Annotated in this window: 58 protein-coding genes (2 of these 58 cut by a window edge); 33 read left to right on the top strand and 25 right to left on the bottom strand. The window is 63.1% G+C overall.

The features are described from left to right. On the top strand, positions 1–1,129 hold the final stretch of the coding sequence (locus HGI47_RS09285) for a pitrilysin family protein (RefSeq protein WP_168852463.1). Its footprint begins 1,769 nt before the window's first position; the window shows 1,129 of its 2,898 coding nt (coding positions 1,770–2,898); the start codon falls outside the window, past its left edge; it ends in the stop codon at positions 1,127–1,129. Positions 1,130–1,136: 7 nt separating this feature from the next. Here HGI47_RS09285 and HGI47_RS09280 read toward each other — a convergent pair whose 3' ends face one another. From HGI47_RS09280 to HGI47_RS09270, 3 genes are read right to left on the bottom strand one after another with little or no spacing between them, the layout of a single operon-like run. After that, positions 1,137–1,787: a TadE/TadG family type IV pilus assembly protein gene (locus HGI47_RS09280; RefSeq protein ID WP_168852462.1), complete on the bottom strand. Its 651-nt coding sequence runs from the start codon at positions 1,785–1,787 to the stop codon at positions 1,137–1,139. Next, positions 1,784–2,368, bottom strand: coding sequence for a TadE/TadG family type IV pilus assembly protein (locus HGI47_RS09275; RefSeq protein ID WP_168852461.1), 585 nt, complete (start codon positions 2,366–2,368; stop codon positions 1,784–1,786). Before HGI47_RS09275 ends, HGI47_RS09280 begins: the two co-directional genes overlap by 4 nt. Next, positions 2,365–3,951: a TadE/TadG family type IV pilus assembly protein gene (locus HGI47_RS09270; RefSeq protein WP_168852460.1), complete on the bottom strand. Its 1,587-nt coding sequence runs from the start codon at positions 3,949–3,951 to the stop codon at positions 2,365–2,367. The genes HGI47_RS09275 and HGI47_RS09270 overlap by 4 nt, the downstream gene beginning before the upstream one ends. A gap of 188 nt (positions 3,952–4,139) precedes the next feature. Here HGI47_RS09270 and HGI47_RS09265 point away from each other — a divergent pair, with 188 nt between their 5' ends. Next, positions 4,140–5,513, top strand: coding sequence for a class II 3-deoxy-7-phosphoheptulonate synthase (locus HGI47_RS09265; RefSeq protein ID WP_168852459.1), 1,374 nt, complete (start codon positions 4,140–4,142; stop codon positions 5,511–5,513). A 42-nt stretch (positions 5,514–5,555) separates the two neighbouring features. On the opposite strand, the gene HGI47_RS09260 is transcribed toward HGI47_RS09265, so the two are convergent. From HGI47_RS09260 to HGI47_RS09235, 6 genes are all read right to left on the bottom strand, one after another. Next, positions 5,556–5,945: a ribonuclease HI gene (locus HGI47_RS09260; protein WP_168852458.1), complete on the bottom strand. Its 390-nt coding sequence runs from the start codon at positions 5,943–5,945 to the stop codon at positions 5,556–5,558. 9 nt (positions 5,946–5,954) lie between these two features. Beyond that, positions 5,955–7,019 (bottom strand): phosphotransferase family protein, encoded by a 1,065-nt coding sequence (locus tag HGI47_RS09255; RefSeq protein ID WP_240950104.1) that lies wholly within the window; start codon positions 7,017–7,019, stop codon positions 5,955–5,957. An 11-nt stretch (positions 7,020–7,030) separates the two neighbouring features. Next, entirely contained in the window at positions 7,031–8,119 is a 1,089-nt protein-coding gene (locus HGI47_RS09250; RefSeq protein WP_168852456.1) for a Zn-dependent alcohol dehydrogenase, read from the bottom strand. 123 nt (positions 8,120–8,242) lie between these two features. After that, complete coding sequence (locus tag HGI47_RS09245; protein WP_168852455.1) at positions 8,243–9,535, bottom strand: acyl-CoA dehydrogenase family protein; 1,293 nt, start codon at positions 9,533–9,535, stop codon at positions 8,243–8,245. A 107-nt stretch (positions 9,536–9,642) separates the two neighbouring features. Continuing rightward, positions 9,643–11,070 carry an MFS transporter gene (locus HGI47_RS09240; protein WP_168852454.1) on the bottom strand — a complete coding sequence of 476 codons (1,428 nt, stop codon included), beginning with the start codon at positions 11,068–11,070 and terminating at the stop codon, positions 9,643–9,645. Further along, entirely contained in the window at positions 11,067–11,915 is an 849-nt protein-coding gene (locus tag HGI47_RS09235) for an SDR family NAD(P)-dependent oxidoreductase (RefSeq protein ID WP_168852453.1), read from the bottom strand. The genes HGI47_RS09240 and HGI47_RS09235 overlap by 4 nt, the downstream gene beginning before the upstream one ends. A gap of 192 nt (positions 11,916–12,107) precedes the next feature. Here HGI47_RS09235 and HGI47_RS09230 point away from each other — a divergent pair, with 192 nt between their 5' ends. The 3 genes from HGI47_RS09230 to HGI47_RS09220 all read left to right on the top strand — a co-directional run bounded on the left by HGI47_RS09230 (position 12,108) and on the right by HGI47_RS09220 (position 15,355). Next, positions 12,108–13,268 (top strand): acyl-CoA dehydrogenase family protein, encoded by a 1,161-nt coding sequence (locus HGI47_RS09230; RefSeq protein ID WP_168852452.1) that lies wholly within the window; start codon positions 12,108–12,110, stop codon positions 13,266–13,268. 3 nt (positions 13,269–13,271) lie between these two features. Continuing rightward, complete coding sequence (locus HGI47_RS09225; protein WP_168852451.1) at positions 13,272–14,411, top strand: acyl-CoA dehydrogenase family protein; 1,140 nt, start codon at positions 13,272–13,274, stop codon at positions 14,409–14,411. Between the two features lie 140 nt (positions 14,412–14,551). Continuing rightward, positions 14,552–15,355 carry an SDR family oxidoreductase gene (locus tag HGI47_RS09220; RefSeq protein ID WP_168852450.1) on the top strand — a complete coding sequence of 268 codons (804 nt, stop codon included), beginning with the start codon at positions 14,552–14,554 and terminating at the stop codon, positions 15,353–15,355. A 56-nt stretch (positions 15,356–15,411) separates the two neighbouring features. Here HGI47_RS09220 and HGI47_RS09215 read toward each other — a convergent pair whose 3' ends face one another. From HGI47_RS09215 to HGI47_RS09200, 4 genes are all read right to left on the bottom strand, one after another. Continuing rightward, positions 15,412–17,061 (bottom strand): FAD-dependent oxidoreductase, encoded by a 1,650-nt coding sequence (locus HGI47_RS09215; RefSeq protein WP_168852449.1) that lies wholly within the window; start codon positions 17,059–17,061, stop codon positions 15,412–15,414. Between the two features lie 142 nt (positions 17,062–17,203). Next, the gene (gmk, locus tag HGI47_RS09210; protein WP_168852448.1) at positions 17,204–17,869 is read right to left on the bottom strand and encodes a guanylate kinase; all 666 of its coding nucleotides are present in this window, start codon (positions 17,867–17,869) and stop codon (positions 17,204–17,206) included. 61 nt (positions 17,870–17,930) lie between these two features. Beyond that, positions 17,931–18,341 (bottom strand): hypothetical protein, encoded by a 411-nt coding sequence (locus HGI47_RS09205; protein WP_240950103.1) that lies wholly within the window; start codon positions 18,339–18,341, stop codon positions 17,931–17,933. A gap of 16 nt (positions 18,342–18,357) precedes the next feature. Continuing rightward, a complete protein-coding gene (locus tag HGI47_RS09200; RefSeq protein ID WP_168852447.1) occupies positions 18,358–18,855 on the bottom strand; it encodes an SspB family protein in 498 nt (165 codons plus the stop codon). An 85-nt stretch (positions 18,856–18,940) separates the two neighbouring features. Here HGI47_RS09200 and hisB point away from each other — a divergent pair, with 85 nt between their 5' ends. The 15 genes from hisB (at position 18,941) to HGI47_RS09125 (ending at position 29,596) form a co-directional block, all read left to right on the top strand. Beyond that, a complete protein-coding gene (hisB, locus tag HGI47_RS09195; protein WP_168852446.1) occupies positions 18,941–19,534 on the top strand; it encodes an imidazoleglycerol-phosphate dehydratase HisB in 594 nt (197 codons plus the stop codon). Then, positions 19,527–20,156, top strand: coding sequence for an imidazole glycerol phosphate synthase subunit HisH (hisH, locus tag HGI47_RS09190; protein WP_370521673.1), 630 nt, complete (start codon positions 19,527–19,529; stop codon positions 20,154–20,156). Before hisB ends, hisH begins: the two co-directional genes overlap by 8 nt. 67 nt (positions 20,157–20,223) lie before the next feature. Next, the gene (locus tag HGI47_RS09185) at positions 20,224–21,378 is read left to right on the top strand and encodes a glycosidase (RefSeq protein ID WP_168852444.1); all 1,155 of its coding nucleotides are present in this window, start codon (positions 20,224–20,226) and stop codon (positions 21,376–21,378) included. A 22-nt stretch (positions 21,379–21,400) separates the two neighbouring features. Continuing rightward, positions 21,401–22,126 carry a 1-(5-phosphoribosyl)-5-[(5-phosphoribosylamino)methylideneamino]imidazole-4-carboxamide isomerase gene (hisA, locus tag HGI47_RS09180; RefSeq protein WP_168852443.1) on the top strand — a complete coding sequence of 242 codons (726 nt, stop codon included), beginning with the start codon at positions 21,401–21,403 and terminating at the stop codon, positions 22,124–22,126. 1 nt (position 22,127) lies between these two features. Then, positions 22,128–22,889, top strand: coding sequence for an imidazole glycerol phosphate synthase subunit HisF (gene hisF / locus HGI47_RS09175; protein ID WP_168852442.1), 762 nt, complete (start codon positions 22,128–22,130; stop codon positions 22,887–22,889). Between the two features lie 98 nt (positions 22,890–22,987). Next, positions 22,988–23,152, top strand: a complete 165-nt coding sequence (locus HGI47_RS09170) for a hypothetical protein (protein ID WP_168852441.1) — start codon at positions 22,988–22,990, stop codon at positions 23,150–23,152. Between the two features lie 181 nt (positions 23,153–23,333). Further along, positions 23,334–23,657, top strand: a complete 324-nt coding sequence (locus HGI47_RS09165) for a phosphoribosyl-ATP diphosphatase (RefSeq protein ID WP_168852440.1) — start codon at positions 23,334–23,336, stop codon at positions 23,655–23,657. A gap of 1 nt (position 23,658) precedes the next feature. Further along, positions 23,659–24,036: a histidine triad nucleotide-binding protein gene (locus HGI47_RS09160; protein WP_168852439.1), complete on the top strand. Its 378-nt coding sequence runs from the start codon at positions 23,659–23,661 to the stop codon at positions 24,034–24,036. A gap of 342 nt (positions 24,037–24,378) precedes the next feature. Beyond that, on the top strand, positions 24,379–24,843 hold the full coding sequence (locus HGI47_RS09155; RefSeq protein ID WP_168852438.1) for a YbgC/FadM family acyl-CoA thioesterase: 465 nt from the start codon (positions 24,379–24,381) through the stop codon (positions 24,841–24,843). Then, complete coding sequence (tolQ, locus tag HGI47_RS09150) at positions 24,840–25,541, top strand: protein TolQ (protein ID WP_168852437.1); 702 nt, start codon at positions 24,840–24,842, stop codon at positions 25,539–25,541. The genes HGI47_RS09155 and tolQ overlap by 4 nt, the downstream gene beginning before the upstream one ends. Before the next feature lie 3 nt (positions 25,542–25,544). Next, positions 25,545–25,994, top strand: coding sequence for an ExbD/TolR family protein (locus HGI47_RS09145; RefSeq protein WP_168852436.1), 450 nt, complete (start codon positions 25,545–25,547; stop codon positions 25,992–25,994). A 10-nt stretch (positions 25,995–26,004) separates the two neighbouring features. Then, positions 26,005–26,985 carry a hypothetical protein gene (locus HGI47_RS09140; protein ID WP_168852435.1) on the top strand — a complete coding sequence of 327 codons (981 nt, stop codon included), beginning with the start codon at positions 26,005–26,007 and terminating at the stop codon, positions 26,983–26,985. Further along, positions 26,982–28,355, top strand: a complete 1,374-nt coding sequence (gene tolB, locus HGI47_RS09135) for a Tol-Pal system beta propeller repeat protein TolB (protein ID WP_168852434.1) — start codon at positions 26,982–26,984, stop codon at positions 28,353–28,355. The genes HGI47_RS09140 and tolB overlap by 4 nt, the downstream gene beginning before the upstream one ends. Positions 28,356–28,444: 89 nt before the next feature. After that, positions 28,445–28,954: a peptidoglycan-associated lipoprotein Pal gene (pal, locus tag HGI47_RS09130; protein WP_168852433.1), complete on the top strand. Its 510-nt coding sequence runs from the start codon at positions 28,445–28,447 to the stop codon at positions 28,952–28,954. 108 nt (positions 28,955–29,062) lie between these two features. Continuing rightward, a complete protein-coding gene (locus HGI47_RS09125; RefSeq protein ID WP_168852432.1) occupies positions 29,063–29,596 on the top strand; it encodes a J domain-containing protein in 534 nt (177 codons plus the stop codon). A gap of 3 nt (positions 29,597–29,599) precedes the next feature. Here the strand turns inward: HGI47_RS09125 and HGI47_RS09120 are convergent, their stop codons facing one another. From HGI47_RS09120 to HGI47_RS09100, 5 genes are all read right to left on the bottom strand, one after another. Continuing rightward, on the bottom strand, positions 29,600–30,778 hold the full coding sequence (locus HGI47_RS09120) for a CCA tRNA nucleotidyltransferase (RefSeq protein WP_168852431.1): 1,179 nt from the start codon (positions 30,776–30,778) through the stop codon (positions 29,600–29,602). Continuing rightward, positions 30,771–31,373: a CoA pyrophosphatase gene (locus HGI47_RS09115; protein ID WP_168852430.1), complete on the bottom strand. Its 603-nt coding sequence runs from the start codon at positions 31,371–31,373 to the stop codon at positions 30,771–30,773. The genes HGI47_RS09120 and HGI47_RS09115 overlap by 8 nt, the downstream gene beginning before the upstream one ends. After that, complete coding sequence (locus HGI47_RS09110) at positions 31,370–31,939, bottom strand: DUF1285 domain-containing protein (RefSeq protein WP_168852429.1); 570 nt, start codon at positions 31,937–31,939, stop codon at positions 31,370–31,372. The genes HGI47_RS09115 and HGI47_RS09110 overlap by 4 nt, the downstream gene beginning before the upstream one ends. 22 nt (positions 31,940–31,961) lie before the next feature. Beyond that, positions 31,962–32,471: a GNAT family N-acetyltransferase gene (locus HGI47_RS09105; protein ID WP_168852603.1), complete on the bottom strand. Its 510-nt coding sequence runs from the start codon at positions 32,469–32,471 to the stop codon at positions 31,962–31,964. A gap of 79 nt (positions 32,472–32,550) precedes the next feature. After that, positions 32,551–33,945: a short-chain fatty acyl-CoA regulator family protein gene (locus HGI47_RS09100; protein WP_206066091.1), complete on the bottom strand. Its 1,395-nt coding sequence runs from the start codon at positions 33,943–33,945 to the stop codon at positions 32,551–32,553. Between the two features lie 148 nt (positions 33,946–34,093). Between HGI47_RS09100 and HGI47_RS09095 the strand changes: the two genes are divergently transcribed. The 3 genes from HGI47_RS09095 (at position 34,094) to HGI47_RS09085 (ending at position 38,492) form a co-directional block, all read left to right on the top strand. Beyond that, positions 34,094–35,689: an isocitrate lyase gene (locus HGI47_RS09095; protein WP_168852427.1), complete on the top strand. Its 1,596-nt coding sequence runs from the start codon at positions 34,094–34,096 to the stop codon at positions 35,687–35,689. A gap of 127 nt (positions 35,690–35,816) precedes the next feature. After that, positions 35,817–35,975: a hypothetical protein gene (locus tag HGI47_RS09090; protein WP_011444689.1), complete on the top strand. Its 159-nt coding sequence runs from the start codon at positions 35,817–35,819 to the stop codon at positions 35,973–35,975. Between the two features lie 195 nt (positions 35,976–36,170). Then, entirely contained in the window at positions 36,171–38,492 is a 2,322-nt protein-coding gene (locus HGI47_RS09085) for a putative bifunctional diguanylate cyclase/phosphodiesterase (protein WP_370521672.1), read from the top strand. A 3-nt stretch (positions 38,493–38,495) separates the two neighbouring features. Here the strand turns inward: HGI47_RS09085 and purQ are convergent, their stop codons facing one another. Next, positions 38,496–39,173: a phosphoribosylformylglycinamidine synthase subunit PurQ gene (gene purQ / locus HGI47_RS09080; protein WP_168852426.1), complete on the bottom strand. Its 678-nt coding sequence runs from the start codon at positions 39,171–39,173 to the stop codon at positions 38,496–38,498. Between the two features lie 17 nt (positions 39,174–39,190). Further along, positions 39,191–39,424 carry a phosphoribosylformylglycinamidine synthase subunit PurS gene (purS, locus tag HGI47_RS09075; protein ID WP_168852425.1) on the bottom strand — a complete coding sequence of 78 codons (234 nt, stop codon included), beginning with the start codon at positions 39,422–39,424 and terminating at the stop codon, positions 39,191–39,193. Positions 39,425–39,879: 455 nt separating this feature from the next. Between purS and HGI47_RS09070 the strand changes: the two genes are divergently transcribed. Genes HGI47_RS09070 through HGI47_RS09055 form a run of 4 tightly spaced genes read left to right on the top strand, consistent with a single transcriptional unit; the run spans position 39,880 to position 43,524 of the window. Beyond that, the gene (locus tag HGI47_RS09070) at positions 39,880–40,494 is read left to right on the top strand and encodes a TetR/AcrR family transcriptional regulator (protein ID WP_168852424.1); all 615 of its coding nucleotides are present in this window, start codon (positions 39,880–39,882) and stop codon (positions 40,492–40,494) included. Further along, positions 40,491–41,465 (top strand): HlyD family secretion protein, encoded by a 975-nt coding sequence (locus HGI47_RS09065; RefSeq protein ID WP_168852423.1) that lies wholly within the window; start codon positions 40,491–40,493, stop codon positions 41,463–41,465. Before HGI47_RS09070 ends, HGI47_RS09065 begins: the two co-directional genes overlap by 4 nt. Then, positions 41,462–42,391 carry an ABC transporter ATP-binding protein gene (locus HGI47_RS09060; RefSeq protein WP_168852422.1) on the top strand — a complete coding sequence of 310 codons (930 nt, stop codon included), beginning with the start codon at positions 41,462–41,464 and terminating at the stop codon, positions 42,389–42,391. The genes HGI47_RS09065 and HGI47_RS09060 overlap by 4 nt, the downstream gene beginning before the upstream one ends. Beyond that, a complete protein-coding gene (locus HGI47_RS09055; protein ID WP_370521671.1) occupies positions 42,388–43,524 on the top strand; it encodes an ABC transporter permease in 1,137 nt (378 codons plus the stop codon). The genes HGI47_RS09060 and HGI47_RS09055 overlap by 4 nt, the downstream gene beginning before the upstream one ends. Here HGI47_RS09055 and HGI47_RS09050 read toward each other — a convergent pair. Further along, the gene (locus HGI47_RS09050) at positions 43,521–46,361 is read right to left on the bottom strand and encodes a pitrilysin family protein (protein ID WP_168852421.1); all 2,841 of its coding nucleotides are present in this window, start codon (positions 46,359–46,361) and stop codon (positions 43,521–43,523) included. The two genes, HGI47_RS09055 and HGI47_RS09050, sit on opposite strands and share 4 nt — an antisense overlap. Positions 46,362–46,451: 90 nt before the next feature. After that, complete coding sequence (gene purC, locus HGI47_RS09045; RefSeq protein ID WP_039332937.1) at positions 46,452–47,237, bottom strand: phosphoribosylaminoimidazolesuccinocarboxamide synthase; 786 nt, start codon at positions 47,235–47,237, stop codon at positions 46,452–46,454. A 225-nt stretch (positions 47,238–47,462) separates the two neighbouring features. On the opposite strand from purC, the gene HGI47_RS09040 reads away from it, so the two are divergent. Genes HGI47_RS09040 through HGI47_RS09015 form a run of 6 tightly spaced genes read left to right on the top strand, consistent with a single transcriptional unit; the run spans position 47,463 to position 53,122 of the window. After that, the gene (locus HGI47_RS09040; RefSeq protein WP_168852420.1) at positions 47,463–47,885 is read left to right on the top strand and encodes a ketosteroid isomerase-related protein; all 423 of its coding nucleotides are present in this window, start codon (positions 47,463–47,465) and stop codon (positions 47,883–47,885) included. Next, the gene (locus HGI47_RS09035) at positions 47,885–48,472 is read left to right on the top strand and encodes a GNAT family N-acetyltransferase (RefSeq protein ID WP_206066090.1); all 588 of its coding nucleotides are present in this window, start codon (positions 47,885–47,887) and stop codon (positions 48,470–48,472) included. Before HGI47_RS09040 ends, HGI47_RS09035 begins: the two co-directional genes overlap by 1 nt. Beyond that, on the top strand, positions 48,469–49,362 hold the full coding sequence (locus HGI47_RS09030; protein ID WP_168852419.1) for a carbon-nitrogen hydrolase family protein: 894 nt from the start codon (positions 48,469–48,471) through the stop codon (positions 49,360–49,362). The genes HGI47_RS09035 and HGI47_RS09030 overlap by 4 nt, the downstream gene beginning before the upstream one ends. 45 nt (positions 49,363–49,407) lie before the next feature. Further along, positions 49,408–51,654, top strand: a complete 2,247-nt coding sequence (locus HGI47_RS09025; RefSeq protein ID WP_168852418.1) for an alpha-ketoacid dehydrogenase subunit alpha/beta — start codon at positions 49,408–49,410, stop codon at positions 51,652–51,654. Beyond that, a complete protein-coding gene (locus HGI47_RS09020; protein WP_168852417.1) occupies positions 51,651–52,661 on the top strand; it encodes an ACP S-malonyltransferase in 1,011 nt (336 codons plus the stop codon). The genes HGI47_RS09025 and HGI47_RS09020 overlap by 4 nt, the downstream gene beginning before the upstream one ends. Then, complete coding sequence (locus HGI47_RS09015) at positions 52,658–53,122, top strand: low molecular weight protein-tyrosine-phosphatase (protein WP_168852416.1); 465 nt, start codon at positions 52,658–52,660, stop codon at positions 53,120–53,122. The genes HGI47_RS09020 and HGI47_RS09015 overlap by 4 nt, the downstream gene beginning before the upstream one ends. A 4-nt stretch (positions 53,123–53,126) precedes the next feature. Here HGI47_RS09015 and HGI47_RS09010 read toward each other — a convergent pair whose 3' ends face one another. The 3 genes in view from HGI47_RS09010 to HGI47_RS09005 are tightly spaced (each overlapping or abutting the next) and all read right to left on the bottom strand, a layout consistent with a single transcriptional unit that may run on beyond the window. Continuing rightward, positions 53,127–55,010 (bottom strand): AMP-binding protein, encoded by a 1,884-nt coding sequence (locus HGI47_RS09010; protein ID WP_168852415.1) that lies wholly within the window; start codon positions 55,008–55,010, stop codon positions 53,127–53,129. After that, entirely contained in the window at positions 55,007–55,138 is a 132-nt protein-coding gene (locus HGI47_RS22915) for a hypothetical protein (protein WP_255460731.1), read from the bottom strand. Before HGI47_RS22915 ends, HGI47_RS09010 begins: the two co-directional genes overlap by 4 nt. After that, a protein-coding gene (locus HGI47_RS09005) for an MFS transporter (protein WP_168852414.1) crosses the window boundary here: on the bottom strand, positions 55,139–55,925 show its 3' end. 890 nt of this gene lie beyond the right edge of the window; 787 of the gene's 1,677 nt are visible here — the last part of the coding sequence; its start codon lies beyond the right edge, outside the window — the gene reads right to left on this strand; its stop codon occupies positions 55,139–55,141.

The following is a 55,925-nucleotide window of genomic DNA, read 5'->3' as shown; positions in this document are numbered from 1 at the left end:
GAACGCGGTCTATGGTCCCATCGGACAGATGGCGCTGATGGACAGTGGTATCGGTGCCTTGGGCCGTGACGATCTTGACCGCTTGGCCACGGGCCGCAAACTGAGCCTCGATTTCAATATCGACGACACCGCGTTCGTCCTTTCAGCCGACACGCGCCCCGCCGATCTTGCCGATCAGCTCTATCTGATGGCCGCAAAGCTCGCCACGCCGCGCTGGGATGCAAACCCCGTGCTGCGCGCGAAGGCGGCGGCGAAGCTGCAGTATGAAAGCTTCAATTCTGCGCCGATGGCCGTGCTCAACCGCGATCTTAACTGGTTGATGCGCGATGGTGATCCGCGCTATGCCACGCCCAATCCGGCAGAGCTTGAGAAGGTGACGCCCGAAGGCTTCCGCGCGGCGTGGGAGCCTTTGTTGGCGCAAGGACCGATTGAAATCGACATGTTCGGCGATTTCAATCGGGACCAAGCGATTTTTGCGCTGGAAAAGACCTTCGGCGCTCTGCCTGCCCGTCCTGCTGTCGAACAGCCCGCTCTGGCACCCAACATCCCTGCGCACAATGAAGAGCCGCTGGTTCTGACGCATCGTGGCGACCCGTCTCAGGCCGCCGCCGTCGTCGCATGGCCCACCGGTGGCGGGCAGCAGGGCGTGCGTGAAAGCCGCCAGCTCGAAATCCTTGCGCAGATATTCAACAACCGCCTGTTCGATGCAATGCGCGAGAAGGTGGGCGCAAGCTATGCGCCGCAGGTCGGGTCCAGCTGGCCGCTGGATCTGCCATCGGGCGGTTACATCTCCGCAATGGTGCAGTTGCGTCCCGGGGATTTCGACACGTTCTTTGCCGCGGCAGACAAGATCGCTGCCGATCTGGCGACCACTCCGCCCACGGCGGACGAGATTGGCCGCGTAACTGAACCGCTCAAGCAATTGATCACGCGGGCCAGCACCGGCAACGGTTTCTACATGTTCCAGCTGGAAGGTGCCGCAAACGATCCACGCAAGATCGCCGCGATTCGCACGATCCTCAATGATTACAGCCAGACAACGCCCGAACGGATGCAGTTGCTCGCCCAGCGCTATCTGGTGAAGGACCAGAGCTGGCGATTGGAAGTGGTGCCAGAGAAGAAGCCCTGAAGCTTGCTTAGCACTGGTTCTTCTTGTCGTTACCGGTCATGCCATTGCCGAGGCTGCGGTCGTCGCGCGCGATGACCGCAGCCTCTTCATGCAGGACGATCTTGTCGACGAACAGGGTGCCGAACAGGCCTTTGTATTCATACCACACTTCGGCGACCATGACCGCGCCGCCCGATGGTGCCTTGATGGTCTTGCCGCCGAGCGACAGGCCGTTGGCAATGGACGTCAGCAATCCGCCGGTGGTGTCAGGCTTACCGTGTTTTGACTGCTGTTTGCCCTTGCCCTTGCACTGTTGCCAGTGAACGTATTGCTTGCCGGTCACCGGATGGCCTTCAAGACTTGACAGGATGACCCGGCCATTTTCATCAAGGTTAATGGTTCCGCCTTCCTCAAGCGCGCCGTTGAGCACGGATTCCACGTCGGAACTGCTGACGGTGGGGGTCACGCCGCTGTTGTCCGTCTGGCCGATGCGCGATGCGTTGTCGGCCATCGACACTGCCACCTGACTGACTTCCAGCGCGGCGGCGTTCAGCCAGGCGATTTCCGCGCCATACATGCCCAGCGTCATGAACAGTGGCAGCACCAGCGCGAATTCGATCACCGAGACAGCATCGGTGTCGCGCAGAAGCGTGCGGGCGAAGTGCAATTTACTTCTCATGGGCAGCTTCCTGCGGTCGATCCGTAGTCCGTCTGGTTGCCGAAGGGCTGGTTCTTCACCACGGCAGTTGCCGAAAGCGTCCGGTCGGCCCATCGCGCCGGAAGGAACGGCACCTTGAACAGCGGTTCGAAGCTGGCCGTTACCTTATAGACCACGACATCGTTGGCATCGCCTGCGCTGCCCTGCTTGCCGACGTCTTCGTCCCACTCACCGCTGCGGTTTTCGTCGGTGTAGACTTCGTTGTTGTCGCAAATGGAATTGCCGTTTGCGTCGTTCCACTTTTCGGGCCGGCCGATATCGGAAAAATCGTAGTAGCTGGTGCGGCTGCTCTCGATGGTCACGCCGGGCAGGATGGGGCGGATCGCGTTGAGAACGCTGGCATCGGCCTGGGTCACGTTGCGGGTTTCGTTGGCCGAGGCGCGTGCGGCGCGATGGACTGCGCCCGTCAGCACGGACTTGCCATAGACCATCTGGCCGATGTCCAGAATGCCGACGAGGAAAACCATGAACAGCGGCAGGACGATCGCAAACTCGACGATCGTTGCGCCTTCCACGTTCTGTCGCAACTGGCGGACCATCATTGCACCACGCGCAATTCGCCAACCTGCTGGGCGATGGATTGGAAGGATTCCTCCAGCTCGCTGGCATTTTCGGCGGTGAACGAGCTGTCGGTGGAGGCGCAGGTTTCCAGTTCGGTGGTCATGCTTGCGGCAAAAGCGATGACCCAGACCCTGATGCCTTTGGCTTTCACCGCCTCACACAGCGCGAGAAAGCGCGAGTTGTGGCGACTGCCGTCGTTCGTGTAGCCATCATCGGTCACGCGGCGGTCGTGGTATTCTATGCCCCATGCCGATTGGGAGGAGAATGACGGTGACATTTCGCCATCGGTCATGAAGATCATGTGCCGCGCGACTTCGCCGCCGTTGGTGGGCCGTTCCAGAACGTTGTCGGACCAGATGCCATCGGGCGAGAGCAGCCGTGCCCCCCACACCATGCCGATATCGTGGTACGTCGCCCCGACCGGGATCAGCGCGTCGGCATAGGCGAAATAGGCTGTGCGATCCATCTCGCCGAGCAATCGCGCCGCGCTTGGGCAGGCGGAGAATGCCTGCTGTCCCGTGGACGATGGTATGGCACTGTTCATGTAGACATTGCCCCACCAATCGGTTGTCGTACGGATATAGGCGACTTCAGGCCACATCGGCGCCCATTTCATGGCGTTCGTGCCATCGGGCGCCGCGTCGATGTCGAGATCGTGCGCGCCATCGGGATCGAAGCCATTGAGGGCTGACCAGGTGAAGGCATCTTCCGACACGGTGGACCGCTCTTCGATGCAGCCTGCCCAGGTCGATGATACGGCTGCCCCGTTCGTACCGGTATTGGTGCTGACGGCTGCGAATGTCTTGTACCGGCTGACATCGAACGTCAGGGGGCGATATTCCCAGCGGCGGAAACTGCCATTTGCCCAGCGGATCGCCAGACGGGACTGCACGGTCCAGCTGTCGACCAGATAGTTCGGGCTTTTGTTATAGATCAGGCGGCCGACATTAACGGTCGAGCTGTAAGGGACGAAACCATAACGGATGCGGGCGTTGGTGCCCGATGCGGCGGCGGCAACGGTATCGTAGAAGTTCTTCATGGATGTTCGCAGCGCCTGTATTCGGGTCTGCGTCGTGCCCGCCAAGGTAAAGTCCATCGACCCGGTGGTGTCGAGCACCATCATTATGTCGCTGTTGCCGACTTCCATCGAAGCGGTGCACGTGGATCGCAGTTCAAAGCCGGTAAAGCCGAACAACTGCATCATGATGGGGGGCAGGGCCGTAGTGGCGACCGCGTTGATCGTGCTGCCCCGGTCTGCCGATGTGGCGGTGAAGGTGGTGTCGCTCGAACCTTGCCGCGCCTCGTCGAAGTTGGCGTAGAAATAGTTTTCGGCCTGTGCTCGCGCTGTGTCGTCGAGGCCGTTCGACGTTACGGCGCGGCGACCGGCCAGAACGCCCGCATCGCAGGCGGATTGTAGTCGCGTCTGCACCCGCCAGCCCCGGCTGATGTCCACCGCTCCACCGATCAGCGCAGCGACTGCAAAGATCGCTAGTGCCGACAGAGGCAGGATGTTGCCCGCGCGGCACTTTGCCAGACTGGCAATCAGGCGGGAGAAGGCGGGCATGATGGGTCGGTCGGCAGCCTGTTGGTTAGCCTGCACGGTTAACCGCCGATCCACCAAGAGATGGCGACCGGCCGGCTAAGGGAAAGCCCCTACGCCTGTTCGCTTCTGTCGATTGCTGTGAACGCAAGGCTTCCTTTGCATTTCTTGCCTGTCGCGCGTAAAGGCCACCGCCTTGAAAGGAATAGCAAGTGGCACAGAACTGGACTGCGGATTCGTGGCGTGGATATGAGGGACGGCATCTGCCGATCTATCCGAACGCTGAAAAGCTGAACGAGGTCGAGCAGACCCTGACGAGCTTTCCGCCGCTGGTCTTTGCGGGCGAGGCGCGCGCACTGAAGGCCGATCTGGCTCAGGTCGCTGCGGGCAAGGGCTTCCTGTTGCAGGGCGGCGATTGTGCTGAAAGCTTTGCCGAATTTCACCCCAACAACATCCGCGACACGTTCCGCGTGCTGCTGCAGATGGCGGTCGTTCTGACCTTCGCCAGCAAGCAGCCGGTGGTTAAGGTCGGGCGCATGGCCGGGCAGTTCGCCAAGCCGCGTTCGTCGCCGGTGGAAACCATCGGTGGCGTTGAACTCCCCAGCTACCTTGGCGACAACATCAACGGCATCGATTTCACCCCGGAATCGCGCATCCCCGATCCCGAACGGATGCTTCGCGCCTACAGCCAAGCTGCGGCGACGCTGAACCTGCTGCGCGCGTTCTCGACCGGTGGCTATGCCAACCTGCGTCAGGTCCATCAGTGGACGCTGGACCATATCGGCAAAAGCCCGTGGGCAGCCAAGTTTGCCGAAATGGCCGACAAGATCGGCGAATCGCTCGACTTCATGGAAGCGTGCGGCGTCGATCCCAGTTCGGTTCCGCAGCTTCAGGGCACCAGCTTCTACACCAGCCACGAAGCGCTGCTTCTGCAATACGAAGAAGCGATGACCCGGCAGGATTCGTTGACCGGTGATTGGTACGATACCAGCGCTCACATGCTCTGGATCGGTGATCGCACCCGCTTCGAAGGGTCGGCGCATGTCGAATACTTGCGTGGCGTGCAGAACCCCATCGGCATGAAGTGCGGCCCGTCGCTGACGGCGGATGCGCTGCTCAGGATGCTCGATACGCTGAACCCGGCGCGCGAACCGGGCCGCATGACCCTGATCAGCCGCTTTGGCCATGACAAGGTGGAAGCGGGCCTTGCGCCGCTGGTCCGCGCGGTAAAGCGCGAAGGGCACCCGGTCGTCTGGTCCTGCGATCCGATGCATGGCAACGTGATCAAGGCGGACAACGGCTACAAGACGCGCCCGTTCGACCGCATCCTGACCGAGGTGAAGGGTTTCTTCGCCGTCCACCGCGCCGAAGGCACGCACGCGGGCGGCATCCATATCGAGATGACAGGTCGCGACGTGACCGAATGCACCGGCGGTGCCGTAGCGATCACGCAGGAAGGCCTTGCCGATCGTTACCACACGCACTGCGATCCGCGTTTGAACGCGGCGCAGTCTATCGAACTGGCGTTCCTGATGGCCGAAGCGCTCAATCAGGAACGGGCAGAGCGCAAAGCCGAAGCAGCCTAAGCATGGCGCATTGCCTGCCCATCGCGGGCGGGCAATGCGCCACTATCTGGGATGCCGCACGTTCAGCGCGATCCCGGCAAGGTTCTGCTCCCGCTTGATCCAGCGCACCCGCACCGTTGTGCTGCCTTCTGAAAGCGACTGAAACCGCGCTAAGTGCGTCTTATCCGCCGCTGAACGGGCCTTGATGCGCCCATTGGCCTGCTCGATCACGGATTGGCTATCCCCGATCAGATCGAAAGCCGCGGCACCGCTCGCCATCGCGCATTCCAGCGCATGGATCAGCGCCAGCCATTCGGCATCGCCATTGGTGCCGTGGCCCAGATCGTCCCGCAGGTGCGCCACGCCGCGCAGTACGGCAGCCACTTCGATCCGCCCCGGATTGGGGCGGCATCCGCCATCGAAATAGACTTTCAGCCTGCGCGTTGCACTCATCCCGCCGAACTACCAGGCCCCGGCCTTCACCGCAAAGTGCATCGCCAGTTCCGCCAGCGGGCGCACGCGCTCCGACATGGCCTTGGCGTGTGCGCTGGAAGCAGTGCCATCGATCACCCGCTTCTTGATGCCCTGAATGATCCCGGCCAGACGGAAGAAGTTATAGGCGATGTACCAGTCGAGATCAGGCAGGCCATCACGCCCGGTCTTGTCGCAATAGCGCGCCACGACCGCGTCCAGTTCGGGAATTCCCAGCGCCTTGCGATCCAGATCCTGCACGCCCGAACGCCCGCCGTTGTCCTGAACCCACGCCGTGCAGAAATAGGTGAAGTCTGCCAGCGGATCGCCCAGCGTCGAAAGCTCCCAGTCCAGCACCGCCACAACACGCGCCTCTGTGGGGTGGAAGATCATATTGTCGATGCGGTAATCGCCGTGAACCACGCTGGTCCGGGTCTGTTCGGGCAGGGTGGCAGGCAGCCATTCGATCAGCCGCTCCATTTCAGGCATCGTTTCGGTTTCCGAAAGCCGGTATTGCTTGGTCCAGCGGTCTACCTGCCGTCCGAAATAGTTTCCCGGCTTGCCGAAATCGGACAGCCCCGCCGCTTCGATATCGACCGAATGCAGCGCCGCCAGTGTATCGACCATCGCGTCATACGTCGCATGGCGGAACGCCGGTGTTGCTCCCGGCATCGAGCCGTCCCAGATCGTCCGCCCGTCGACGCAGCCCATGACATAGAACCACGATCCAACCACGCTATCATCGGTACACAGGCCATACTGCCGCGCGACGGGAAAGCCGGTGCCCGAAAGCCCTGCCTGCACCCGATACTCGCGATCCACCGCGTGCGCCGATGGTAGCAGCTTGCCGAACGGTTTGCGCCGCAAGACATAGGGGCCTGATGGACTGTCGATCTTGTAGGTCGGGTTCGATTGCCCGCCCTTGAACTTGGAAACCGCCAAAGGCCCTTGAAAGCCTTCGACGTTTTCCACGAACCATCTGGTCAGCGCTGCCTCGTCCAGCTTGTCGGCCCCTTCGGGCGTCACCGTGCCGGAAAAGGCTGTCTGTGCGTCCATCGTCGCGCCGGTCATTGGTCGAACACGATCACCGAGCGGGCGGAATGGCCCTGCTTCATCTTTTCGAACCCGTCGTTGATGCCCGAAAGCGGGATGCGTTCCGCAATGATGGTGTCGAGATCGAGTTGCCCCCGCAAATAGAAATCGACGAGGCGCGGCAGGTCCACCGGAAAGTGGTTGCGGCCCATGATCGCGCCTTGCAGCTTCTTGTCCGAAAGCAAGTCCATCGCCGAAAGGCCGACTTTGTGGGTGAGGGGCATCATGCCGAGGATCGTGGCCGTGCCACCCCGGCGCAGTGCGGCAACGGCAAGGTCACCCGAAGCGGGACGACCCACGGCCTCGATGGCGTGATGGACGCCGCCCTTGGTCATTTCCAGAATTTGCGCCGCCGCATCAGGCCCGGCGTCGATGGCGTCAGTCGCGCCGAGCTTCATGGCGAGCGCCCGCTTTTCAGGCACGGGATCGACCGCGATGATCCGGCCCGCGCCCGCGATCTTGGCAGCATTGACCGTCGCCAGACCCACGCCGCCGCAGCCCACCACGGCCACCGTTTCGCCGGGCGTGACCTTGCAGGCGTTGAACACTGTGCCCGCACCCGTCGTAACTGCACAGCCGATCACTGCCGCGCGATCCAGCGGCATTTCGGGATCGATTGCCACGCAGGCATGTTCGTGGACCAGCATCTGTTCAGCAAACGCCGAAAGGTTCAGCATCTGGTTGACCACCGCGCCATCATCCTTGCGCGTCAGGCGTGGAGCCTCGCCCGGCCCGCGTCGCGTATCGCCGCCTAGGCATAGCGACATGCGCCCCGTCACGCAGAATTCGCAATGTCCACAAAACGCCGAAAGGCAGGTGACCACGGCATCGCCCACTTTCACCGTGCGCACTTCGGAACCCACCGCTTCGACGATTCCCGCCGCTTCGTGCCCCGGTACAGCGGGCAGGGGGTGCGGGTATGCACCATCGATGAAGTGCAGGTCCGAATGGCACAGCCCGCAAGCTGCGGTGCGGATCAGCACTTCATGCGGGCCGGGCTTGGCCACGGAAAGGTTCTGGATTTCCAGCGGCTTGCCGGGTTCAATGAGGACTGCGGCTTTCATGGGACAGCGTTCCTACAGTTTGCTGCACCCCCGCGCAGGCGGGGGCCTCAGTCGGTTTATGCAGATGTTCCGTAACAACACCGAGGCCCCCGCTTTCGCGGGGGCGCAAGGTGGTCTTAGCAGTTAACGCGCCACACCCAGATCACCGGAGCTGAATCCGCGCTCACCGCCCGGCAGATCGGAATGGCGCGCAAATTCGATGCGGGCGATGGCGCGGGCGTGCACTTCGTCCGGGCCGTCTGCCAGGCGCAGCGTGCGCTGGTGGGCATAGGCTTCGGCAAGGCCGTAATCCTCGGAAACGCCACCACCGCCGTGGGCCTGAATGGCATCGTCGATGATCCGCAGTGCCATGCGCGGGGCCTGCACCTTGATCATCGCGATTTCCAGCGCGGCAGCCTTGTTGCCCACCTTGTCCATCATGTCCGCCGCTTTCAGGCAGAGCAAACGTGTCATGTCGATATCGATGCGGGCCTGCGCGATGCGCCATTCCCACACCGACTGTTCGGACACGCGCTTGCCAAAGGCCACGCGCGATTGCAGCCGCTTCGCCATCTTGGCGATGGCTTCTTCGGCCACGCCGATGGTGCGCATACAATGGTGGATGCGGCCCGGCCCAAGGCGGCCCTGCGCGATTTCAAACCCGCGCCCTTCGCCCAGCAGGATGCTGGAGGCGGGCACGCGCACGTTGTTCATCACCACTTCCATGTGGCCGTGCGGCGCATCGTCATAACCGAAGACCGGCAGATGGCGGATGATTTCCACGCCCGGCGAATCAAGCGGCATCAGCACCATCGACTGCTGCTGGTGGCGTTTCGCTTCGAAATCGCTCTTGCCCATCACGATGGCGATCTTGCAGCGCGGATCGCCAAGGCCAGATGACCACCACTTACGCCCGTTGATCACATATTCATCGCCTTCACGACGGATCGACGTTTCGATGTTCGTCGCGTCCGACGAGGCTACCTGCGGTTCGGTCATCAAGAAGGCAGAGCGGATTTCGCCGTTCATCAGCGGGCGCAGCCACTGTTCCTTCTGTTCCAGCGAGCCGTAGCGGTGGAACACTTCCATGTTGCCGGTATCGGGTGCGGAACAGTTGAACACTTCGCTGGACCAGCCGATGCGGCCCATTTCTTCGGCGCAGAGGGCGTATTCCAGATTGGTCAGGCCCGGCCCTTCGAACTCGAAGCTTTCTTCCACATGGTGGTGGCCATCGTTGCGCGGCGGCATGAACAGGTTCCAGATGCCAGCCGCCTTGGCGCGGGCTTTTTCCTGTTCGACGACCTGCAGAACCTTCCAGCGATCACCGGTGGCCTGCTCCGCCTTGTAGTCCTTGTAACGCGGACGAACGTTATCCTCGATGAACTGGCGCACGCGGTCCCGCCAGTATTTCTGGCGGTCGGTCGGTTCGAAATCCATGAGCCTCTCCTTGGTTGCCCGGCAGTGTTCAACGGGCAGGGGATGAATTCAAGAGGGAATTAATTGACTGATTAAGGTGGGTCCTTGATCTGGATCACGCCAAAGGGTCATGGATGCAGGCCCGCAGCATCGGGATCGGCCTTCGCCACCTGATCCAGCCGCGCCAGCCGCGCTTCGTGCGCCGCCCGATCTATCGGGAAGCGACGGACGATAAACGCGGTCAGGAATGCCAGAATGGCGATGCTCGCCACATAGGCGAGGCTCAGCCGGTAGGTGACTTCGGGCAAGACCTGATCGGGTGGCGTGTTGGCTTCCAGTCCGGCGAAGCTCAGCAGCAAGCCGGTGATGAACACACCCAGCCCGCCTGCGCACTTACTGGCCAGAAACGCCCCTGCCGAAAGCGTGCCTTCTGACCTGCGCCCCGTCTGTTCCTCTGACGCCTCCACCACATCGGCAACCATCGACCATAGCGTCATCGTTCCGCTGACAGTGAAAGTGTTGGACAGAAATGTGCAGGCAAACATGCCCGCGATGGACGCGGTGGAGCCATCGGCTGGCCACACCCCTTGCCAGCGCAACAGCAGAGGCCCAGCCCAGAACACCATGCCCAAAGGCGCCATGCGTACCACGGTGCCCACTTTGCCCCAGCGCTTCTGTGCACGGCCCACCAATAGGGATGCGCCCACTACGCTGCCGAACAGGAGGAGCGGGAAGACCTGCAAAGCGGTCGCGGTGAATTTCCAGACGTAGAGATAGAGGTAGTTCGACAGCGCAAAAGTGATGCCCTGCGCGGTCAGCGCCGCCGCAATTCCGCCCATCACGATCAGGCAGGCGGGATGCGAAAAGCTTTCCCGAATCTCGCCGAGCGATGCGAACGTGCTTTTGCCATCCGCCACCCGCTCTGGTGGCCAGCCTCTGACCCAGCGGTGCTGGCCGATGGCAGATACCAGCACGCACAGCGCCATCAGCGCTGCGCCAAACAAACCGAAGTTGCGATAGCCTTCGCGCGCCAACATCGCATCGGGCAGGAACACGCCATAGGCGAGCAGAAGCATGAGCAAGCCACCGCCCCACGAAAACAGGAAGCGGAAGCGTGTCAGTCGGGTGCGCTCGTCATAATCGCGGGTGATTTCGGGGATGAGCGCAGCCGATGGCACTTCGCACATCGCCACCAGCGCGCGCACTAGGATGGCCGATACCAGCAGCATGGCAAAGCTTGGCTCACCAATGGGCGACCACAGGAACGCCCATGCCAGCGCAAGCGGAATGGGAGCGAAATAGAGAAACGGTAGCCTGCGCCCCCAGCCAGTGCGGGTGCGGTCGCTGAAATGGCCGACCACGGGATCGATCAGCCCATCGAACACCAGTGCGATCAGCAAGGCAAAGCTGACCAATCGGGCGTCCATGCCCAGCACCTGATTGTAGAACAGCAGCAGGAACGTGGCGAAGCCATTGTCTTTCACACCATAGGCAACGCTGCCGAGGCCGTTGAACAGGGCAAGGCGGGTGGGGACTTTTCCCGATACGGGAATCATGCCTGTTTCGCAGCCTCTGCCATCTGTTGCAGGGCGTCGAACAGGCCGGGCATTGCAGGATCCCAGCTATGCCGTGGGCCGATGGTGATGCCGCCATCCACCAGCAGCGACGTGCCGTTGACGAAGCCTGCCGCCTCGCTGGCCAGAAACAGCACCGCCTGCGCAATATCGTCGGCCTGCCCCCCGCGCGCCACAGGCTGTGCGCTGGCAGACATGGCGGCAATCGCGCCCTTCGCCTGCACTTCCAGATCGGCGGGCATGTCTAGCGAGCGGGTGAAAATGTTGGTGTTGATGAAGCCCGGCTGCACCGCATTGACCCTGATCTGGTGCTTTGCCAAATCAGCCGCCGCCACTTTCGTCAGGTGCAAAACGCCCGCCTTGGCCACCGCATAGGCGGTGGGCGAATAGCCCGGCCCCACCGCCGCTACGCTGGATGTGTTGACGAACGATGCTCCCTTGCGCCCGATCATGTGCGACACGGCATACCGTATGCCGAACGCGACCGAGCGCAGCAGCAGGTCCATCGTGAGGTCCCAGCCTTCCGGCTCGATTTCGTCGATGGGGGCGCGATCACCCCCCGCGCCGGCATTGTTGAACACGCAGTCGATGCCGCCGGTTTCGGCAGCAGCGCGATCCATCAGCGCTTTGATATCCTCGCATCGGGTCACATCGCACAACGCGGTCAGAACCTTGCCGTTGGATGCGCCGACAGTTTCGGTCAGCCCCGATTCGTCGATGTCGGCGGCATAGACGGTGGCTCCTTCGCCCGCAAAAGCGACGGCTGTTGCCCGCCCGATTCCCGAAGCTGCGCCGGTCACGACGACCGTCTTCCCGTTGAATCGCATCCGTCTCTCCAGCATTTTTTGTCGTTTTACGTTTACGTCAGCTTAGGCGGGAAAGACCTGCCGTCAATGCTCGTGCGGTTGACGCTACGGCAAGCAGCGTTTGCCCCGGAACCCGTTCGAAGCGGCGAAAATCCGCGCTTGCCAGAGGCGTGCGACTCGCCTTAACCTTTCGATTAAGAGAGGAGCACAGCCATGTCAGACCTTGATGCCTTCCGTGCGGAAATCCGCGCGTGGCTCGAAGCAAACTGCCCCGCCGAAATGCGCGAACCCGTTCGGGATGAGGGCGATGTCTGCTGGGGTGGGCGGGATTTCCAGTTCAAGAGCGAAGCGCAGAAGACGTGGATGGAGCGCTGCGCGGCCAAGGGCTACACTGTGCCCGATTGGCCCAAGCCCTATGGCGGGGCCGGCATGTCTCCGGCAGAGGCGAAAGTCTGGCGCGAGGAATGCGCCCGCATCGGCGCGCGCCCGCCGCTCTCCAGCTTCGGCATCTGGATGCTTGGCCCGGCGCTGCTCAAGTTCGGCACCGAAGAGCAGAAGGTGCATTATCTGAACCAGATCGCACGCGGCGAAATCCGCTGGTGTCAGGGCTATTCCGAACCTGGTTCGGGGTCGGACCTCGTTTCGCTCCAGACCTTTGGCGAGGACAAGGGCGATCACTGGGTGATAAATGGCCAGAAGATCTGGACATCCTATGCCGACAAGGCCGACTGGATCTTCTGCCTCGTCCGCACCGACAAGACGAACAAGTATCAGGGCATCAGCTTCCTGCTGTTCGACATGACGACGCCGGGTGTTTCGACCAAGCCGATCAAGCTGATCAGCGGCAATTCGCCCTTCTGCGAAACCTTCTTCGACAATGTGAAGGTACCCAAGAACCAGATCGTGGGCGATCTGAACCGGGGCTGGGATGTGGCCAAGTATCTCCTAGGGCACGAACGCGAGATGATTTCCGGCGCAGGCGGTGGCGATCGGCTCAACGCCATCGGCGCAGTAGTTGCCCGAAATGGCCTCGAAGACCCGATCCTGCGCGCAGAACTGGCTCAGTTCGACGTCGATGCGCTGGCCTATGCCTGCATGGGCGAAAAGTTCCTTGATGAGGTGAAGGTCGGCAAGGCGCACCCCGCGCAGCCGAACATGATGAAATATGCCGGGACCGAACTCAACAAGCGCCGCCACGAACTGCTGATGGCCGCAGGCGGGGCCACCGCGCTGGAATGGGACAGCGAGCGCACCAGCGGCGGCACGCCTTCGCGATCGTGGCTGCGCACAAAGGCCAACTCGATCGAGGGCGGCTCCAGCGAGGTCATGCTCAACGTCATTTCCAAACGCATTCTCGACCTGCCGGGAGCCTGATCGATGCCGCTTTACCATACCGAAGATCAGGCCATGCTGGCCGATACCGTCACCGGCTTCATGGCTGATGAAGGCGCGATCAAGCAGCAGTTGCGCCACTTCCGCGACATGAATTGTCAGGATGGCTTCGGCCATGCCCTGTGGAAGCAGTTTGCGGAGATGGGCCTCACCGGAATGCTGGCCAGCGAGGCGGATGGCGGCCTTGCGATGGGCCATGTCGAAGCTGGGATCGTGCTGCGCGAGATTGGGCGCAACCTCACCCCGTCGCCGTTCCTGACCACTTCGGTTATGGGCGTGACCGCGCTGGCGGGCGCGTCAGACGATCTGCGCGGGCGCTGGCTCCCCGGCGTGATCGCGGGTGACAGCGTGCTGGCTGTCGCGGTTGACGAAGGCCCAAAGCATCGCCCCGAACGCATCGCCTGCAAGGCTGAACGCGCGGGCAACGGCTTCCGTCTGCAAGGTCGCAAGGCCTTCGTCGTCCAAGGTGCCTCGGCGGACGCGATCATCGTCGCTGCGCGCACGTCGGGCAGTGACGATGATGCAGACGGCATCACGCTGTTCGCCGTGCCAAAGGATGCGGCGGGCGTGGTGTACGAAAATCTGCGCTTGGTCGACAGCGCGATGGCCAGCAACGTCACGTTCGATGGCGTGGAACTCGATGGCGATTGCGTGATCGGAGATGTCGACGGCGGGCGCACACTGCTGAACAAGGTCATCAACGCCGGGCGTATCGGTGCCGCAGCAGAACTAACCGGCGTCGGGCAGGGGGCATTCGATATCACCACCGCCTATCTCAAGACGCGCAAGCAGTTCGGCCAACTCATTGGAGAGTTTCAGGCTCTCCAGCACCGCGCCGCACACCTCTATTCCGAACTCGAAATCGCCGAAGCTGCCGTTATCAAGGCGCAGCAACTGCTGGATGGCGGTTCGGAACGTGCGGACCTGATGGTCTCGGTCGCCAAGGCCAAGGCCGCCAAGGCCTGCAACCTTGCGGTGCGCGAAGGTGTGCAGATGCACGGCGGCGTGGGCATGACCGACGAGTTCGACATCGGCCTCTACATGAAGCGCGACCGTTCGCTGTCCGAATTCATGGGCGACCAATATTACCATGCCGAGCGCGTGGCCCAGCTCAGCGGCTATTGAATAACCTCCCCCTCCTCTTCAGAGGAGGGGGCCGGGGGGTGGTGGCGTGCAAAAGCACCACCCCGTTGCGACTAAGGGCCGCTGTGCGGCCCAAGTCTCACGCCCCTCCTCTGAAGAGGAGGGGGTAGGGGAGAACACCGATGGACTTCAGCAAACTCTTCAGTCTCGAAGGCCGCGTTGCGGTCGTTACCGGCGGCTCACGCGGGATTGGCGAGATGATCGCCGAAGGCTTTATCGCCGCCGGTTGCGCGCGTGTTTACATCACTGCGCGCAAGGCCGCCGTGGTTGAAGAAACCGCCGCTCGCCTTGGCGAGAAGTGCATCGCTATTGCCGGTGACATTTCGAACGTTGCAGGCATCGAACAGCTTGCTGCCGATCTTGCTGCGCGTGAGCAGAAGATCGACATCCTCGTCAACAATGCAGGGGCCGCATGGGGCGCTGATTTTGAGGATTTCCCCGAAGTTGGCTGGGACAAGGTCATGGACCTCAACGTAAAGACCCCGTTCTTCCTCACGCAAAAGCTGCACGGCTTGCTCAAGGCTGCCGCCAGCAAGGAACAGCCCGCTAAGGTGATCAACATCGCCTCGGTCGATGGCCTGCGTCTCAACCCTTGGGAAACCTACAGCTATCAGGCGTCGAAATCGGCGCTTATCCACCTGACAAAGCGGATGGCCGCGCGGCTGATCAAGGACCAGATCGTCGCCAGTTGCATCTGCCCCGGCGCATTCCCGTCTGAAATGAACAAGGCGGCGGCAAAGAACCCTGAAGCCTCGGCCAAGGGCATTCCTTCGAAGCGCGTCGGCACGATCGAGGATATGGCTGGCGGCGCGATCTTCCTTGCCAGTCGTGCGGGCGATTACGTGGTGGGCACGCCGCTGCCGATCGACGGTGGCATCGTCAATGGCTGGATTCCCGATACAGCGATAGATCCTTCGGGGCATTGATCGCACTTGAACCCAAGTGCCCCTGCCTTCGCGGGGGCACAGGTTGCTGGTGACACTCAAACGTTAGGCAGATGCTCCGCCAGATGACGCCCGGCGATATAGCCGAAGGTCATACCCGGCCCCAATGTGCCGCCCGCACCGCCATAAAGGTCGCCCAGAACCGCCGCCATTGCGTTGCCTGCTGCGTAAAGGCCGGGGATGGGATTGCCGTTCCAGTCCACCACTTGCGCATCGGCGTTGGTCTTCGGCCCACCTGCTGTGCCCAGCGCGCCCGCTTCCATCTTGACCGCAAAGAACGGCCCTTGGTCGATCACGCCCAGCGTGCGGTGCGGCGGATCGAAGTCCATGTCGCCCCACATGTAGAAATTGTCGTAAGTGTTGTCGCCACGGTTGAAATCGTCGTCATGGCCGTTCCGCACCATCTGGTTGAAGCGTTCAACGGTTGCGGTCAGGCCTGCCGGATCGATCCCGGCCTTTGCCGCCAGTTCCTCAAGCGTATCGGCCTGCATCATGAATGAAGGCACCGGCCCGCCAGCAGGCGTTTTGAATGTGTGATACTTGTTGCGATAGCGCTGATCAATGATCAGCCAGTAGGGTAGGTTGGCGTAAGAATGCGTGCCTGCATCGAAGGCGTGGAGCGACTTGCCCAGCGCGTTGTAATTCGCCGCTTCATTGACAAAACGCTTGCCCGAACGGTTGACGAGGATCGCACCGGGCCGCGCGCGTTCGTCCGATCCCAGCAGGTAGTTCGGCTTGGCCGAACGGTGCTGCGGTTCGAACTCCAGCACGCTCTGCATCCAGAAGGCGTTCTGCATGTTGCCAAGCTGCGCCCCGGCCTCAATCGCCATCAGCAGGCCATCGCCTTCGTTTTCAGGCACGCTGACAGGGCCGGTGAGGGGGCCGCGCACGAAAGTCTTCACCAGCGTTTCGTTCCATTCGAACCCGCCGGTGGCGATCACCACGCCGCGCCGTGCGCGCACCGTATAAGGCTTGCCATTGGCGTCTTCGGCAATCACGCCAACGATGCGGTCACCGTCCTTCACCAGCTTGCGCGCGCGCTTTTCGAACTCCACGGGGATGCCGCGTTCGATCACCGCAAGGAACAGCGATCCGGCCAGCGCCTGACCCAGCCCGCGATAATCGCCACGCTCGCGCTCGGCCAGCGTCTCTTCGTCCATCGATCCCCGGATGGCTTCCATCAGACTGCCGCGCAAAGGGTAGGCCATCTTGCTGGGATTGACGCGCGTAGCCCACTTGCCCAACCGTTCGAACGAAAACGCTTCGTTGTCGAGCGAGCGTCCGCCATCCGGCTTCGCGCCGGGCGAATAGGGCTGATAATCAGGGAAATCAGCAAAGGCACAGAGCCGCACCGGCGTTTTCTCGGCCAGATAGCGAAGCATTTCTGGGCCATTTTGCATGAACGCCCACAGCGTTTCGGGATCAAGCATCCCCGGTGCCAGCGAATCGAGGTAAGTGACGATATCTTCGTCGCTGTCCTCGATCCCGGCTTCGCGCTGGTGGTGGTTGTTCGGAATCCACAGCATCCCGCCCGACATTGCGGTGGTGCCGCCAACCATGCCGTTGCGTTCAAGGATCACGACATCTTTCGCGCCAAAATCATGCGCGGTAATCGCCGCCGTCATTGCCGCGCCGCCAGAACCGAGCACGACCACATCGGCTTCCCGGTTCCATTCCATCTCGATCATAAACCCTCTCCACAAGGCAATTTGCGGGCCGCTCGGGCGTGCTCCGGCAAGATCAGGGGAGAACTAGGGTGGTGTGTCTAAATGCGGCCACTCTGAAATGTCGCAGGTGGAAGAGTGATTTGCGAGGTGGTGGTTGCCTTGATTACCCTCGCATCAGTCCGCGCACGAAATCGATCAGCCCGGTCTGCCGGGTGCGCTTCATACGCTCTGCCGCCAGAATTTCGCGGACCTTTTCATAGCAGCCCTCAACCTCGTCGTTGATGACCACGTAATCGTAGCCGTCCCAATGGCTGATTTCGGCCTGCGCGCGCGACATGCGTGCGGCGATCACTTCGGGGCTGTCGGTGCCGCGCCCGGTCAGGCGGCGGTGCAGTTCTTCAAGACTGGGCGGCAGGATGAACACGCGAACCACATCGGCCTGTGCCTTTTGATAAAGCTGTTGCGTGCCCTGCCAGTCGATGTCGAACAGCACGTCGCCGCCCGCTTTCAACCGGTCGCGAATGCGGCCCTTGGGCGTGCCATAGCAATTGCCGAAGACTACGGCCCATTCGTAGAAATCGTTGGCTTCGACCATGCGGTCAAACTCGGCCTGATCGACGAACCAGTAGTCCTTCCCGTCAACCTCGCCTTCGCGCATCGGGCGGGTGGTGACCGAAACCGAAGCCTTGATTTCGGCATCCAGCGCCAGCAGTTTCTTGGCGATGGTCGTCTTGCCCGCGCCCGATGGCGAGGACAGGATCAGCATCAAGCCCCGCCGGTGCAGGGTATCGTCGCCTTCGGATTCGCTGGGTGAAGATACAGGTGCCATGCCCGCTAGTGGCGCAACGGTTCCCGGTGGGTCAAGTGCGTATCGGTCCGTCCAGCGGCGTTCAAGCCTTCTTGCCGCGTTCGGCCTGTTCTTCGACTGCGGCTGCGCCAACCACTTCGGCCTTGCGCTTTTGCTTGCGGTCGTAAAGCGATTTGGCCACCAGCCCGCCGCCCACCACGATTGCGCCGGGAACGGAACGGGTTGCCACACGGGCCAGCGCAGTGCCGACCAGTGTCTGCATCATTGTGCGGCCTTTGATGATCTTTCCGGCCTTGTTCGCTCCGAGCGCGGTTCCAACAAGGCCCTTTTCAACCCCACGCCGCAAAAGTGCGCCACCGGCGCGCAGGGCGATGTCGGCAAGAATCAGGTTCGTCATCGGGTTGGGGCTAGGGGCAGGCACCTTGTTGGCGGCTTTCTGTGCCACCGCGATAACCTTCTTGCCACTTTTCGTCATGCCCAGACCTTCTGTCAACGGGCCGAAAAGCCCCTTACTTCTTTTTCCCGAAATCCACGGTGACGACATTCGACCCGTCATCGCTGCGTTCAACGGCGGCCTTGTCGGCTTGTTCCGGCGAATCGTTTTCAGCCGGCTCGACCGGTTCGGCCTCGTCATCGACCACCGCCTGAAATTGCAGGCCGAAATCTACCGCTGGATCGACGAAGGCGGTGATGGCAGAGAACGGAATCACCAGTGTGGACGGGATCTGGTTGAATGAAAGGCCGACGCTGAAATGGTCGTCATCCACTTTCAGATCCCAGAACTTGTTCTGGAGGACGATGGTCATCTCGTCAGGGAAACGTTCGCGCAGGCGCTGCGGAATATCCACGCCGGGGGCGCCGGTCTTGAACGTGATGTAGAAATGGTGCGTGCCGGGCAGTGCGCCGCCCGATGATACGACCTGGCCCAAGACCCGGCCAACCACGGCGCGCAGCGCTTCCTGCACGATTTCGTCGTAGGGGATCAGGCTGTCAGGTGCATCGGTCATGCCGCCACAACTGGCCTTGAGGCGCGCGCGGGTCAAGTAGGCACAGTGATTGATTCTCAAGAAGAGGGGCGTATAGGCGCTTTCCATGCGCACCGGATCGATCACGCGAAAGACCGAGGAAACCGACATTGCCGTGTCGGTGAACCTTGATGGCACCGGCACCTACAAGGTGGAAACCGGTATCGGCTTCCTCGATCACATGATCGAACAGTTCAGCCGCCATTCGCTGATCGATGTGGAATGCCGCGTGAAGGGCGATCTGCACGTCGATCAGCACCACACGACCGAAGACAGCGCCATCGCGCTGGGACAGGCGATTTCGCAGGCGCTGGGCGATAAGAAGGGCATAACCCGCTACGGCCACACCTATTCGCCGATGGACGAAGCGCTGAGCCGCGTCGCGCTCGACATTTCGGGCCGCCCGGTGCTGATTTGGAAGGCCGCTTTCACGCAACCCCGCTTGGGCGAGATGGACACTGAACTGTTCGAACACTGGTTCGCCTCGATTTCGCAGGCCGCTGGGATCACGCTGCACATCGAAAGCCTCTACGGGTCGAACAACCACCACATCATCGAAGGCATCTACAAAGGTTTTGCCCGCGCCATGCGGCAGGCTATCGCCATTGATCCGCGCAAGGCTGATGCGGTTCCCTCGACCAAGGGCATCCTCGGTGGCTGAGACTCTCGCGCTCGTAGATTACGGCGCGGGCAATCTCCGCTCGGTCGAAAATGCGCTGAAAGCGGCAGGCGCGCAGGGCGTGGTCGTCACTGCCGATCCAAACGTGGTTCGGGCGGCGGATCGCATCGTTCTGCCGGGCGTTGGTGCCTTCAAGGCCTGCGTAGGTGCACTTAGGTGCGTTTCAGGATTGGTCGAGGCGATGGAGGAGCGCGTCCTTGTCGGCGGCGCGCCGTTCCTTGGCATTTGCGTGGGAATGCAATTACTTGCCGATCGCGGCGTGGAGCATGGCGTGACCCAGGGCCTTGGCTGGATCGGCGGCGAAGTGCGCGTGATCGAACCTGCGGACCCCAGCATCAAAGTTCCGCATATGGGCTGGAACGATGTCGCCCCGATGCGCCATGCTGGCGGCGCGGAACTGCTGGAAGCGGGCGAGGCCTATTTCCTCCACTCCTACCATTTTGTGCCGGAAGAAGGCGCGCACATCGCAGCGATGAGCGATCACGGCGGCGGCATCGTGGCGGCAGTTGCGCGCGACAATATCCTTGGCGTGCAGTTCCACCCGGAAAAGAGCCAGGCCTATGGGCTTTCGCTGCTGTCGCGCTTCCTTGAATGGAAGCCCTGACGGGGTAGCCTGAGGGAACCCGATAGCCTTGCGGGGCCTTCCTTCCTGAGAAGGAGCCTTTTCCCGCATGACCCAGTTTCCGTTTGATCGCCTGGTATTCTCCCCTTTCATGGTGGACCTCGAACGCTCGCCTTTGCGCGGGCACTTCGGCGCGGAAACCTATGTGCTCGGCGCCTTCAATCCGGGGATGACCGTGTTGCCGAACGGCAACTTGCTGCTGATGGTGCGGGTGGCCGAGGCGCTGCGGCACCCGATCCGCGAGGGCAAGGTCCACGCGATCCGCTGGCATGATGGAGGATATGTGCTGGATGGTTGGCCGCTAGAGCTTGCCGACACATCGGACCCGCGCAAGTTCATGCTGGGATCAGGCAGCAATGGCGGCGGAGGGTGGAAGGTAATGGCGCTCACCTCGCTATCGTGGCTGCTCCCGGTCGAAATGTCGCCCGATGGGTTGGAACTCGTTGATACGCACTATGACAAGATCATCGCGCCGCAGGGTTCCTATCAGGCCTACGGCATCGAGGATGCCCGCATCTCGCGCATGGGAGAGGGGGCCTACCTGATGACCACCTGTTCGGTGAGCCCCGAGCGCCATTCGACGACGCTCTATTCCTCATGCGATGGGCTGGACTGGACGTTCGAAGGGTTGGTGCTGGATCATCAGAACAAGGACATGCTGATTTTCGAAGGCCTTGTTCAAGGCGAACATTGGGCGCAGACGCGGCCTCTGGGCGATCTTTACTTTGCCTATCCGCCCGGCAGCGAATGGCGGTCTGGGCCGTCGATCAACCTTGCCAGGTCGCCCGACGCGCTGCACTGGCGGCCAGATATCCAGCCGGGCATCCGCCCCCATTCCGGCACCGCCGCCACCGCGCGCATGGGCGGGGGTACGCCGCCGATCTTGACAGAAATGGACGGGCAGCGGGGGTGGCTCTCGCTGTGGCACGGCGTGGAGCCGAAGGAGATCGTGGGAATCTACCGAACGTACTGGTCGCTGCTCGATCCAGACCAGCCGTGGAAAGTCATCGCAGGCAGCCACACCCCGCTTCTGGAGCCGAACGCCGAACTCACTCGCCCGCTGGAAGATCTGCTCTATCTACGCGATGTGGTGTTCACCACCGGCATTGCCGAACTTGATGATCGCTTCATCGTCGCATCGGGAGAGGCGGATCTTGCTTGCCGGATCACGCATATGCCCAAGGAAGTCTTCCGTTCGGCCTGATCCGCTGCTAGGCGCGCTGGCCATGATCGTCTTTCCCGCCATTGACCTGAAAGCTGGCCAGGTCGTCCGCCTCGCTGAGGGCGATATGGATCGCGCTACCGTATATGGCGACAATCCCGCCCATCAGGCGAGCCTGTTTGCCGAGGCTGGTTCGCAATACCTTCATGTCGTCGATCTCGACGGCTCGTTCGCAGGCCGTGCCGAGAACCGCGAGGCGGTGGAAGGCATTCTCAAGAGCTTCCCCGGCCATGTCCAGCTTGGCGGCGGCATCCGCACGCGCGAGGCGGTTTCGGGCTGGTTCGACCTTGGCGTTTCGCGGGTGGTTATGGGCACCGCAGCCCTGAAAGACCCGCAGTTCGTGAAGGACATGGCGAAGGAGTTTCCCGGCGGCATCGTCGTGGCGGTGGACGCGCGCGATGGCATGGTGGCCACGCAGGGCTGGGCCGATGTGTCGGACGTCGAAGTCGTCGATCTGGCACGCCGGTTCGAGGATGCGGGCGTTGCCAGCCTGCTTTTCACCGACATTGGCCGTGATGGTCTGCTGAAAGGCGTGAACCTTGATGCCACGGTCGAACTGGCGCGGCGTGTGGAGATTCCGGTGATCGCCAGCGGCGGGGTGAAGGGCATCGACGATATTCGGATGCTCAAGATTCACGAGGATGACGGGATCGAAGGCGTGATTACCGGGCGCGCGCTGTTCGAAGGGCGGCTTGATCTCAAAGCCGCGATTGCGATGGCCGAGGCCTGATATGACCGTTCGCGTCCGCGTCATCCCCTGCCTTGATGTTCGCGATGGCCGCGTGGTCAAAGGCGTGAACTTTGTCGACCTGCGCGATGCGGGCGATCCGGTAGAGCAGGCCCGCGCCTATGACAAGGCCGGTGCGGACGAACTGTGCTTCCTTGATATCTCCGCCAGCCACGAAGGGCGCGGCACGTTGCTCGATGTCGTCGCGCGCACCGCCGAGGTCTGCTTCATGCCGCTAACCGTTGGCGGCGGGGTTCGGGCGGTGGAAGACGCTCGCGCGCTGCTGCTTGCAGGGGCCGACAAGGTGGCGGTCAATTCCGCCGCCGTCGCCCGGCCCGAACTGGTGCGCGACATCGCCGAGAAGTTCGGCGCGCAGTGCGTGGTTGGCTCGGTCGACGCGCGGCGGGTGGCTCACGGAAAGTGGGAGATTTTCACCCACGGCGGGCGCAAGGCTACCGGCATTGATGCGCTGGCCCATGCGGTGAACCTTGCCACGTTGGGCGCGGGCGAACTGCTGGTCACATCTATGGACGGCGACGGCACGCAAAAGGGCTATGACCTTGAACTGACCCGCGCAATTGCCGATGCGGTGCCGGTTCCGGTCATCGCCAGCGGCGGCGTCGGCTCGCTCGATCATCTGGTGGAAGGTGTGACCAAAGGGCACGCGAGCGCCGTGCTGGCCGCTTCGATCTTCCACTTCGGCACACACTCGATTGCCGAGGCGCACGCTGCGTTGCGCGCGGCAGGGCTGCCTGCCAGATCGTGAGTCCCACATTGGGGCATTAACCTTATGATATAAGGGATTTTACCGAATCGCCGCATCTGGCAGGGCAAAGGTCTTAACAACCGCAAGGCCTTGTCACCGTGGTACGTCTGGTTTCCTCCCTCCTTATCGCCATCGCGTCGGCATCGCCTGCGCTGGCGCAGTCGGGCGGCATTTCCATTCCCGAACCGACCGATGGCGCGCTGTTTGCGATGGGGCTGGTTGGCCTGATCGTCGGGCGGCAGATCGCTAAGCGGCGGGGGTAAAGCCTACACATCGTCATTCCCGCGCAGGCGGGAGTCCAGCGTCCAGAGGGTCGTCGCTTTTGCGACGGCTTTTTTGTTTGACTGGATTCCCGCCTGCGCGGGAATGACGAAGGTGGTTGCTACTCCCCACCCTCGACCATCCACTTGACCACCGCCCCCCATCCGCGCCATTGCGCGTTGCATGGAACACGGTGACATTCTCGCCCGGCTTGAAGCCACGATTGAAGAGCGCCGCGCGGGCGATCCTTCTGCCAGCTATGTGGCGAAGCTGAATGCCAAGGGCATTGCCAAGATCGCGCAGAAAGTGGGCGAAGAGGGCACCGAAACCGTCATCGCCGCACTCGCCGGGGACCGGCAGGAACTGGTCGGCGAAGCGGCGGACCTGATCTTTCACCTGATGGTGCTGCTGTCTGCCAAGGGCGTGCCGCTGGCCGATGTTCTGGCCGAACTGCAACGGCGTGAAGGCACATCGGGCATCGTCGAAAAAGCCAGCCGGAGCATGTGACATGGCCGTTGATGCAACGCTTCCCTATGACGACCAGAACATTTTCGCGAAGATCCTGCGCGGGGAAATTCCCAACCGCACGGTCTATGAAGACGATTTCGCGTTGGCCTTTCACGATATCAATCCGCAGGCGCCCACGCACGTTCTGGTTATCCCCAAGGGAGCCTATGTTTGCTGGGAGGATTTTTCGGCCAAGGCTTCTGACGTTGAAATCGCAGGCTTTGTCCGCGCCGTGGGCAAGGTGGCGCGCGATCTGGGCCTCGTTGCGCCGGGCTACCGCCTGCTCGCCAACACCGGCACGCACAGCCATCAGGAAGTGCCGCATCTGCACATACATCTCTTTGCCGGGCAGCCGCTCGGCCCGATGCTAAGGCCGTAAACTCGTGCATGGCACCATCGAGGTTTGAGGCAAAACGGCCATGTGCAAGGAAGGAGGGCACAGGAATATGTCGATATTTCAAGCCCGACTGACGCGGCAGATGGCCGTTTTGGTCAAATCCCGAAGGGACGCCAGAATGGCTTCCATCTCGAACCGAAACGCCCTTGCAGGGGCAACCAGCCCCTGCGGCGGTCCTTTCGGCCCGATATGTGTGCCATTCTGACGCCTCGATGGTGCCATGCACGAGTTTACGGCCTTGTGCGCTGAAAAGGTCCGTCACGGGGGCAAGCGGTTAACCAAGCCTTGCCCAACGACTCGTCGCAAGGCTAGAGTCCTGCGCGAATGCAAATCCCCGCACCGCCTTCCGGCCTGTTCGATGGCCCGCAGCACCTTTATCCGGTCCGCGTCTATTTTGAGGACACGGACCTTTCGGGCGTGGTCTATCACGCCAATTATCTGCGCTGGTTCGAACGCGCCCGGTCCGACATGCTGCGTCTGTTGGGCATAGACCAGCGCGCCGCACACGAAGCGGGCGAGGGGGCCTATGCGGTCAGCGAAATGGACCTGCGCTATTTGCGACCGGCCAAGCTGGATGACGACGTGCTGATCCGCAGCCATGTTGCTGAACTTTCCCCCGCCACCTGCCGGATCGTGCAGCGTGCGTTCAGGGAAGACACGCTTCTGTGCGAGGCGAAGGTGCGTGTCGCCTTCGTCGCTCCCAATGGCCGCCCGCGCCGCCAGCCGCGCGAATGGGTGGCAGCTTTTCAAACCATAACGACCGCCCTTGAAGGACCGAAAGCCGCATGATTCTTCCGATGCTCGCCAATGGCGTTTCCTTCGCGCCGACCTCGCTCAATCCCGTGCAGTTGTTCCTTGATGCCGATTACGTGGTGCAGGGCGTCATGGTCGGCCTTGTGCTGGCCAGCGTGTGGACATGGACCATCATCATCGGCTTTTCGCTGAAGATGGGCAGCACCCAGCGCGCCTGCGATAAATATGAGCGCGCGTTCTGGGAAACGCGCGATATCGATGCGTTTCAGAAAGAGCAGAAGGGCAAGGATCTGCCCTCCATGCGCGTGGCCAATGCCGCGCTGGCCGAATGGCGACGCTCCACCAACGGCAAGACGATTGACCGCGAAGGCACGCGCCAGCGGCTGACCACCGCGCTCGATGGCGCAGTGGTGCAGGAAACCGATGCCTTGGCCAGCCGCTTGAACTTCCTTGCCACGGTCGGTTCGGTTGCGCCGTTCGTGGGCCTGTTTGGCACCGTCTGGGGCATCATGGACAGCTTTTTCAATATCGGTGCGCAGCAGAATTCGTCGCTTGCAGTCGTCGCCCCCGGCATTTCCGAAGCGTTGTTCGCCACAGCGATCGGCCTGTTCGCGGCGATTCCGGCGGTGATCGCCTACAACCGCTTTTCGCACCGCGTAAACCGCTTTGAAACGCGGCTCTATCGCTTTGCTGACCGGTTCCACGCCTCGCTCAGCCGCGAACTGGAGGCCTGAGGCATGGCGATGTCTGTTGGAGGCGGCGGAGGCGGGCGCGGGCGCAGAGGCCGGGGAGGCCGCGCCGCGATGAGCGAGATCAACGTCACGCCGCTGGTTGACGTGATGCTGGTGCTGCTCATCATCTTCATGGTTACTGCGCCGATGCTGGCCGCAGGCGTTCCGGTGGACTTGCCCGACAGCAAGGCCGATCCGTTGGACCAGCAGCAGGACCAGATCACCGTCAGCATCGACGCACAGGGCGCGGTGTTCCTCGATGACGAACAGCTTGCGCCGGGCGAATTGACCGACCGCTTGGCCGGGCTGCAGCGCGGTGAGAAACCGCCGCTCGTTACGCTACGCGCGGATCGTGTGCTCGATTGGGGCCGCGTGGCCGCGGTGATGGGCGAATTGAACGCGGCGGGCTTCAAGTCGATCTCGCTGGTCACCAACAGTTCATCCGCGCCGCAATAGGCCTGATTTGATGCGAGACATGACCGCAGGAGGGCTGACGAAGCAGGAAGGCGCGGGGCTGGCCATTGCGGCTGCGGCCCATGTCGCGCTGCTTGTCGCCTTCACGCTCTCTCCGCCGGGAAAGACGGTGAAGCCGCCGCCGGAGCGGATGGAAGTGACGTTCTCTGAAGAGGTGTCGCAGCAATCGACTTCGCCCGATCCGATGGCAGAAGCTGCGCCAGACGTTGCGCCCGAACTGGGTGAGGCGCAGCCAGAGCCGGTTGTCGAGCCGCAGCCCAAGCCGGAACCGCCAAAGCCCGTGCCGCCGCCGCCCGTGCCCAAACCGCAGCCTGCGCTACCCAAACCAGCACCCAAGCCGCAGCCCAAACCGGTTCCGCCGAAGCCCGCGCCGCCCAAGCCCGCGCCGCCCAAGCCGGCGCCTCCCAAACCGGCACCGGCCAAACCTGCGCCACCAAAGCCTGCTCCCGCCAAGCCTGCGCCCAAACCTGCACCTGCAAAAGTGGCAACGCCTGCGAAGGCCGCACCGGCGAAGACGGCGACTGCCGATACCAGCCCGCGCCGTCGCCCCGATGCACCTGCTGGCGGTAGCCGGGTCGGGCAGGACTTTCTGAAAGGCATTCCCGGCGCGACCAAGCCGGGCACCGCCAAATCGCCGCCTGCGGCCACGATCGGACCGGATGTACGTTCGTCGCTGGCGGGGGCTATTTCGCGCCAGATCAAGCCGCACTGGGCCGCGCCGCAGGGCGTGGACGCAGACAAGTTGATCACGATCCTTGCGTGGGATCTCAACGCCGATGGAACCCTTGCAGGCCGTCCGCGCGTTGTCGATCAACAGGGCATCACCCCGGCGAACGAGGCGCAGGCCAAGCGCCACGCCGAGCAGGCGATCCGTGCGGTGCAGCTTGCTGCGCCGTTCGACCTGCCCGACATGTATTATGCTGGCTGGAAGCGCGTCGCCGCCTTCCGCTTTGACAGGAAGTTGTCCCAATGAAGTTGCGTTTTCTGGTCCTTGCCGCTGGCCTCGTTTCGATTCCCGCGCTGGTTGCCGCGCAGCAGGTCGCTCTGCCGGATTCGGCGGCACAACCTGCTGATGAAGGGCTGACCGGCTCTGTTTCGGACGAGAACGAATGGCAGGATCTTGGCATCGCGATCCCGGCGTTCCCCACCAACGAAAGCGTGGCCACGGCAGCGGAAGGCGGCACGACCGATGCCTTGGGGCGCAACGTGGCGCGGGTGGTGTTCAACGATCTGAAGAACAATGGCCTGTTCAAGCCGCTCGGCCCCGATCAGTTGCCCGCTGTGGCATTCCCGCAGGTTTCCGCGCCCACGTTCGACATATGGCGCGGGCGTTCGGCGGAAATGCTGGTGCAGGGTTTCGTGAAGGCGAACCCCGATGGGCGGCTGACGGTCGGCTGCTATCTTTATGACGTGGCGCTGGGGAGTGAACTGGCGCGGCAAGGCTATGTTGTGAAGCCGGAGGAGTGGCGCCGCGCCGCGCACAAGTGCGCCGACATGGTCTATTCGCGGCTGTCCGGCGAAAGCCCGTTCTTTGACAGCAAGATCGCCTATATCGCGGAGACGGGGCCAAAGGACCGTCGCCGCAAGCAACTGGCGATCATGGATTCGGATGGCGCGAACCACCGCTTCATCACCAATGGGCAGGCGACGGCGCTTACCCCACGCTATTCGCCCGATTACAGCAAGATCGTCTATCTCAGCTATCTGAACGGCGCGCCGCGCATTTACGTTTATAACGTGGGCACCGGGCAGCAGACGCTCGTGACATCCAGCACCAATCCCACGTTTGCGCCGCGCTGGTCGCCCGATGGGAAGTGGATTCTCTATTCGATGGCGGTGGCGGGCAATACCGACATCTATCGCGTGCCCGCCACTGGCGGCACCTCTACGCGGTTGACTGACAGCCCCGGCATCGACGTTGGCGGTTCCTATTCGCCCGACGGCAGCAAGATCGTGTTCGAAAGCGACCGGTCGGGCGGGCAGCAGCTCTATGTTATGAACGCCGATGGATCGAACCAGAAGCGCATCAGCTTTTTCGGGGGCCGCGCTGCCACGCCCGAATGGTCGCCACGTGGGGACCAGATCGCGTTCACGCACATGGCGGGCAACTTCAAGATTGCGGTGACCGACCCCTATGGCAAGGGGATGCGCACGCTGACCGATAGCTGGCAGGATGAAGCGCCCACATGGTCGCCCAATGGCCGCATCATCCAGTTCTTCCGCACCGAACGCGGCAGCGGCAAGACCGGCATCTGGCAGGTTGACCTAACCGGGCGCAACGAACGGAAGCTGAACACCCCGGTCGATGGTTCGGACCCTGCATGGGGACCGGTCCTACCTTGAAGCGCCTGGAAAACCGCCTCTTGTCATTCGCGCGTGCAAACCGCACGATGCCCGCACCATCTCTCCCGTCCCTCCCAAAGGAGAATGCCATGAACCGTTCGCTCCTGATCGCCGGAATCGCGGCCACCACGCTGGCGCTGGGCGCTTGCGCATCGAAGCCCAAGGAATTGCCGCCTGAACCCGGCACGACCAACACGCAGACCACGCAAGGCCCGACGCAGCCGACCGGCCCTGTGCCCGGCAGCCAGGCCGATTTCCTCGCCTCGGTCATGTCGGATACGGTGCTGTTCGATCTGGACCGCTACAACATCGATGCGTCCGATCAGGGCATCCTGCAAAGCCAGGCGCAGTGGCTGGGCCGCTATCCGAACAAGGCTGTGACGATTGAAGGCCACGCGGACGAGCGCGGCACCCGCGATTACAACCTTGCGTTGGGTGAACGCCGCGCCAATGCGGCGAAGAACTATCTGGTCAGCCTTGGCATCGATCCTTCGCGCGTAACGGTGGTCAGCTATGGCAAGGAACGCCCGATTGCGCTGGGTTCCGACGAGGAATCATGGGCGCGCAACCGCCGTGCGGTGACCGTAACCGTAAACTGATCTCATCGGCATGATGCGAAAGGCCCGGACGCTGCGCCGGGCCTTTTTTGCTTTCCCGTTAGCGGGTGCATCTTGACCTTTGGCTCCACGTTTGGCTTTGCAGCAGGAATGGCGCGCAACACTCGATCTTCTGACTGGGGTTTTCCCCGATGGCGCGGCTACGGCAGCGCGCGCGAAGCTGCGCCGGTGCGCCTGTGCGACCGTGCCGGGTGCAATGAAAAGGGCGATTGCCCTGCGCCCAAATCGCCCAACAGCCCTGATCGCTGGTACTTCTGTCAGCAGCACGCTGCCGAATACAATCAGGGCTGGAACTATTTCGAAGGGCTGGACAAGGAAGAGGCCGAAGAGCGCGAACAGGCCGAGCGCGGCGATACATCCGGCTACCGCCAGTCGGCATGGACGGCATGGGGTGGTGCGGGCGATGGTAGCCGCAGCCGCGATGAACTGCGCGCGCTGGAAACGCTGGGCCTTGATCCCGATGCCGATTTCGATGCGGTGAAGAAGGCGTGGCGCACCAAGGCCAAGGAAGTCCACCCCGACGTCCGCCCCGGAGACAAGGCGGCGGCGGAGCAGTTCCAGAAACTGCAGGTGTCCTACGAAGTGTTGCGCGCGGCAGAAGAACGCCGCGAATGGAAGGGCTAAGGATCAGCCCTTCGCCAGCTCCGCGTCGAGCAGTTCAGCAACGCGGACTTCATCGGGAAAACCCTCAGCGATCCAGCGGCTTTCCACGGCCCGCAGGGTTCGCGCCACTTCCGGCCCTGCCGTGACCCCACGCGCCACGATAGCCCCGCCCTTTAGTGGGAAAGTTGGGACGGCCCACCCGTCCAACACGCCCACGCTTTCACCCGCCAGCAACAGCCGGTCCTGCGCTTCTACCATGCCCAGCCGATAGGCCAGCGCCCTGGCATCCAGCGCTGCGTCATCGCGCGCCGCCGCCGTGGCCAGCCGTTTGCGCTGTGCCACCGAAAGTCGCAGCCTCGCGGCGACCTGTTCGGCCAGAGCGGTGTCAGCGGGGAGCAGCGCGGCCAGCCGCCGCAGCGCATCCGGGCCAACGCCCGCCGATTGCTCGTGCGCGGTCAGCGCTTCTAACCCGGTCACCACGGCTTCGGGCAAGACCTGCGCCAACACGCCCAGTTCCGCCATGCGCCGCACCGTTGGCGCAGGGTCCGGAAGGGTGAGCAACGCCATCAGTTCCCAGCCCACCCGCTCACGCGAAAGACCCTTCATGCCCGCTGCCAGTTCGCTGACCGCAGCTTCCGCCTCGGCATCAGCAGGCGTGGAGCCAAACCGCGCCTGAAAGCGAAAGTAGCGCAGGATGCGCAGGTAATCCTCACGGATGCGCTGGCGAGCATCGCCGATGAAGCGCACCCGCCGTGCTGCCAGATCATCGCGCCCGCCGTGGTAATCGAACAGGTCCAGCGTGCGTGGATCGGCATAGAGCGCGTTGATTGTGAAATCGCGCCGCGCCGCATCATCTTGCCAGTCGGTTGAGAACGCGACTGTGGCGTGCCGACCATCGGTGGAAACGTCGCGCCGCAATGTGGTGATCTCCACCGAGCCGCCGCTGACCACCGCCGTGATCGTGCCATGCGCGATGCCGGTCGGAACGGCCTTGATTCCCGCCGCTTTGAGCCGTGCCGCCGTCTCATCGGGCAGCAGCGTTGTGGCCATGTCCACGTCCTTGGGCGCAAAACCCAGCAGGGTATCGCGCACCACGCCGCCAACCCAGCGGCAGTTGCCTTGCACCTGCGGGTCGAGCGCTTGCACCAGCGCTGCAAGATCATCGCGCGCGGTCCACGCCGCTGCGGGCAGTCGTTCAGTCATGCCATCGCATCCGCTTGGAAAGGTTCGATATGATCGCCGCCGTCACGCCCCATATGCGATGCTCGTTCCACATGATCTCGATGTAGCGCCCTTTGCGCCCCTGAAACTCCGCCGATTGCCACACATGTTGCGCCGGATCGAGCAGGAAGCCCAGCGGCGGTTCGAACCAGCCTGCCACTTCCGCCGGGTTCGGAGTGATAGGCAGATCGGGCGGGACCATTGCCAGCACGGGCGTGATGTCATACCCGGTGCCAGTGCGGAACCGGTCGCTCGTGCCGATCACGGTCACGTCTTCGGGCCTGATGCCCAGCTCCTCGTTCGCCTCGCGCAGAGCTGCTTCCACCGGCGTTTCACCCGGATCGAGCTTGCCGCCCGGAAACGCCGCCTGCCCCGGATGCGCGCGCATGTGCGAAGGGCGATGCGTGACCAGCACACCCGGCCCATCGGCATGGCCCACCCGGTCCGTCACCGCAATCAGCACGGCGGCAGGGCGCAGGCCGTGTTCGGGCAAGGGCCGCCAGTCCTCGTAGAGGTCTTGCAGCGGTTCGCGATGGCCTTCTTCATAAAGGCGGGTCAGCCGGTTCAGCAGGCTCACGGCGTTGGCACCAGCGCAAATCGCGCGCCCATGCTTTCCACCGCCAGCTCATCCCCGCCCAGCGCCAGCGCATGATCGATCAACTGGCCATAAGTGCTGCGATTGAGCCGCGCCTCCAGCCCGTGCCGCACCGCAAGATAGAACGCAGGCACATCTGCTGTTCCGCCCACGCGCAAGGGATGCTCTGCCCCGCACAGCACCAGATCATCGGCGTTGAGCCGGAAGGCGAGGGCAGGCTGGCCCGCCGCATCGGCCTTCACCTGCATGTCCACGGCGATGAACGCGGCGTCCTCCACCTCTATCGCCAGCTTCTGAAACGGCGTCACCAGCCAGTGTTGGCCATCCGCATCGCGCGTTAGCAGCGAGGAGAATGCCCGCACCATCGCAGGGCGCTTGATCTCGCCGCCCTGATGGAACCAGCGCCCATCGGCGGCGATGCGCATCTCGCTCTCGCCCGCCTCCTGCGGGTTCCACTGATCGAGCGGGGGCAGCTTGCGCGCGGCCATCTGCTCGGCCAGTTGGCCAAGGCTGAGCGATGCGAGTTCGGGGGGCGGAACGTAGGGCACCGGTTGCCGATGCCAGATCGGATCAGCGCCGCCAAGGCCCCAACATGCCCTCTTGCGGCAGAACGGCGGGATTCGCCGTGCGGCACAGCAGGCGGTGCTGCTCATACGGCCCCGGCAGCGTCCACCCGGCGGTGTGGGTGTTGCTGAAGCCGAAAAAGCGCTCGTAATATTCAGGATCGCCGATCAACACTTGCGGTAGTGGCGCGCGGGGATCGATGGCGGTGAGCACGGCAGTCATCAGCGCCTTGCCAAAACCTTCGCCCTGCAGGTGCGGCATCACCGCCACCGGGCCGACCATGATCATCGGGTGCATCCGCCCTTCGGCGTCGGTCAGCGCCACCGGCCAGCTCTGAATCGTGCCGGCCAGCATGTCATTGTCATCCAGCGCCGCGAACGACAGGTTGCCAAGGCATTCCATCCCTTCGCGGACCTTATAGGCGGTTCGCCCGCGCCGCGCCGGTTCGAACGCTGTGTCGAGCAATTGCTCGATCAGTTCGGGATCGACATCGGCAAGCGGAATGATCTTGGACAAGGGCAGGGCCTTCAACAAGCCGGGCGCTCCGGCAGGAAGCGCGCCGATAGCCCCCAACACCCCCCACCGCAAGCCGCGATCAGGATTCGGCAAAGCTGAACGGTTCGGCCCCGCGCCGATAGTCGTCCGGCAGGATCTCGCGCCCGATCGGCGGCTCTGCCCGCGCGGTGCACTGCGCGCGGTGGCACAGGCGGCAGGTTACGCCGATGGGCGTTGCCGCCGCCACCTTCGCATCCACACCCGCTGCATAGACCAGCCGTGGCGCATGTTCCGCCGCACAGGCCAGCGCAATGGCCCGCGTGGTGCGGGGACGGTTGAACCCGCCGCCGCCCGACGTTACGGTGCGCGCCAACGAGAAGAAACGCTGCCCATCGGGCAATTCCAGCCATTGCGTCACGATTTCGCCCGGGGTGCGAAAGCATTCGTGCACCGACCACAGCGGACACCCTCCACCATGCGCGGCAAAGGGAAACCCTGCGCCGTCCAGCCGCTTCGAAACATTGCCTGCTGCATCCACGCGGATGAAGAAGAACGGCACACGTTCCTGCCCCGGGCGGTTCAGCGTGGTGAGACGGTGGACGACCTGCTCGAAACTTGCCCCGAACTGCCCAGAAAGCGCCTCTATATCGTATCGGCGCGCATCCACCGCGCGGGCAAAGCGATCATAAGGCATGACCAGCGCCGCCGCCGCATATCCCGCCAGCGCACGCCGCAACAGTTGCGCCGCCGTATTGCTGGCAAAGCTTTCCCCCCGGATCACGGTGGCGATTTCGCCTCGCAGCGCGGTATAGGCAATGTGCTGCAACAGTTGCCATGCACGCCCCGATGGCGGCAGCGTATCGTCCACCAGCAACTGTTCGTTGTGCCGGTCGTAGCGGCGCACCGCGTCCATCATCACGTCTGGCGGCAGAAAACGCACGCGCACCCCGCGCAGCCGCAGCCATTCCGCCGGGCCACCTGCCTTATCGATTTCGCCTGCCAGTTCCTCGGCTTTCGAATCGATGGCGGGGAAATAGTTGCGCCTTGCCGCCACAAAGCGTCGCGCTTCTCCCACCGGATCGCTGGCACCGGGGCCGGGCAGTGCACTGCGCTGTTCGGCCAGCGCCTGCTGTTCACGCTGCCACGCGCCGTAGAGCCGCAGCAGCGCCTCGGTCACGCCGGGAAAGCTGGCCGCAGCGTCTGACACTTCGAGCGCGGGCAAATCGATATCCGCAAAGATCGGATCGCGCAGGGCATCGGCTAGCCGCCTTGCGTAATCGTCACGCTCATCGCTGGCGAGATCGGCCATGTCGAGCTTGTAGGCCCGCGCCAGCCGCAGCAGCAGGTCGGCGGTCAGCGGGCGCTGGTTGCGTTCGATCAGCGCGATGTAGCTGGGGGAAATGCCCAGTTCATCGGCCATCGCCTGCTGCGTCAGCCCCAATTCGCGCCGGATGCGTTTGAGGCGCGGCCCCAGATAAAGCGGTCTTGTCGACATTACACATGGCCTTTTGTATCGCCTGCACAACTTTACAAGCATATTCTGTAAAGCTTGACAACATGACCGCGTGGGCCGTTCCGCCAGTGCGATTCGGTGGTTATCCCAACCTCACACCAGATGCACACCACGTGAGGGAACACGGGACATGACCTACCACAGCAAGATCGTCGAGGCCGGGAAGGCCATCGCTCCGTTCAGCCAGACATGGGATGGCATCGAGCCTGAAAGCGTCGCGCGGATGCGCCTGCAGAACCGGTTCCACACCGGGCTGGATATCGCGCGCTACACCGCAAAGATCATGCGCGCCGATATGGCTGCCTACGATGCGGATCCTGCGAACTACACCCAGTCGCTTGGCTGCTGGCACGGGTTTATCGGCCAGCAGAAGATGATCTCGATCAAGAAGCATTTCGGCACCACCAAGGGGCGATACCTCTATCTGTCGGGCTGGATGGTCGCGGCGCTGCGCAGCGAATTCGGTCCGCTGCCTGACCAGTCGATGCACGAGAAGACTTCGGTCGCTGATCTGATCGAGGAACTCTACACCTTCCTGAAGCAGGCCGACGCCCGCGAACTCGGCGGCCTGTTCCGCGAACTCGATGCGGCCAAGGCTGCTGGCGATGCGGTGAACACCCACCGCCTGCTGCACAAGATCGACGAGTTCGAAACCCACGTTGTGCCAATCATTGCCGATATCGACGCAGGCTTCGGCAACGCCGAGGCGACCTATCTGCTCGCCAAGAAGTTCATCGAAGCGGGCGCTTGCTGCATCCAGATCGAAAATCAGGTTTCGGACGAAAAGCAGTGCGGCCACCAGGACGGCAAGGTCACCGTTCCGCACGAAGACTTCCTCGCGAAGATTCGCGCGGTCCGTTACGCCTTCATGGAACTGGGTGTCGATGATGGCGTGATCGTTGCCCGCACCGATTCGCTGGGTGCAGGCCTGACCAAGCAGATCGCTTATACCCGTGAACAGGGCGACATTGCCGATCAGTACAATTCGTTCCTCGATTGCGAAGAAGTGGACGCTGCTAAGCTCGGCCACGGCGATGTGCTGATCAGCCGCGACGGCAAGCTGATGCGGCCGAAGCGCCTGCCTTCGAACCTGTTCCAGTTTCGCACCGGAACCGGTGAGGATCGCTGCGTGCTCGATTGCATCACCTCGCTGCAGAACGGCGCTGATCTGCTGTGGATCGAGACCGAAAAGCCGCATATCGGCCAGATCGGCGGCATGGTCAGCCGCATCCGCGAAGTGATCCCGAATGCCAAGCTGGTCTACAATAACAGCCCCAGCTTCAACTGGACGCTGAACTTCCGCCAGCAGGTCTATGATGCGATGGTCGAAGCCGGCAAGGATGTCTCGGCCTACGACCGTGCCAAGCTGATGAGCGTGGACTACGACAGCTCCGAGCTGGGCATGGAAGCCGACGAACGCATCCGCACTTTCCAGAAGGACGCGGCGCGCGAAGCGGGCATCTTCCACCACCTGATCACGCTGCCGACCTACCACACGGCTGCGCTCAGCACCGACAACCTCGCTAAGCGCTATTTCGGTGAAGAAGGGATGCTCGGGTACGTCAAGCAGGTCCAGCGCGAGGAAATCCGTCAGGGCATCGCCTGCGTGAAGCACCAGAACATGTCGGGTTCCGACATTGGCGATGATCACAAAGAATACTTCTCTGGCGAAGCCGCGCTCAAGGCCGGCGGCGTCCACAACACGATGAACCAGTTCGCTGCATAACGCAGCGCAGAAATAGCCCCTCCCCTTCAGGGGAGGGGTTGGGGTGGGGGTGGCCAACCACAAACCATCCCCATGAAGCAAATCCTCGCGGCAATCACGCCCCGAAGATCCAAGAAGGAGACCCAACATGGCTGAACCTGCACGTGCCCGCGCGGTCCTCTCGACCGAGGACTTCAAGCTGATCCGCGAAGCCGTACTGCACTACTTGAAGGCCATCGAAGATCAGCCGGAATCGGTTAAGTTTTCGAACCTTTACCACAGGCTTGGCAGTGCCCTTGGCCGTTAAGGCTTTGGCACCAGCCACTTAAGGACCTTTCCTGGGGAGGAAAGTCCGGCCCGTCGTGCTTCCGAGTGAAGCGCGGCGGGCCATCTTTTTACCATCATTGTCGCCAAAGCGCCGGATTTGCTTACTTTTGGCTAAGAAATTGCCGGTATTGCCTTGCATGTGATAAGCCTGCCTGCACCCACAAGCGAAACCCGCGTGACCGATCTTCCCGTACTCGCGGTGATTGGCCTGCGCGAACCGGCAGAGGGCGATTGGGGGCGGTTGCGCGGGCTGCAGTATTCCAGCCTTGGCAAGTTGGCATTCGCGCGGTTGTTCGCCCACGCGCTGGCAGCGCTGTTGGTGTTGCAGATCTATTCCGGCAACCTGCATGTTGCAGCGCTCGTTGGCTGGATAGCCGTGCTGATCGGTGTGCTGATCATGGGCGCGCGCTTCGATCGCTCGTTGCGCGATGCCGATCGTCGCAGGGTTTCGCGGCGGGAAATGCACCGGCAGACGATAAGCTCGCTTTGCGTTGCCGTGGTGTGGTCCGTGCCGATGCTGGTATTTTCGCACTTTGGTGATCCGGCTCAACGCATGATGCTCTGGACCGTGCTGGCGCTGCTGATGACCGGGATGGCGATTACCTTTGCCGCGCTGCCTATTGCCACGGTGATGTTTTCCGGCGTCGTCGGGCTTGCCGCAATCGTCACTTTCGCAATCTGGGGCCAATTCACCGCTGCGGCGGTCGCTTTTGCGTTCGTGGCCATTGTCAGCATTGGCGCAGTTGATGCTGCGCGCAATTTTCTTGGTGCCCGCGTGGCGGAGGCGGGCATGGCCGAAAAGGCGGAAGTCGTCTCGCTGCTGCTGCGCGAATTTGAAGAAGGTGATGCCGATTGGCTGTGGCAGGTTGACGCAACCCGCCGCGTCCGTTCGGTCAGTCCACGCTTTGCTTTTGCGCTGGGCGATGATCCCGAAGACGTTGAAGGCAAGCCGCTGATCCAGCTTATCGCGGGCGAAGCGTGGGACACCGGCCATTTTCATTCCAGCCTGCACGATCTCGCCGAGCGTCTGAAGCGGCGCGAAAGCTTTTCGAATCTGATGGTACGCGTCGTCCTGCGCGGTTCCCCGCGCTGGTGGGAACTCTCGGCTTCGCCCAAATTCGATGAAAACGGAACGTTCATCGGTTTCCGCGGGGTCGGCTCCGACGTGACCGAACAGCGCGAAAGCGCCGAAAAGATCGCCTGGCTTGCGCGCTATGATACGCTGACCGGCCTGCCCAACCGCCTCATGCTGACCGAGGCGCTTGGCGATGCGATGGTCTATGCCGAGAAGTGGCGCACCAACTGCGCGTTTCTGATGATCGACCTCGACCGGTTCAAGGCGATCAACGATACGCTGGGCCATCTGGTGGGTGACCAGATGTTGGCGCTGGTATCAGAGCGGCTGAAGAAGATCGTCCGCGAAAACGAGGTCTGCGGGCGTCTGGGTGGTGACGAGTTTGGTGTGGTGGTGCGCGATGCAGGCAATGTGCAGCGCATTGCTGATCTCAGCAAGGCGATCATTTCTGCCTTGTCGATGCCGTATGAGGTGGATCACCACACGCTCTATGTGGGGGCGAGCATCGGTTCCGCGTTCGGCCCGCGTGATGGGGCGACGGTGGAGACGCTGCTGCGCAACGCCGACCTTGCGCTCTATCGGGCAAAGGACGAAGGCGGCGGGCGGCACTGCACCTATGAACCATCGCTCCACGCCCACGCCGAAGAGCGGCGCAAGCTGGAGTTCGCGCTGCGCCACGCGCTTGAACGTGATGAGTTCTCGCTGATGTACCAGCCGGTGGTCGACGCGATGAGCGAGAAGGTGCTGAGCTTCGAAGCGCTGCTGCGCTGGATCAGCACCGAACATGGCTTTGTCAGCCCCGCGAAGTTCGTGCCCATCGCCGAGGACACCCGGCTGATCGTGCCGATTGGCGAATGGGTGCTGCGCACCGCCTGTTTCGAGGCGATGAAATGGCCCGATAACGTCAAGATCGCCGTCAACGTATCGGGTGAGCAGTTGCTCGACCCCTACTTTGCCGAAACGGTGGTCGGCGCGCTCACTGCCAGCGGTCTTTCGCCGCATCGGCTTGAGATCGAGGTGACCGAGAGCATCTTCGTGCGCGATGGCACAACCGCGCAGATGACGCTGGAAAACCTGATGGGCATCGGCTGCGGCGTGGCGCTCGACGATTTCGGGACCGGCTATTCCTCGCTCGGCTATCTGCGCAAGATGCGCTTTTCGACGATCAAGGTGGATCGCAGCTTCGTGCAGGGCGCGGCGCGGGAAAACCCGGAAAGCCTTGCCATCTGCCGTGCAGTGGTGGCGATGGCCGACAGTCTGGAAATGTCGACCACGGCAGAAGGCGTGGAGACGGAACTGGAACTTGAAGTGATCCGCAAGATCGGCTGCAAGAAAATTCAGGGCTATTACTTCGGCCGCCCGATGAGCGGGGCCGATGCGCTGGCCCTGTTCGGCACGGCCCGCCAACGCCAGCGGGCCTGAACCTTAGGCCGATACCAGCCCGCGCACTACGTTTTCGAACAGCGCGCGACCATCGGAACCGCCGTGCGCCGGTTCGATCATGCGTTCGGGGTGAGGCATCATGCCAAGCACGTTGCCGCGATCATTGAGCACGCCCGCGATATTGCGTGCCGAGCCGTTGACGGCTTCGGCATAGCGAAATGCCACGCGGCCTTCGCCCTCGATCCGGTCCAGCGTCGCGTCATCCGCGAAGTAGTTGCCATCGTGGTGCGCGACGGGGATCTTGATCTGCTGGCCGGCGTCATAGCCTGCGGTGAACAGCGACTGGTTGTTGTCCACGGTCAGCGCCACATCGCGGCAGACGAAGCGGATGCCGGCGTTGCGCATCAGCGCACCCGGAAGAAGTCCAGCTTCGGTCAGCACCTGAAAGCCGTTGCACACGCCGAGCACGGTGACGCCGCGTTCTGCCGCGCGAACCACAGCTTGCATCACCGGCGAACGGGCGGCCATCGCGCCGGAGCGCAGATAATCGCCATAGGAAAAGCCGCCGGGCAGGGCGATGAAATCGAGGCCTTCGGGAAGGTCGGCATCGCCATGCCACACGCGGTGGACGGTGCCGCCGCAGACCTGTTCGATAGCCACGGCCATGTCACGGTCACAGTTGGAGCCGGGAAATGTAATGACGGCGGAGGTGAAGGCCATGTCTTTCGCTCCTGCGCTCAGGCCGCCTTTTCGATGCGGTAGTTTTCGATCACCATGTTGGCGAGGAGCTTCTTGCACATCTCGTCAAGCGTGGTGTCAGACGTGCTGTCGGCCACGTCGAGTTCGATCACGCGGCCTGCGCGCACATCGTTCACGCCTTCGAATCCGAGGCCTTCCAATGCGTGATGGATGGCGCGGCCCTGCGGATCGAGCACGCCGTTCTTGAGGGTGACAATGACGCGGACCTTCATCGACGGGGCCTTTCGGACGCTGGCAGGTGTGAGAATCTTGGAGCGGCCTATGCAACCGGATGCGGCGAAGAGCAAGGCCAAGATGGGGCAATTCCGTTCAGGTTCACGGCGCTTTTCCTGAAAGGGTTTACACAGTTTACACGGTCCAGAGAAACTTTCGCGTGGCTCTTCCGTCAGGCTTTGCCGGCACCGACAGGCGCCGGCAAGCGGCGGAAAAGAGGGCGAAAAGGGCGTGGTGTCTGCTCCATGAATCGGAGCCTAGCGCGCTTTGCGTAAGTAGGAAAACGATCACGCATCGGGGGCAGTTTCGGGTTAGGTTGAGGAACCCCAAGGACAGGGTTATGTCCATCCGGTGGCAGGGTTGCCCGCATTACTCGCACCCCACGCGCAGCAGCCGACCCTGCCACCGCTTTTTCCGATCTTTACATGACGCACATGTCAGTTATTGTCGCGCCATGCCCCGCGTAACCCCGCCCGACCGCCGCGACCGCATCCTCGACGCCGCGCGCGAGGAATTTGCCACACGAGGTTTTGCTGCCGCACGGATGGAGGATGTGGCCAAGCGCGTCGGGATAAGCCGCGCCGCGCTCTATCTTTCGTTCGACAGCAAGGAGGCGCTCTTCCGCGAGCTGGTTTCGGCGGTGATTACCGACATCATGCCGACGCTGCTGCCAAGCGATTACGGCACATTGCCCGCGCCCGCGCTGCTGCGCGGCTTTGTGAAGAACGCGATGAAGCGCATGGCCAGCCCGGAAATGGCATTCCTGCCCCGCCTGATCGTGGGCGAGGGGCGCAACTTTCCCGAACTGGCGCGCTTCTATCACGAAACGGCGATGATCTGCGTGCTTGGCGCGGTGGAGCGCCTGATCATCCACGGGGTGGAGCGCGGCGAATTTGCCTGTGCCGATCCGAAAATGGCGGCGCGCAGCGTGGCGGGCGGAATCATCTTTGCGGCGCTGTGGCGCAACGTGTTCGAACCGGTGGGCGCTGAACCGCTGGACATCGACTGGATGGCCGAGAGCCACGCCGGGCTTATTCTGGGCGGGCTGCGCAAGGGGGAAGGGGCATGAAGATGCCACCCAAGCCATTGATTGCAGTGGGTATCGTGGCGGTTGCAGCTGGCGCTTACACACTGCTGCGTCCCGAAAGCGAGGATGCCCGCTGGCTGGGCTATGTCGAAGGGGAGCCTCTACTGATCGCCGCGCCGGTTTCGGGCACGCTGGCGGCGCGCCCGGTCATGCGCGGGCAGGCGGTAGACAAGGGCGAGGCGCTGTTCACGCTCGATCCGCAGACCGCAGATGCCGATGCGGCGCAACTGGCCGCGCAAGTGGCGGCGGCCAAGGCGCAGGCGGCGGACCTGGCGCAAGGCCGCAACCGCGCGCCGGAACAGGCGGCGGCGAGTGCGGCGCTGACTTCGGCCAAGGCGCAGGCGGTGCGCGCGGATGCCGACTATCAGCGCATCGCGGCGCTTGCGGGCAAGGGCTTTGCCAGCAGAACGCAACTCGATGCGGCACGGGCCGCGCGGGATTCCGCCAGTGCAGCGCTGCAGCAGGCGCAGGCCGTGCTGGCGAGCGGAGGGCTTTCCGCAGGACGCCCCGAACAGCAGGCGGCAGCGCAGGCGAGCGTGGGGGCGGCGGAAGCGGCATTGCGCGCGCAGGCACGACGTCGGCAGGAAATCGCGCCGGTGGCAGCCGCGCGCGGCGTGGTGCAGCAGACTTTTTTCGATCCGGGCGAGTGGGTTCCTGCAAACCAGCCGGTGCTTGCTCTGCTGCCCGACGATCAGCGCAAGCTGCGCTTTTTCGTGCCGCAGGACCGGGTAGCTGCGCTGAAAGTGGGCGCGAAAGTGCGCTTTACCTGCGATGGATGTGGTGATGCGGCGCGGGCGGCGACGATCAGCTATATCAGTCCGCGTGCCGAGTTTACCCCGCCGGTGATCTATTCAGAACGGGCGCGGGCCAAGCTGGTGTTCATGGTGGAAGCCGCGCTGCCCGTGGCGCAGCCGCTTCCGTTGGGCCTTCCTGTGGCGGTTGCCGTGCAGTGAACGGCGAAGCGCCCGTCATCGACGTGCAAGGGCTGACCAAGCGGTTCGGCGGACGCATCGTGGTGGACGATCTGACCCTGCAGGTGGCGCGCGGTTCGATCTGCGGATTTCTGGGGCCAAACGGATCGGGCAAGACCACAACGCTGCGGATGATCTGCGGGCTGTTGATCCCCGATGCCGGAGGTGGGACTGTGCTGGGGCTTGATCTTGGCCACAAAAGGGGCGCGATCAAGGGGCGGGTCGGCTACATGACCCAGAAGTTCGGGCTGTTTTCCGACCTGACCATTGCCGAAAATCTGGAATTCTTTGCACGCGTGCATGGGCTTGACCGGCGGCGCGAGCGGGTGGCCGAAGCGCTGGACGCGCTGGGGCTGGCAACGCGGGCGGACCAGTTGGCGGGCAAGCTTTCGGGCGGGTGGAAGCAGCGGCTGGCGCTGGCGGCAGCCGTGCTGCACGAACCTGAAATCCTGCTGCTGGACGAACCGACGGCGGGCGTTGACCCGCAGGCCCGGCGCGAGTTCTGGGACCAGATTCACGAGCTGGCGCAAGGCGGGATGACCGTTCTGGTTTCCACGCATTACATGGACGAGGCCGAGCGCTGCCACGAAATCGCCTATATCGCCTATGGCCGGATGCTGGCGCGCGGCACGATGAGCGAGGTAATCGCGGGATCGGGGCTGAAAGCGCTGATCGGAGAAGGACCGGGAGCAGACCGGTTGGCAGCGCGGATCGAGGGCAGGCCCGGCGTCGAAATGGCGGCGCCGTTCGGTACGGCAATCCACGTCTGTGGGCGCGATGTTTCAGCCCTGAGAGCCGCAGTGGCAGAGTTTGACGGCGTGGAGTGGCGTGGAACCCAGCCTAGCCTTGAGGATGTTTTCATTCACCTGATGCGTGGGGCAGAGGACAATTCGGTGGTGGTCACGTGATCTGGCGTGCTGCCTTCACGCGAATTGCCGCGATGGTGTTCAAAGAAGTGCGCCAGATGATGCGCGATCCGGGCACGATCGGCATGATGCTGATGATGCCGATCTTGCAACTGACGATCTTTGGCTTTGCAATCAACAACGATCCCCGCGGCTTGCCGATGGCGCTGGAAATCAACGACACTTCGCAGTTCTCGCGCAGCATCGATGCGGCCTTGCGCAACACCACCTATTTCCGTGTTACGCATGTAGTGTCCGCACCGGGTGAGGGAGAGCGGTTGCTGAAAGACGGCGTGGTGCAGTTCCTTGTCACCGTGCCGCCGGACTTTGGCCGCGATCTGGTGCGCGGCACGCGGCCGCAACTGCTGGTGACGGCCGACGCAACCGACCCTGCTTCGACCGGCAATGCCATCGGGGCGATCCAGCAGGCAGTGGACGGCGCGCTTTCGCACGATCTGATCGGCCCGCTGGCGATGCGGATGCCGGGGCAACCGCCGGTTGATCTGGTCATTCACCGCAGCTACAATCCCGAAGGCATTACCAGCCATAACACGGTGCCGGGGCTGCTGGCCATCGTGCTTTCGATGACGATGGTGATGCTGACCGCACTTTCGGTAACCCGCGAGGTGGAGCAGGGGACAATGGAGAACCTGCTGGCCACGCCCTTGCGCCCGTTCGAGGTGATGGTGGGCAAGATCGTGCCCTATCTGGTGATCGGCGTGGTGCAGATGGCGGTGATCCTGATGGCGGCGCAAGTGGTGTTTCGCGTGCCCTTCGAAGGCTCTGTTACCCTCACGCTGGCATCGACGCTGCTGTTCATGGTGACCAGTCTGGCGTTGGGCTTCATGCTCTCTACCGTGGCGACAAGCCAGCTTCAGGCGATGCAGATGAGCTTCTTCTACATGCTGCCATCGATCCTGCTGTCCGGCTTTGCCTTTCCTTTCAGGGGAATGCCGACGTGGGCGCAATGGCTGGCCGAGATGCTGCCGACCACGCATTACATCCGGCTGGTGCGTGGGATCATGCTGAAAGGGTGGACGCTTGGCGATGCGGCGTGGGAACTGGGCGTGCTGGCGGGAATGCTGGGCGTGCTTGGGACGGTGGCGGTGCGGCGTTATCAGGACACGGTGGCTTAGGGTGCTGGCGCACCTTCGGGCAGGACCAGCAGTTCCACCGCCTTTTCGGGCGCAAGGTAGCGACGAGCGAGGGCCTGAAGATCGGCGGCGGTGACCTTTTCCAGCCGCGCGCGGGCGGCCTTGGCACGGGCCAGGCGGTCGGGCCGGGTTTGCGCATTTTCGGCCAGCGCCATCCAGCCGCTGTTGGTTTTCAGCGCATTGTCGATGCGTTCCAACATGGGTGCGCGGGCGCGTTGGAGAACGTCGGGGTCGACCGGCGCAGTGGCCAGTGCGCGCAGCGTTTCGACCAGAGCAGCGCGGGTGGCGGTCACGTCGGCCAGATCGACCGAGGCGTTGATGGTGAAGGTACCATAGCCGGTCCAGACGCGGCTCAGGGCGCTGGATGCGCCGGGGCTGTAGGCCTTGCCCAGCTTTTCGCGCACGGTATCGAGCACTTCGATCCCCACCACGGCATCGAGGAGCGACAGCGCGACGGCCTCGTCCGCATCGCTATCGTCACGGGTGGGCCAGACCATGCGGACGATGGCCTGGTTGGCCTCGCCAGTGTGGCGGATTTCCTGCACGCCCCGTGAGGCCGTGAAGCTGCGCTGGCGCTGGGCGGTGTAGGGGCGGAAACCGGCTTCGCGCGAGGGGAGAGCGCCGAACGTGCGGGCGACAGCATCGATCGCGGCGGCTTCATCAATGTCACCCACTATCGCGATTTCCAGTGCGCCGTTGGTCAGGCGGTCGGTCAGCGCGGTGCGCAGCTTGGCGAAGCTGAGTGCGGCGTAGTCTTCCTGGCTTTGCAGGGTAAAACGCGGATCGTTGTCGGACAGGATGCCGCCGATGCTGTTCGCCAGTGCTGCGCCGGGCGAGGACCGCAGGCGCGCGAAGAAATTGGCGATGTTCTGGCGATAGGCCACTTCGCCCTCAGCGCGATAGCCGGGATCGCTGATCAGCGCGGCCCAGAGCTGAAGTTGCAGCGCCAGATCGCGCGGGGTGGTGGAAGCATCGGTGACGAAAGTATCGCCCGATATGCCAAGGCCCATCCCGACCGAGCGGCCCGCAAGCAGCGTTTGCAGATCGTCCTCGCTATGCTTGCCCAGCCCGCCGCGCGCGAGGACGGCGGTCATCTCGGTCACCAGCGGATCGGCCTTGCTGTCAAGCATTTCGCCGCCATCGAGATTGAGGCTGAGCTGGATGCGGTCCTTTGCAAGATCGGTGCTCTTGAGGTTGAGGCGGACGTTGTTGGCAAAGCGGATTTCTCGGATGCCGTAGAGCGGTTCGATGATATCGGAAACGACCGCGCCGGGCTGGCCGAAATCCGTATAGGCAAAGGGCACCGGGGCGGGGACTTCGCCCGCCGGTGCCTTGGCGCGGGTGGCCTTAGCAAAGGTCTGGCGCAGCGCCTTTTCGCCCCCGGTGGGCGGGGTGCGGCCCTGAAAACGGATCAACGGGTCTTTGAGCGGAACAGCCTCGGCCTTGAGCGCGGCCATGACCGACGTTGGCGTGATCGTGGGCGCGAACTGGTTGAACCGATCGAGGCCCGATTGCGGTGTGGTGGGCACCTGATCATCGCGCACCAGTGCAAGCGCGGCGGCGACCAGCGTGCCGTGCGAGCGGGTGTCGGCCCCGGCTGCACCGTTTTCCAGCGCGGTGCGGATATTGGCGACCTGTTCATCGATCTCGGCCTGCGTGAACTGGCCGGACAGGGCGCGGGCATAGGCCCCGGTTGCGGCGGCAAACCCGCGCTGCCAGCCGCCGTCCACGGTATCGACGATGAGGTTGGTGGTGCGACCGATTTCGAACACGTCGCTGGTGCCAAAGCCTGCGCCACGGAACGGCGGATCGGGCACGCGGCTCATGCGCTGAAAGCGGCGGTTGACCGCGCCGTAGCCAATCTGGCGCAACAGGGCGGTGCGGCGATTGGCCACGGTGTCAGGCTCATCCAGCCAAGGCCCGTGGCGCGATGCGGTGACGCGCTCTGACAAGGAGGGATCGATGTGGATGTCGGTCCGGGCTTTCTGCTTTGGATCGACTTTGCCTTCATCGGGGCGCGGGGTTGCGGGCTTTGCTTGCCAATCGGCGAAGCGGGCGCGGATTGCGGCCTCTATCGCATCGGGTTCGAAATCACCCACGACGACCAGCGTCATGTTCGACGGCACATATTCGCGCGTCCAGAAGGCTTTCAGCGTTTCGGCGGTTGCGGCGTTCAGAGCCTCGATCGTGCCGATGGGCAGGCGTTTGGGATAAGTCGCCTGCGGATAGAAGAAGGCGATCTGGTCTTCCAGATTGGTGCGCTGCCAGCCTTGCCCATCGCGCAGTTCGGACAGCACGACGCCGCGTTCGCGTGCCACGGCCTGCGGATCAAACGTCAGTTCACTCGCCGTTTCGCGCATGAGCATCAGCGCGGTGTCGAGCAGCTTGGGATCGGCGCGCGGCAGATCGAGCATGTAGAGCGTCTGTTCGAACGAGGTCTGCGCGTTGGTGTCTGCGCCGAACGACAGGCCGTTGCGCTCCAGCAGCTTGATCATCTCGCCTTCGGGCACATGGGTCGAGCCGTTGAAGGCCATATGCTCTATGAAATGCGCGAACCCGCGCTCGCTCTCGCGCTCGTCCAGCGACCCGGTGGCAATGTCCATGCGCACCAGCGCAGTGCCTGCGGGCGTGGCGTTTTGGCGGATGATGAAGCGCAACCCGTTGGGAAGCTGGCCATAGCGGTAGGCGGGATCGGGCGGCAGGTCGCTCTGCTCGAACGCCCACGTGGGTTTGGGCGCGCTGGCGATGGTCGCAGGTTGCGCGGCGCAGGCAGCGAGAGTGAGGGCAGTGGCGAGGGGAAGCAGGCGGCGGAAGATCATTGCGCGGTGGTTTGCCCGCTTGGCGGTAGCGGCGCAAACAAAAACCCCTCCGCTGCCGGAGGGGGGTTTTGTTGCAGCGTGCGTTAAAGCTTACTTCTTTCCGCGCAGCTTGCGATGTGCGCCCAAGTCGAACACCTCGCTCGGTCCGCCGTCGTTTTCCAGCAGGCCGAGGCGGCGGGCGACTTCCTGGTAGGCTTCTTCCTCGCCGCCCAAGTCGCGGCGGAAGCGGTCCTTGTCGAGCTTTTCGCCGGTGGTCATGTCCCACAGGCGGCAGCCGTCGGGGCTGATTTCGTCGGCTAGGATCACGCGGCTGTAGTCGCCGTCCCAGATGCGGCCGAATTCGAGCTTGAAATCGACGAGGCTGATGTTGATCGCCGCGAACATGCCGCAGAGGAAATCGTTCACGCGGATGGCCATCGAGGAGATGTCCTGCATTTCCTCGTTCGATGCCCAGCCGAAGCAGGCGATGTGCTCTTCGGCGATCATCGGATCGCCCAGCGCATCGTCCTTGTAATAGTATTCGATCAGGGTGTGCGGCAGCGGCTCACCCTCTTCGATGCCAAGGCGCTTGGAGATGGAGCCTGCGGCGATATTTCGCACGACCACTTCGATCGGGATGATCTCTGCCTGCCGCACGAGCTGTTCGCGCATGTTCAGGCGGCGGATGAAGTGGGTGGGGATGCCGATATGGGCGAGGCGCGTGAACACATATTCGCTGATGCGGTTGTTGATCACGCCCTTGCCGTTGATCGTGCCGCGCTTTTGCGCGTTGAACGCGGTGGCATCATCCTTGAAATACTGGATGATCGTGCCCGGTTCGGGGCCTTCGTAAAGGATCTTGGCCTTGCCTTCGTAGATCTGGCGGCGACGGGACATGATCGGTCTTCCTGCACGGCGCCGGGCAGCGGCCCGGCCAGAATACAAAACCCCGGCATCGCGTTGGAGGCGAATCCATCGCAAGCGCCGGGGCGTTCTTCCGGCCCATAAGCGAACGAGCGCAAAAGTGCAATTGCACGCGGGGCTGCAATGAAGCCTTGCACGGCAGGGCGCTGGAACGGCGCGACGCTTGGCGTTAGATCGGGTCAAAAGGAGTAAATGCCGATGACCAGCCCTGCTGCCCGAACTGATGCGATTGCCCTGCTTACCCGTTATTACGCGGCGTTTAACGCGGGCAATTGGGCCGGGATGCTCGATTGCCTGAGCGATGATGTGGCGCATGATGTGAATCAGGGCGAGCGCGTGACGGGCAAGGCCAAGTTCGCTGAATTTTTGGGGCATATGGAGCGCTGCTACAAGGAACGGCTGGCCGATATCGTGCTGATGGCGAGCGAGGATGGCACCCGTGCTTCGGCGGAGTTCGTGGTCCACGGCGAATATCTGGCGACGGACGAGGGTTTACCGGAAGCGAGCGGGCAGACGTACGTGCTGCCGGCGGGCGCGTTCCTTGCCATCGATGGCGGGAAGATCACGCGGCTGACGATGTATTACAATCTGGCAGATTGGATGAAACAGGTGGTCGGCTGATGGCGATTTCGGTCAGGCCGCTGACCGGACCTGAGATTGCGGCGGTGCTGGACGATCTGGGGCGGTTGCGGATCGCCGTGTTTGCCGACTTTCCCTATCTCTACGATGGGGATGCGGCTTATGAGGCAGACTATCTGGCCGAATATGCGGCTGCGCTCGATGCAGTGCTGGTGGCGGCGTTTGACGGCGAGCGGATCGTGGGGGCCGCTACGGCGGCCCCAATGATGCACCAGAAGGCGGAGTTCCGCAGGCCGTTCGAAGAGCGGGGGATCGATGTGGCGCGGCTGTTCTATTTTGGGGAAAGCGTGCTGCTGCCCGAATATCGTGGGGCAGGGATTGGCCATGCTTTTTTCGACCATCGGGAGCGGCAGGCGATGCAGTGCGGCGCAAATGCGGCCTGTTTTGCAGCGGTGGTGCGGGCCGGGAATCATCCGGCGCGGCCTGCGGGCTATATGCCGCTCGATGCGTTCTGGGCGAAGCGGGGATATGGGCTGGTGCCGGGCCTGACCACGGAACTGGCGTGGAAAGAGCATGGGGCCGAGGCTGAACGGGTGAACGTGATGCAGTATTGGTTGAAGCAGTGGTGAGTTTCACCGTAGCCGCCGCGCAATATCCGATTGATCGGCTGGATAGCTGGGATGCCTATGCGGCCAAGCTGACGCGCTGGGTTGAAGACGCAGCGCAGGCTGGGGCGTCGCTGGCGGTGTTTCCCGAATATGGCGCAATGGAACTGGCCAGCCTTGATCCGGCAACGATGGGCGATCTGGCAGGGTCCATCGAGACGGTTTCGGCGCTGCTGCCGCGTGTGGATGCGTTGCACGCTGAACTGGCCGCGCGGACGGGCCTGCATATTCTGGCCGCCTCAGCCCCGCGCAAGGACGCCGATGGGCGCTTTCGCAACGCCGCGCGGCTCTTTGCACCCAATGGCAAAGTGGGCGTGCAGGACAAACTGGTGATGACCCGGTTCGAGCGCGAGCTGTGGCATATCGCCGCGGGATCGGCCTTGCGTCTGTTTGACACTGCACTTGGGAAAATCGCTGTAAGCATTTGTTACGACAGCGAGTTTCCGCTGCTAGCGCGGGCTTGTGTGGAGGCCGGGGCGGATCTGTTGCTGGTGCCTTCGTGCACGGATTCGCTGCATGGTTACTGGCGCGTAAGGTTAGGCGCGCAGGCACGGGCGCTGGAGGGGCAGTGCTATGCAGTGCATTCGCCCACGGTGGGGGAGGCGGAGTGGTCGCCTGCTGTGGACGTCAATCGGGGGGCGGCGGCGGTCTATGGCCCGCCGGATCGCGGGATGCCCGAAGATGGCGTGCTGGCGATGGGTGTTGAAGGCGCGGCGCAATGGGTCTTTGCCGAAGTGGATACCGCCCTGGTGGCTGAACTGCGCGCCGATGGGGGGGTGCTGAACACCCGGCACTGGGCGGAGCAACCGGGGGCGGTCCAGCTTCCGGCGGTGGAGGTCGTGGACTTGCGCTGATCGCAAGGTTATCGATGGGATTCGTTACGAAGGAAACCATTGAAGATGTCGCTTGATGCCGCTGAGCAGGTCCACCGGCAGTTCCTGAATGCGTTGGACAACGGCACGTTGCGGCGGCGATCAAATCTGGGGCTGCAGGACGTGGGGCTTGCGCCGGACCGGGCGGCGGCGCTGTTCCGCTCGCAGGCGCTTTCGCGGCAGTTGGACCGGATGAGCCGCAAGCTGCAGGCGCGGGGTGAAGGGTTTTACACCATCGGCTCGTCGGGGCACGAGGGCAACGCGGTGCTGGCCGAAGCGCTGCGCGTGGATGACATGGCGTTTCTGCATTATCGCGATGCCGCGTTCCAGATTCATCGCGCGCACCGTGTGCCGGGCGAAAATCCGGCGTGGGACATGCTGTTGAGCTTTGCGGCGAGCGCCGAAGACCCGATTTCGGGCGGGCGGCACAAGGTGCTGGGATCGAAACGGCTGTTCATTCCGCCGCAGACGTCGACCATCGCCAGCCATCTGCCCAAGGCGGTCGGCGCAGCTTTTTCCATCGGCATTGCGCGCAAGATGGGGTTTGAAGGCACGGTGCTGGCGCGCGATGGCGTGGTGCTGTGCAGCTTTGGCGATGCCAGCGCCAACCATTCGACGGCGCTGGGGGCGATCAACACGGCGTGCTGGGCGGCGTTTCAGGGCACGCCGATGCCCATCATTTTCCTGTGCGAGGACAATGGGATCGGTATATCCACCCGCACACCGCCGGGGTGGATCGAGGCGAACTTTTCGAGCCGCGCGGGGCTGACCTATATTGCCTGCGACGGGTGCGATCTGATCGACACCTACGCGGCAGTAAAGCGCACCGAAGAGATCGTAAGGCGGCAACGTAAGCCGGTTTTCCTGCATATGAAGACAGTGCGGCTCTATGGCCATGCCGGCAATGACGTGCAGCTTGCCTATCGTTCAAAGGATGAGGTTCGCGCCGAGGAAGAGCGCGATCCGCTGCTGGCGAGCGCGGCGCTGCTGATCGAGGAAGGCGTGATGACCGCCGCCGAGGTTCGCGGAGTGTATGACGAGATCGAGGCGACGCTGGAGCGGCAGGTGGAACTGGCGATCAAGCGGCCCAAGCTGCCCGATGCGGCGGCGGTGATGGCCAGCATCGTGCCGCAGGGGCGCGAAGGCGTTGCGTGTCCGCTGGCCTCAGTGCAGGCGCGGGCGGCGCTGTTTGCTGATGATGCCGATGCGATGGCCAAGCCGCAGCACATGGCGAAGCTGATAAGCTGGGCTTTGGCGGACCTGCTGCTGCAATATCCGAACGCGATTGTCTGTGGCGAGGATGTGGGGCCGAAAGGCGGGGTCTATGCCGCCACGCAGAAGCTGCATACGCGGTTTGGATCGGCGCGGGTTATCAATACCTTGTTGGATGAACAGGCGATCCTGGGGCTGGCGATTGGCGCTGCGCACAATGGGTTGTTGCCGTTGCCGGAGATCCAGTTCCTTGCCTATGTCCACAATGCCGAGGACCAGATCCGGGGCGAGGCGGCGACGCTTTCGTTCTTTTCGGACGGGCAGTTCACCAACCCGATGGTCGTGCGGATTGCGGGGTTGCCTTATCAGAAGGGGTTTGGCGGGCACTTCCATAACGACAATTCGCTGGCTGTGTTTCGCGATATTCCGGGCGTGGTGCTGGCGGTGCCTTCGAACGGGCGCGATGCGGTGGCGATGCTGCGCGAATGCGTACGGCTGGCGCACGAGGAGAGCCGTGTGGTCGTCTTTGTGGAGCCGATTGCGCTGTATATGACGCGCGATCTGCATGAGGCGGGCGATGGGCTGTGGGCCAGCGTTTATCAGCCGCCGGGGGAAGGAGCGATTGCCTTTGGCGAGATTGGGGTTGCGGGTGAGGGGACCGACCTTGCCGTGGTGACCTATGGCAACGGGTTCTACCTGTCGCTTCAGGCGCAGAAGCTCTTGGCGGAACAGGGCGTCAACGTGCGGGTGATCGACTTGCGTTGGCTGGGACCGGTGAATGACGATGCGGTCCTGGCGGCGGTTGCGCCGTGCCCACGCGTGCTGGTGGTGGACGAATGCCGTGTGACGGGCGGACAGAACGAGGCGCTGATGGCGCTGCTGGCGGAACGGGCGCCGGGCAAGGCGATTGCGCGCGTGGCCGCGACTGACAGTTTCATTCCGCTTGCGCGTGCGGCGACGCATACCTTGCCGAGCAGGGATGGGATTGTGGCTAAGGTGCTGGATATGGTGGGGGGGCACCACCCCCCGGCCCCCTCCTCTGAAGAGGAGGGGGTGCAGTGAAGGAGACGGTTGTTGTCGTCTGTCCCGGTAGGGGCACCTATAATCCGCCGGAGCTTGGCTATCTGTCGCGGCATAATGGCGGGGCCGATTGGCTGGGGCGGTTCGATGCAATGCGTGCTTCGGCGGGCAAGGCGGCGCTGACCGCACTGGATGGGGCGGCGAAGTTCACGCCCGCGCATCTGCGGGGCGACAATGCCGCGCCGTTGATCCATGCCTGTGCCTGGCTCGATTTCCTGAAGCTGGATCGCGAGCGCTTCGAGGTGGTGGCAGTGACCGGCAATTCGATGGGCTGGTACACCGCGTTGGCCTGCGCCGGGGCGGTATCGGGCGAGCATGGCTTTGCGATTGTCGATGGGATGGGTCTTAACTCACAGAAGCACGCGGCGGGTGGACAGGCGGTACTGGTGCTGGCGGGGGAGGACTGGACGGTCGATCCGGCCCTCGTTGCAACGGTCGAGGCGGCGATGGCGCGGCATGGCGTTCTGCCTTCGATCCGGCTGGGCGGGATGCTGGTGGTAGCGGGGGCTGAGGCGGCGCTGGATGCGCTGGCGAACGACTTGCCGCCGCTTTCACGCCCGCCGATGCGGTTGGCGGGGCACGGACCGTTTCATACGCCGCTGATGCAGGCCAGCAGCGATGCGGCCCGTGCGCAGTTCCCGCGCGAATGGTTCGGCCAGCCACAGATCCCGCTGATCGACGGGCGGGGGAAGGTGTGGCGGCGGTTCGAGAGCCGGGCGGACGAACTGTGGGAGTACACCTTCGGGCACCAGATATTGCAGCCCTATGATTTCACGGCGGCTATGACCGTGGCGATGCGCGAGTTTGCGCCTGATCGCGTGGTGCTGCTCGGCCCCGGCGAGACGCTGGGCGGTGCCATCGGGCAGGTGCTTGTCAGCTTGAAATGGCTGGACATTTCGTCACGTAACATGTTCACTGCGGTGCAGGGAGAGGATCCGTTACTCATAAGCATGGGGCGACCCAGCCAAAGAGGTATCGTGATCCCGTGAGTCAACCGTCGGTTCTGTTTGTCTGCCTTGGAAACATCTGCCGCTCACCGCTGGCCGAAGCGGCGTTGCGTGCGCGGGCGGTTGAGGCCGGGGTTGCCATCACCATCGATTCCGCAGGCACCGGAGACTGGCATGTGGGCCGCCCACCCGATCCGCGTGCTCAGGCTTTGGCGCTGGCGCATGGCATCGACATTTCCAGCTACCGCGCGCGGCAGGTAACGGCAGAGGATTTTCACCGGTTCGGTCATGTTTACGCGCTCGATCCGCAGAATCTCAAAGACCTGCACCGGATCGAACCTTCCCACCATATCGCCGATCTACGCCTGCTGATGGATATGGTGCCGGGCCGCAAAGGGACTGCCGTGATCGATCCCTATTATGGCGACGAGCACGACTTCGAACAGGCATGGGCCGACGTTTGCGCGGCGGCCGATGCCTTGGTGAAGCGCTTTCGGCGTTAGACGTTCAAGCCACCTCGTGCCGATGAACCAGAGTCTGTAGCGCGGCGGGCACGGCGGGATCGTCGATCGTCGGCGGTGTGGTCCATTCTTCGCCGTTGACGATCTTGCGCAGGAGGTTGCGGAGGATTTTACCAGAGCGCGTCTTAGGCAGGCCGGCGGCGATATAGGCGGTCTTGAGCGCGGCGACGGCCCCCAGTTCCGCGCGCACGGCGGCGATGACGCGGCGCTCCAGCGTATCGTCGGCATCGAAGCCCGCGCGGGCTACGACGAATGCGATGGGCACCATGCCCTTGACAGCATCGTCCCCGCCGATCACCGCGCATTCGGCCACGCCATCCACGCTGGCGACGATCTGTTCTATCTGCCCGGTCGAAAGGCGGTGGCCCGCCACGTTGATGATATCGTCGGTGCGGCCCATGATGTGGACGAAGCCTTCATCATCGATAAAGCCTGCGTCGCCGGTTTCGTAATAACCATCAAACGTGGCGAAGTTCTTCGCATAGCCTGCATGGTTGTTCCACAGCGTGCGGAATGCGCCGGGGGCGAGCGGGGCCTTGATCGCCACTGCGCCACTGTGCCCGGCAGGGACGGGCTGGCCACCTTCGTCGAGAATGGCAAAGGCATAGCCCGGCACCGGGAAGCCCGCGCTGCCGCGCTTGCGGCGCAGATCGCCCAGTGCAAAGCATGATGCGATGGCGGGCCAGCCCAGTTCGGTCTGCCACCAGTGATCGATCACGGGCAGGCCGGACTTGTCCTCCAGCCAGCCGATAGTGTCGGGGTCGGCGCGTTCCCCTGCAAGGAAGACGGCCTGACACTGGCCAGTGCCGATTTCCGTCAGGAACGTGGCGTCCGGGTCTTCCTTGCGGATGGCGCGGATTGCGGTGGGGGCGGTGAAGAACGTCTTCACGCCGTGGCGCGCAATCACCCGCCAAAAAGTGCCGGGGTCGGGGGTGCCGACGGGTTTGCCTTCGAACAAGACCGTCGTCGCGCCCACCAGCAGGGGGGCATAGACGATGTAGCTGTGACCAACGACCCAGCCCACGTCTGAAGCCGCCCAGAACACATCACCTGCATCAATGCCGTAGATGTTGCGCATCGACCATGCGAGCGCGACGGCGTGGCCGCCGTTTTCGCGCACAACGCCTTTGGGCGTACCGGTGGTGCCCGATGTGTAGAGGATATAGAGCGGATCTGCCGAGGCGACCGGCACAGGGGCAGGGGCCGGATCGGCTGCGGTTGCGGCGCGCAGATGGTCCCAATCGATATCGCGCGAACCTGCAAGGTCGGCGTGCAGTCGGTCACGCTGGAACACGACAACACGTTCGACCTGATGGTGGGCCAGCGTCAGCGCTTCATCGACCATCGGTTTGTAGGCGATGGTGCGCGCGCCTTCGATCCCGCACGAGGCGGTGAGCAGGACTTTGGGCGTGGCATCATCGATCCGCTTTGCCAGTTCCAGCGGAGCAAAGCCGCCGAATACCACCGAATGGATCGCGCCCAGCCTTGCGCAGGCGAGCATGGCGAAGACCGTTTCGGGGATCATCGGCATATAGAGGATCACGCGATCACCTTTGCCGACGCCGAGAGCGGCGAGCATGGCGGCGGTGCGGCCTGTTTCGTGCAGAAGTTCGGTATAGGTGATGCGGCGGACCGTATCCGTGACCGGACTGTCATGGATCAGCGCCACCGCATCCCTGCGACCCGCCGCCACATGGCGGTCAAGGCAATTGGCGCAAGTGTTGAGCGTGCCGCCGGGGAACCAGCCTTCGGCATCGTTGAAGGTGGCAGAAGGCGGTGTCGTCCAGTCTATCGCCTTGGCCGCATCGCCCCAGAAGGTCTGCGGATCGGCAATGCTGGCTTGCCATGCTCGGTTGTAGGCTTCGCTCATGTCCTCACCCGTTTTTTGAAAAGGCTGATGCGGGTATCGGCGGGGAGGCACGCCCGCACCAGCCCGACCTTGGTAGGCCATTTGGGGTCGGCGGCCCCGCCAAAGCGGGGCCGCGCTTCCTCGGTCATTCAGTCGTCGATGTTGCGCTTGTAGGTTTCCGGCAGGAAAATCAGCCCGAAGACGCAAGTCGCGGCGGCAACGATCACCGGATACCAGAAGCCGTGGTAGATATCCCCGTTGGCTGCCACCATCGCAAAGCCGATGGCGGGAAGCAGCCCACCGAGCCAGCCATTGCCGATGTGGTAGGGCAGGCTCATCGAGGAATAGCGGATGCGGCTGGGGAACAGTTCGACCAGCATGGCCGCGATGGGACCATAAACCATCGTCACCAGCAGCACGAGGTAGAACAGGATCGCCACGACCAGCGGCTTGTTGATCTGATCGGGATCGGCCTTTGCCGGATAGCCGACCTTTTCAAGATCACCAGTCACTTCCTTGGCGAAAGCGGCGATGGCGGCTTTCTTTTCGTCACCCGAAACCTTGGCCGGATCGGGTGCGGTGATGGTGGTGCCGCCGATCTGGATCGAAGCGATGGTGCCTGCGGGCGCTTCGATGTTTTCATAGTTCACCGCTGCCTTGGCGAGCGCGTTCTTCACGATATCGCACGATGTCGTATCGAACTTGTTGCCGCCCACCGGATCGAACTGCGAGGAACATTCGGCGGGGTTTGCCAGCACCTTGACCGGCGCGTTGGCCTGTGCGCTGGCGAGGGCGGGGTTGGCGGCAACGGTCAGCGTCTTGAACGCGGGGAACAGGGTCAGCGCGGCAAGGGCGCAGCCGGTAAGGATGATCTTCTTGCGGCCGACCTTGTCGGACAGCCAGCCGAAGAACAGGAAGAACGGCGTGGCAAGGCCA

The sequence above is a fragment of the Novosphingobium sp. ERN07 genome (genome assembly GCF_012641335.1).
Lineage (GTDB): Bacteria > Pseudomonadota > Alphaproteobacteria > Sphingomonadales > Sphingomonadaceae > Novosphingobium.
The sequence above is the reverse complement of the archived record's forward strand: the minus strand, read 5'-3'. Positions and strand labels throughout refer to the sequence as shown.

Coding starts and splice junctions, on each gene's coding strand:
- HGI47_RS09070 (WP_168852424.1), top strand. CDS start 39,880: ATGCCCCGCGTAACCCCGCCCGACCGCCGCGACCGCATCCTCGACGCC.
- HGI47_RS09065 (WP_168852423.1), top strand. CDS start 40,491: ATGAAGATGCCACCCAAGCCATTGATTGCAGTGGGTATCGTGGCGGTT.
- HGI47_RS09090 (WP_011444689.1), top strand. CDS start 35,817: ATGGCTGAACCTGCACGTGCCCGCGCGGTCCTCTCGACCGAGGACTTC.
- HGI47_RS09240 (WP_168852454.1), bottom strand. CDS start 11,070: ATGATTCCCGTATCGGGAAAAGTCCCCACCCGCCTTGCCCTGTTCAAC.
- HGI47_RS09120 (WP_168852431.1), bottom strand. CDS start 30,778: ATGACTGAACGACTGCCCGCAGCGGCGTGGACCGCGCGCGATGATCTT.
- HGI47_RS09140 (WP_168852435.1), top strand. CDS start 26,005: ATGCGAGACATGACCGCAGGAGGGCTGACGAAGCAGGAAGGCGCGGGG.
- pal (WP_168852433.1), top strand. CDS start 28,445: ATGAACCGTTCGCTCCTGATCGCCGGAATCGCGGCCACCACGCTGGCG.
- gmk (WP_168852448.1), bottom strand. CDS start 17,869: ATGGCACCTGTATCTTCACCCAGCGAATCCGAAGGCGACGATACCCTG.
- HGI47_RS09255 (WP_240950104.1), bottom strand. CDS start 7,019: ATGGACGCACAGACAGCCTTTTCCGGCACGGTGACGCCCGAAGGGGCC.
- HGI47_RS09040 (WP_168852420.1), top strand. CDS start 47,463: ATGACCAGCCCTGCTGCCCGAACTGATGCGATTGCCCTGCTTACCCGT.
- HGI47_RS09160 (WP_168852439.1), top strand. CDS start 23,659: ATGGCCGTTGATGCAACGCTTCCCTATGACGACCAGAACATTTTCGCG.
- HGI47_RS09225 (WP_168852451.1), top strand. CDS start 13,272: ATGCCGCTTTACCATACCGAAGATCAGGCCATGCTGGCCGATACCGTC.
- HGI47_RS22915 (WP_255460731.1), bottom strand. CDS start 55,138: ATGACCGAGGAAGCGCGGCCCCGCTTTGGCGGGGCCGCCGACCCCAAA.
- tolB (WP_168852434.1), top strand. CDS start 26,982: ATGAAGTTGCGTTTTCTGGTCCTTGCCGCTGGCCTCGTTTCGATTCCC.
- HGI47_RS09125 (WP_168852432.1), top strand. CDS start 29,063: ATGGCGCGCAACACTCGATCTTCTGACTGGGGTTTTCCCCGATGGCGC.
- purS (WP_168852425.1), bottom strand. CDS start 39,424: ATGAAGGTCCGCGTCATTGTCACCCTCAAGAACGGCGTGCTCGATCCG.
- HGI47_RS09245 (WP_168852455.1), bottom strand. CDS start 9,535: ATGGATTTCGAACCGACCGACCGCCAGAAATACTGGCGGGACCGCGTG.
- HGI47_RS09220 (WP_168852450.1), top strand. CDS start 14,552: ATGGACTTCAGCAAACTCTTCAGTCTCGAAGGCCGCGTTGCGGTCGTT.
- hisB (WP_168852446.1), top strand. CDS start 18,941: ATGCGCACCGGATCGATCACGCGAAAGACCGAGGAAACCGACATTGCC.
- hisA (WP_168852443.1), top strand. CDS start 21,401: ATGATCGTCTTTCCCGCCATTGACCTGAAAGCTGGCCAGGTCGTCCGC.
- HGI47_RS09260 (WP_168852458.1), bottom strand. CDS start 5,945: ATGAGTGCAACGCGCAGGCTGAAAGTCTATTTCGATGGCGGATGCCGC.
- HGI47_RS09050 (WP_168852421.1), bottom strand. CDS start 46,361: ATGATCTTCCGCCGCCTGCTTCCCCTCGCCACTGCCCTCACTCTCGCT.
- purC (WP_039332937.1), bottom strand. CDS start 47,237: ATGTCCCGTCGCCGCCAGATCTACGAAGGCAAGGCCAAGATCCTTTAC.
- HGI47_RS09145 (WP_168852436.1), top strand. CDS start 25,545: ATGGCGATGTCTGTTGGAGGCGGCGGAGGCGGGCGCGGGCGCAGAGGC.
- HGI47_RS09025 (WP_168852418.1), top strand. CDS start 49,408: ATGTCGCTTGATGCCGCTGAGCAGGTCCACCGGCAGTTCCTGAATGCG.
- HGI47_RS09235 (WP_168852453.1), bottom strand. CDS start 11,915: ATGCGATTCAACGGGAAGACGGTCGTCGTGACCGGCGCAGCTTCGGGA.
- hisF (WP_168852442.1), top strand. CDS start 22,128: ATGACCGTTCGCGTCCGCGTCATCCCCTGCCTTGATGTTCGCGATGGC.
- HGI47_RS09275 (WP_168852461.1), bottom strand. CDS start 2,368: ATGATGGTCCGCCAGTTGCGACAGAACGTGGAAGGCGCAACGATCGTC.
- HGI47_RS09250 (WP_168852456.1), bottom strand. CDS start 8,119: ATGAAAGCCGCAGTCCTCATTGAACCCGGCAAGCCGCTGGAAATCCAG.
- HGI47_RS09185 (WP_168852444.1), top strand. CDS start 20,224: ATGACCCAGTTTCCGTTTGATCGCCTGGTATTCTCCCCTTTCATGGTG.
- HGI47_RS09095 (WP_168852427.1), top strand. CDS start 34,094: ATGACCTACCACAGCAAGATCGTCGAGGCCGGGAAGGCCATCGCTCCG.
- HGI47_RS09035 (WP_206066090.1), top strand. CDS start 47,885: ATGGCGATTTCGGTCAGGCCGCTGACCGGACCTGAGATTGCGGCGGTG.
- HGI47_RS09230 (WP_168852452.1), top strand. CDS start 12,108: ATGTCAGACCTTGATGCCTTCCGTGCGGAAATCCGCGCGTGGCTCGAA.
- HGI47_RS09100 (WP_206066091.1), bottom strand. CDS start 33,945: ATGTCGACAAGACCGCTTTATCTGGGGCCGCGCCTCAAACGCATCCGG.
- HGI47_RS09200 (WP_168852447.1), bottom strand. CDS start 18,855: ATGACCGATGCACCTGACAGCCTGATCCCCTACGACGAAATCGTGCAG.
- tolQ (WP_168852437.1), top strand. CDS start 24,840: ATGATTCTTCCGATGCTCGCCAATGGCGTTTCCTTCGCGCCGACCTCG.
- HGI47_RS09280 (WP_168852462.1), bottom strand. CDS start 1,787: ATGAGAAGTAAATTGCACTTCGCCCGCACGCTTCTGCGCGACACCGAT.
- HGI47_RS09165 (WP_168852440.1), top strand. CDS start 23,334: ATGGAACACGGTGACATTCTCGCCCGGCTTGAAGCCACGATTGAAGAG.
- HGI47_RS09270 (WP_168852460.1), bottom strand. CDS start 3,951: ATGCCCGCCTTCTCCCGCCTGATTGCCAGTCTGGCAAAGTGCCGCGCG.
- HGI47_RS09215 (WP_168852449.1), bottom strand. CDS start 17,061: ATGATCGAGATGGAATGGAACCGGGAAGCCGATGTGGTCGTGCTCGGT.
- purQ (WP_168852426.1), bottom strand. CDS start 39,173: ATGGCCTTCACCTCCGCCGTCATTACATTTCCCGGCTCCAACTGTGAC.
- HGI47_RS09155 (WP_168852438.1), top strand. CDS start 24,379: ATGCAAATCCCCGCACCGCCTTCCGGCCTGTTCGATGGCCCGCAGCAC.
- HGI47_RS09010 (WP_168852415.1), bottom strand. CDS start 55,010: ATGAGCGAAGCCTACAACCGAGCATGGCAAGCCAGCATTGCCGATCCG.